The sequence below is a fragment of the Methylobacterium dankookense genome (assembly GCF_902141855.1).
In the GTDB taxonomy this organism is placed as follows: domain Bacteria; phylum Pseudomonadota; class Alphaproteobacteria; order Rhizobiales; family Beijerinckiaceae; genus Methylobacterium; species Methylobacterium dankookense.
The window spans coordinates 1-50662 of record NZ_CABFVH010000043.1; the positions used below are offsets into that span (position 1 = coordinate 1).

A 50662-nucleotide genomic window follows, 5' to 3' on the forward strand; every position below is an offset into this window, starting at 1 on the left:
GCCACCCCGCGGGAGAGCCCGCCTGCTACAGCGCTGTGAAGGGCGCGCAGGCGGGCTCTCCCGCTACCAGCGAGCTACACCACCATCAGGGACACGACCGCGGCTGTCGCGTCGGTGCGCTTGTCCTGATCGTAGTAGCTGCGCCGCTCGTGCGCGCTGAGGACGGGGTCGAACCCCTCCGCATAGAGGTCGCGCACCTCGACCGCGTGCCCAGCGGATCGAAGACCTTGAAGGGCCGCATCGCGCAGGGCCGCGGCATAGCTCTGTGCGAGGGGATGGCAGTAGATGAGCAGAACGCGCATAGGACGCATGAAACTCCCATGCCGGGCTCGGGTTCTCACCTCTGCGCGACAGCCTGTCCCGGCGGTCGAGCCACGCTCGCCGGCTTACCGTCATCGACCTGCGGAACCGAGTGCGGGGCGGCAGGCAAGCGCCGCCTCCGATCCGTTGCGGGCCCCTTCCTGGGCGCAGCGATCGTGCAGCTGGAGCCGCTCCCGATCGCGTTGCAATCGGGAACGGCTCCAAGCTCTTGTTGTGACGCGCTCTCTTGCGCCGAACCGGTGTCCATTTCGGCTTAAGAGCGCTCTAGGCTGTCGCTCCACGCTTCTTGTTCAACCGTGCCAGGAAGCGATCCGCATCGATGATGTAGCGCTCGTGGTGGCCTTCGGAGATCACCTCGGCGTCATCGCGGCAGACGGCCTTGAAGCGCAGCCTGCGGCCCTCGACGGCGACCAATTCCACCTCGGCCGTCACACGCATGCCGACCGGCGTGGCGGCGCTGTGGCTGAGGTCCACATGCACGCCCACGGTCTTCTGGCCGGGGTCGAGGTAGGGACGCAGCGCCTCGATGCAGGTCCACTCCACGAACCCGACGAGGAACGCGGTGGCAAATACCGGGGGCATGTCGGAGAAGCCGGTGAAGGCTTGCGACACGGCTGGAACCGTCAGCCGCTCATCCACCTGCACGGAGTGGGTGTGCTTCAATCCGGGCTGTAGGTCGGCGAGGCTCATCGTTGCTCAGATCCGTCCGATGCGGAGGGAGAGGGGCCAGCGCACGGGCCTGACCGTCTCGGGGTCGCCCCATGCCTCGGTCAACGCGGCATGGAACGTCTCGACGGGGGCACGCCCCACGGCCTTCTCGGCCGCCCGCACGGCCGACCACGTCTCGGTGTAGCCGATCAGGTCCGCCAGCTTCCACGCCACCTCGATGTCGAGGGCGGGCGCCTCGAGCGGCGCGAACGGGAAGGGCAGCGAGCGGTAGCCGTCCTCGACATGCCTCCGTTCGGGCGGCCAGTAGGGGCCGATCACGTCGTGGTAGAACCGCTGGGCCACCGCGTCGGCGGCCGCGTCCTCGACGTGCAGCACGCCGTAGGTGATGAGCGCGAGCACCGCATCGGGACGGGCGATGCGGCGCACCTCGGCATAGAACGGATCGAGGTCCAGCCAGTGCGCGGCCTGCGCCACGGTGATCAGGTCGACGCTGGCCTCGGGCAATCCGGAGCGCTCGGCCGGGGCCGTGTGGTAGGCGACCCGCTCGTGCGGCGTCGCGCTCGCGATCTGCTGCGCGCTGGCATCGGTGGCGACCACCCGCTCGAATCGCTCCGCCAACAGCGTGGAGAGCTGGCCGGTCCCGCAGCCGACATCGAGGGCGAGCGCCCGGCCGGGCGCGGCCTTCGCCAGGACGTCCACCAGAATGCGCGGGTAGGTCGGCCGGTGCGCGGCATACCCGGCATTGTTGGTCGAGAAGTGATCCCTGAACGTGGTCACGCCGTTGCCCCTCGAACCGCCTGCAGCCGCGCGGCAAAGCCCTGTCGCTCCAGCGCTTCGGCCGTATCCTCCAGCACCCGCAACAGGGGGTGCCCGATCTCCTGCTCCAGGGCCTCGATGGCGGCGAAGGTGCTCTGCCAGAGCGGGGTGAGCTGCCCCAGCAGCGCCTGACCGGCCGGGGTGAGCCGCAGGGCGCTCTTGCGGCCGTCCGGCAAGCCGTGGCGCTCCACCAAGCCGTCCGTCACCATCAGGCCAATGGTCTGGCTGACGGCCCCCTGCGTGACGCGGGTGCGTGCCGTGATCTCGGTGACGGTTTCCGCCCCGGCTGCGAGCGCCCGCAGCACCGGGGTGTAACGGGGGCGATAGGCCGGATGCAGGGACCGGTAGTCTTCCTCCGCGCCCTGTTCGACCAGCTCGCCCACGTAGCGCAGCAATTCGCCCAGGCCGGGCCGTTCTCGTCCGCTCATGTCCAAGCTATTACATTAGCACTAATGTAGTGTCGAGCGATCCCGTCCGGATGGAACGTGCCGGCCTAGCGGTTCGGAGACCGTGCCGTTCACCGCGTTCGCCCCGGACGCCCCGCGGCCGATGCTGCGGACAACACGCAGCCTCCTGCAAGCGCCTGCGGGTCGGAGGTTTTTCGGTACCAAGCTGCGCGGTAATCTGCGATTCGCATGACCATCGGCGCGGCCGGTGCAGCTTGGAGGAGGCATGAGCGTGCGATCCGGCAAACGGCTCTCCGAACGGTGGTTCAACCTCGTTCTCTGGCTCGTCGCACTCGCCTTCGCGGGCTTCCTGATCGGCCTCGGCTCGCTCGTCGTCGGCGACCTGCCCCAGGTCGAGCATCGCTTCACCCTGGAGCAGTTCCTCGCCAGCGATCAGGCCAAGGCATCGGCGGATGCGCTCAAGCAGATCCGCCGCGAGCAGGACGACAACCGGCGGCAGGCCGAGCAGGCGCAACTCGCCCTGGACGCGGCCCGCTCAGCCTCCGAGGCGGCCCGCGAGACCTTCGCGAACTGGCTGAAGACACGCGACGCCACGCAGCGGGTCGATCAGGATCCGGGCCTGATCGCACGAACCGAACGGCTCGACGCGCTGAAGGCGGCCGAGCGCAATGTCGAGGAGCGACTGGAGGAGCTGAACCGGACGGGCCTCGAACTGTCCGAACGGCAATCGACGCAGATCGGCATCGACACCGACCTGCGGGCCGCGGCTCGGGAGAAGCTCGACGCGGCCGAGCGCGGGCAGGAACTGCGGGTCTTCGCGTATCGCCTGGCCTTGACCCTGCCGCTGCTGGCGCTCGCGGGATGGCTGCTGCTGAAGCGCCGCCACACGCGCAACTGGCCTTTCGTCTGGGGCTTCGCCTTCGCGGCGGCCTTCGCCTTCTTCGTGGAGCTCGTGCCCTACCTGCCGAGCTATGGCGGCTATGTGCAGTACGGCGTCGGCGTCGTCGCGACGCTGGTCGCGGGACGGGCGGTCATCAACGCGCTCCATGCCTACAACGAGCGGCAGAAGGCGGCCGAGCTCCGGCCGGACGAGGAGCGCCGGACCGAGATCGCCACGGATCAGGCGCTGCAACGGCTGGCCAAGAAGGTCTGCCCCGGCTGCGAGCGGCCTATCGACCTCGCCAACCCGGACGCGAACTTCTGCCCCCATTGCGGGATCGGGCTGTTCGAGCGGTGCCCGGCCTGCGCGCATCGCAAGAGCACCTTCGAGCGGTTCTGCTACGCGTGCGGCCAGACGTCCGTGGCGGCGTCGCCGACGGGGTCGGCATAAGGTTTTCGCGCCCGGGCGCGGCGGTTCCGGGCCGCGATGCAAGGCGCGGCGAAGCGGTGACTGCGCTTGTCCACGGTCGCAGCCTCGGCGGCGGATGGTCATCAAGCCCTGAACCGCGAGCCCGACCTCACGGGACGCGGATGCGGCGTCGGGTGCTTCCCCTTCGCGGCAAAGCGCGAAACCCGTAAGCGACCGGTCGCGCCTATTCCGGCAAGCCCGCCAGCATCAGGGCCTCGGCATAGGTTCTCGCCATCTCGTCGAGCGGAAACGGGATGCGGGCGAAGAAGCCCGAGATCGTCAGGTGCGGCTCGATCGCGAGAAGCGCCGCCACCGCGTCCCGCGCGCGATCCGGTCGGCCGAGCTTGATGTCGGCGACCGCGAGCACCCGCAGCGCCACGGTGAAGCGGCGGTTCTGGGCGAGCGCCTGCTCGGCCCAGGCGATCGCCTCGGCGTAGTTCTCGTCGATCAGGGCGGCCAGCGCCATCACGCCGGCCATCAGCCAGCCGCGCGGATCCCGCGGGTTGAGCTGCTGGGCGCGCGCCACCATGGCGCGGCCCTCGATCCCGTTTCCGCACATCGTCTCGATCCAGCCCGCCAGCGTCAACGCCATGGCGGAGTTGGAATTGAGGAGCAGCGAGCGCCGGAACAGGTCCCGGGCCCGTTCGCGCCCGCTCCCGGCCATGTTCCACACCGCGAAGGCCGCCATCCACAGCACCTGGGCATCGTTGGGCGCGAGCTCGACGGCCCGCCAGGCTCGGTCGACCGCCTCGGCGCGGTCGGCATCGTCCTGCTGCGCCCAGCCCTGGAAATGGCATTGCGCCCGGCAATAGGCTGCGGCCGCCATGGCGGGCGCGTAGGCGGGTTCGAGCGCGAGCGCCCGGTCGAGGCAGACGAGCGCGGCCGACATGCCGGCGGCCGTGAACTCCGACATCAGGGCGTTCGCGCGCAGCAGGTGATCGTAGGCGTCGAGCCCGGACGGCTCGCGCCCGAGCCGGCCGATCTCGGCGCTCTGAAGGGTGGGCTCGATCGCGGCCGCGACGCTGTCGGCGACGCGCTCCTGCAGCGCGAAGACGTCCTGCCGATCGCCGTCGAAACGGTCGGACCAGAGATGGGCTCCCGACGCGGTATCGACGAGCTGGCCGGTGATCCGAAGCCGGTCGCGACCGCGGCGCACGCTTCCCGTGAGGACGTAGCCGACGCCCAGTTCCCCGCCGACCTGACGCAGGTCGACCGCCCTGGCCCTGTAGGTGAAGGACGAGTTGCGGGCGATGACGAACAGGCCGCTCATCCGCGACAGCGCCGTGATGATCTCCTCGGTGATCCCGTCCGCGAAATAGTCCTGCTCAGGGTCCCCGCTCAGGTTCGCGAAGGGCAGGACGGCGACGGCCGGCAGCTTCGGCCCGGCCCGCCAGGCCGGGCCGGAATCCGTGCCCGATGCCGGGCGCCCGGCATCGGGCACGGATTCCGGCGTGGGCTCCGGGCGTTCGCGGACATCGCCGACGAAGCGCACGCCCTTGCGCGGCAGGGTGCGGATGAGGCGCTGCTCGGCGCCGGTATCGCCGATCGCGACCCGCGCCGCGTTGAGCCGGCTGCTGATCGTCGCCTCCGAGACGATGCGGCCGTGCCAGACCGCCGCCAGCAGGTCGTCCCGGCTGACCACCCGGTCGCGCGCCGCGATCAGGTGCGCCAGCACGTCGAAGACCTGCGGCTCGAGCGCGACGAGGCGGCCGCTCCCGCTCAGCTCGCGCCGGGCGGTGTCGAGGGTGAAAGGCCCGAACTGGTAGATCACGCGGCCGCCTTCGCACGGAAATCCGGCCCAGCAGCGCCGTACCGCAGCGAAAATCAAGACGCTCTCAAGGACAAGTCCAGGCTGTCTCAAAGCCACCGGCCGCGATCCGGGGCAGAGTGGATCGATCGGGACCGCTGCCGAAGGATGCGCCCATGCCGACCGAGACCATCGACCAGAATCGCCGCCGTCTGCTCGGCTTCGCGGCCGTCACCCTGGCCGCCGCCGAGATCGGCCTCTTCCGCCCCGCACAGGCCCAGACCGCACCCGCAGGCACGGGGGCGGGGTTCGGTCCGCTGAAGCAGGTCGATGCCGGCCTGCTCAGCGTCGGCTATCTCGAGGCCGGATCCCCGACCGGCCCCGTCGCGATCCTGCTGCACGGCTGGCCCTACGACATCCACAGCTTCGTGGATGTCGTGCCGATCCTCACGGCTGCGGGCTACCGGGTGATCGTGCCCTATCTGCGCGGCTACGGCACGACGCGCTTTCTGGCCGAGGGGACTGTCCGGAACGGCCAGCAGGCCGCCCTCGCGGTCGACGTGATCGCGTTGATGGATGCGCTCGGGATCGGTCAAGCCGTCCTGGCCGGGTTCGACTGGGGCGCGCGCACCGCCTGCATCGTCGCGGCGCTCTGGCCGGAGCGGTGCAAGGCCCTGGTCTCGGTCAGCGGCTACCTGATCGGCAACCAGGATGCCGGCAAGATGCCGCTGCCGCCCCGGGCCGAGCTGTCCTGGTGGTACCAGTTCTACTTCGCGACGAGCCGCGGCCGGGCCGGCTACGAGGCCAACCGGACGGACTTCGCCCGGCTCATCTGGCAGACCGCCTCGCCGCGCTGGTCTTTCGACGACGCCACCTTCGCGCGCAGCGCCGCGGCCTTCGCCAATCCGGACCACGTGAGCATCGTGATCCACAATTACCGCTGGCGGCTCGGCCTCGCCGAGGGCGAGCCGCGCTACGACCCCCTCGAGAAGCGGCTCGCGGAGGCGCCGGCGATCCGCGTTCCGACGATCACCCTGGAGGGCGACGCGAACGGCGCCCCGCACCCCGAGCCCGCGGCCTACGCCAAGTTCTTCACCGGCCGCTACGCGCATCGCCTGATCACGGGCGGCATCGGCCACAACCTGCCGCAGGAGGCGCCGCGCGATTTCGCCCAGGCGGTCATCGATGCCGGCTCGCTCTGACCGCACGGGCCGCACTTCGGAGAGACCCTCATGCCATCACGCCGCACGCTGCTCCTGCAGATGCTGGGCATCGGCCTGATCGGCGCCGGCGCATGGCCGGCGCTCACGGCCGCCGGGCCCCGCGCACCGGACTTCACCGGCATCGACGGCTGGCTCAACACGCCCGCGCCGCTGACCCTCACCGCGCTGCGCGGACAGGTGGTGCTGGTCGATTTCTGGACCTATTCCTGCATCAATTGCCGCCGGACGGTCCCCATCCTCAACCAATGGCAGGAGATCTACGGGCCGGACGGGCTGCGGATCGTCGGCATCCACACGCCCGAGTTCGGCTTCGAGCAGGCCCGGACGAACGTCGCGGAGGCCGTGCGCCGGCTCGGCATCCGCTTCCCCGTCGGACAGGACAACGCCGCGCGGACCTGGCGGGCCTGGGGCAACGAGGCCTGGCCCGCCTTCTATCTCCTCGATCGCGATGGCCGCATCGTGCTGACGCGCTATGGCGAGGGCCATGCCCGCGACCTCGAGGCCGGCATCCGGGCGCTGCTCGGGCTGGCGCCCGCGGATGCGGTGGCGCGTGACGATCCGGGCCTGTCGCGGGTCGCGACCCCGGAGATCTATTTCGGCGCTCTGCGTGCGACGCCCCAGGACGGATCGCAGGGGCCCAGTCGAGGCGAGGCGACCTACACCTTTCCGGCGACCGGCCCCGGAGCCGATCAGTACCAGCTCGACGGGACCTGGGATCGGCGTGGCGAGGGCCTGGAACTCCGCTCGCCGCGCGGCGGCCTGCGCCTGCGCTTCCAGGCCGCCAAGCTTCATCTCGTGGCCGCCGCCCCGCAGCCTGTGACGCTGCGCGTCAGGGTGGATGGCGGCCCGGCGCGCGCGATCGAGGTCGGATCGCCGACGCTCTACACCCTCGTCGACGGCGAGACCTACGGCGAGCACCTGCTCGCATTCGAGACCGAGGGGCCCGGCCTGACCCTGTTCAGCGCCACGTTCGGATAGGAGACCGCAATGCGGTGGATCGTCATCCTGGCGGCTGGCACGCCGCTCGCCATCCTCGCCGGGAGCCTCGCCTGGGCGGCCCGCGGACCGGCGCCGGAGGCTGCCGCCTCGCCGATCTACGGCGTGTTGGTCCCGGACGGCTATCGCTCCTGGCAGCTCGTGGGTGTCGCGCAGGAGACCGGCGCGCTCGACGAGCTTCGCGCCGTCGTGGCGAACGGGACGGCGATCGCGGCCTATAAGGCCGGCACGCTCCCGTTTCCGGACGGCACGGTGTTGGTGAAGCTCGCCTGGAAGCGCGAGCCGTCGAAGGAATTCGCGCCCGCCTTCGTGTCCGGGCAACCGACGACGGTCCAGGTGATGGTCAAGGATTCCCGGCGCTACGCCGCGACGGGCGGCTGGGGCTTCGGCCGCTTCATCGACGGCAAGCCCGCGGACGAAGCGCAGCACCAGACCTGCTTCGCCTGCCACGAAGCCAATGTCCGCGACCACGATTTCGTGTTCACCCGATATGGGAAGTGAGGCGGACACGCCGGACCGGGGCAGACGCAAGGACGGCCAGGACATGACGGCCCTCAGACGCAGCCTGCGAACTCCTGACCCGTCGCGGGCTCTCCACCCGTCCTCATCATGAAATCTGCTTCAGCACGGGAAGCGGGCGCGACATCGGCAGGTTCGGGCACCTTGGCGACCGACTGCCCATCCGTGGCCCCGTCCCGGCCGTCATCGGGCTCTCGGCAGCGCCATGCCGCGCTCGACCGCCGGACGCTCGCCGACCCGTTCCAGCCAGGCGTGCACGTTCGGCACCGTGCCGAGCGCGTCCTTGAGCGGCTCCTTCAGGAATGACGTGGCCGCCAGGGTCCAGGCATACGGCGGCGTGTCATGGGCGATCGATATGCTGCTCGGCCCGCCGCCCTCCGGCGGTACCCGCCTGGGGTTAGGGATACCATCTGTCAGCCAATTTCGGGCATCGATGGCTGCCTCCCATCGACCACCCCACACGAAAGGGCCGACGCCACGATGCGAACGATCGTTTATGCCGATGGAGGTTGCGACCCGAACCCCGGGCCGGGTGGTTGGGGGGTCGTCGTTGCGGCCCCGGACGGCACGGTCGAGCTGTGCGGCGGAGAGCCCGGCACCACGACCAACAACCGCATGGAGCTGACGGCTGCGATCAAGGGCCTCGAGCATTTCCCGGCCGGAGCCGCGATCGAGATGCGGTGCGACAGCCAGTACGTCGTCAAATCGGTGACCGAGTGGATGCGCGGCTGGAAGGCGAAAGGCTGGCGCACGACGACGGGCGACGTGAAGAACGTCGACCTCATGAAGCGCCTCGACGAACTGAATGCGGCGCGCGACGTGAAATGGACCTGGGTCCGGGGTCATGCCGGCGACCGCCTCAATGAGCGCGCCGATGCTCTCGTCCATCGGGGCCGTCGCGAAGCGAAGCTTGGCAAGCTCGAGTCGCGCAACAGTGCTGCGCCCGTACCTGCCCCTACCGCCGCCCCAGCTCCGCCGAGCCAGGGTGCCGTCCTGCGTGTCGATCTTGCGCTTGGCCTCCAGGTCACTCGGGCTGCGAAGGCGGCGGGTGTCACGCCCGACGATCTGGTCGACGATGCGATCCGCTTCTACCTCGAGATCGGGCCTGACGAGGTCGCACGCCTGCGATCGAGCCGAGCGTAGCGGACGAGGCCGCTTGCGCCGACGCTTGGTCGCCGGTTCGATCCCGGCTTTGCTCCATGCGTCCTCTGCTCGGACACCAGAAGGTCCGCTCGGGGACAAGTCGCGGCCAATCGGCGAGGCCTCCTCGACGGGTTGCTCCCGGGTGGCGAGCGGACCTTCGCGTGCGAATGCCTGGACGTCCGCTTCGGAGGCCTGATCAGCCGACGAGGCAACCGCCATTGTCTGCGACGCGAGCGCCTGCCGCGGTGCTCCGCCGCTCTGGGCTGCTCACCCCCGTCCATAACCTCGCCTTCGGCAGGCAATTTTCTGCCTGTCACCACGCGAGATATGCATCTTAGTACAAATTTTCGGCTAATCCCTGCACTCCCATGCAACTGTCGCATGGCTGGTGCAAGGCATGTGGTATACCAAACAGGCGTGTGCGGTGCGATAAGCCTCTCAACGCACCGCAGCACAGGACGCCGCCGATGACCCTCCTCACCGCTCTCGCTCTTCTCCCCTTCGCCGCCGCCGTGCAGATCTCCCTGGTGATCGCGCTGGCCAAGACCTTCGACGGCGGCACCCGGAACGTGGGCGCCGCGGGGGCGGTCCCGACGCTGGCTTGACCCCCTCTACGGCCGCCTCACGCGGCCACGCCGATCCAGCCCGCCCGGTTCGCCGCGGCGGGCTTTCTCGTGTCTGAGGTTTGGATTGGAGGGGCGGGCGTGACATCGGCGCAGGCCACGCCTGCGGCATCGGGCTAGCCGTTCAACATGCTGAGCAGGGCCCCGGCGCGGCGACTCCTCCGAGCGCGAGCCCTGTCAGGACACGCATGGCCCGCGACACCGACTGCCGAATCCTTGACGCGGCCGTCCGCCATCCCTGAATGCAATATGCGGTCTACGCATATTAATTTCGTGATCTCGAAATACCAAGACGTCGCCGGAACCCGTTTGCGCGCAATCCGTTTGTGCCCCGCTGCCGTCTTGGCAGTTGCGGGCGCCAAGGAGCCAGGGGGACGTGACGGCGGACGTCGACAGGCATGAGCTTCGGCAGATCATCGCCGGCCTGAGCGAGGGCGTGATCCTGGTCGAGCCCGACCAGACCATCGCCTACGCCAACGAGGCCGCGCTGGCCATGCACGGCGTCGAGAGACTCGACGAGCTTGGGGACGACGTCGACGCCTACCGCGAGCGCTTCGCCCTGCGCTACCGCAACAACAGGACGCCGGAGCACTACCCCATGGAGCGGGTGGTGGCGGGCGAGCGCTTTCATGACGTCGTCGTCGAGGTCCACCGCGCCGACCGGCCCGAGGTCGAATTCGTCCACTCCCTGCGCAGCCTCGTCGCCACCGACCGCGAGGGCAAGCCGAGTTGTCTCGCGCTGATCATGAAGGATGTCTCCGACCAGTTCGAGGCCGAACAGCGCTTCGAGGCCACCTTCAACGCCAATCCGGCACCTGCCGTGATCACGCGGCTCTCCGACCTGCGGCACGTGAAGGTCAATGCCGGCTTCCTGGAGATGACCGGGCACGTCCGCGACGCCGTCATCGGGCGCAGCGTCTACGAGGTCGACGTGCTGGCCGGCGCCCGCAACCGGGATCTCGCGGTGAGCCGCCTGAAAGAGGGTGGCACCATCCCCCAGATGGAGGCCTGCCTCGACCTGCCCGACGGCGGCACGCGCTTCGTCATCGTGGCGGGCCAACCCATCGACATGGGCGACGAGCCCTGCATGCTGTTCACCTTCGCCGATCTCGAACTGCGCAAGAAGGCCGAGACGGCCCTGCGCCAGAGCGAGGAGCGCTTCGCCAAGGCATTCAGGCTGACCCCGGTGCCGACGCTGCTGGCGCGGCTCGACACCTTCACGGTCACGAGCATCAACGAGGCGTTCACCCGCGTCTTCGGCCACGGCGAGGACAGCGTGGTCGGACGCTCACCAGCCGAGACCGGCCTGTGGGTCGCGGAGGCAGCCCGCGAGCGTTTCGAGGAATCCGTCGGGCGCACCGGCTTCGTGCCAGGCCAGGAGGTCTGCCTGCGCCACCAGGACGGGTCGGAACTCGACTGCCTGGTTTCCGCCGAGCGGGTGGAGATCGGCGAGGAGACCTTCGCGCTTCTCGTCCTGCAGGACATCACCGAGCGCAAGCGCGGCGAGCGGGAGCTGTTCGAGGCCATCGAGGCGGTGATGGCCGACACCTCGTGGTTCAGCCGCGGGCTCATCGAGAAACTCGCCAACCTTCGCCAGCCGGGCCCCCGCGAGGGCAACGGGGCGAGCCCGGCCCTCACGGTGCGGGAACGCCAGATCCTGAACCTGATCTGCGCGGGCGTCGATGATGACGCCATCGCCAAGCGGCTCAACCTCTCGCGCAACACCGTGCGCAACCACGGCGCCGCGCTCTACCGAAAGCTCGGCGTCCACAAGCGCGCGGAGGCCGTGATCTGGGGGCGCGAGAACGGCTTTCCGCTGAACGCCTCCGGTCCGTAAAACCCAGTCTACTGGTATCCGCGTACTATTGAATAGCGAGGCCGGGCGGACATCTGAGACGAGCCGGGGGTTTCTCAGTCACTCGCGAGGTGTCCGTGACCGAACGCGCGAAACCCACTTCCGCCGAGCACGCCAAGGGCTCGCTGAAGGAGGCCATCGGCAAGCTGACCGGCGATGCCCGGATCGAGGCCGAGGGCAAGGCCCAGAAGCGTCGGGCGCGACCGTCCAAGGCGGGACCGCGCGGCGACTGAGCCGGAACACCGGGCGCCCGAAGGTGCCGCACGCAACCACGACGACAGGAGCACGACATGGTCGATACGGACAGGATCACGGGCGCCGCGAAGGAGCTCGGCGGCAAGGTGCAGGGCGCGGTCGGCGATCTGACCGGCTCGAAGAGCGACTCGGTCGAGGGCCGCTTCCGCGAGGCGCAGGGCACCGCAGAGAACCTTTACGGCCAGGCCAAGGACGCCGTCCGGCACGCGGCCGACGAGGCCTCCGACTACGCCGAGGACGCCTACGAGCAGGGCCGCCGCTACCTGCGTGAGGGTCACGACCAATCCGCCGAATGGCCGCACACGTCACTCCTCGTGGCGGGCGCCATCGGCTTCGGCCTCGGCCTGCTCGTCAGCCGGCTCTGACGCCTACCCCGTCTTTCGACTTCACCCACCCACCGGAGTAAACGTGTGACTGCACCGACCAGCCTATCTCCCGTCGCCGTCGGCGACACGCGGGCCGTCCTGCTTAACGAAGTGTCCTGGGGCGCCATCTTCGCCGGTGCCGTCACGGCCCTCGTCAGCCAGGTCGTCCTGAACCTTGTCGGGGTGGGCGTCGGCCTGGCCTCCGTCGGCACGAACGCGGCCGACAACCCGGCCGCCTCGACCGTCTCGCTCGGCGCCGGGCTGTGGTTCGTCGGCTCCGGCATCGTCGCCTCGCTCGCAGGCGGCCTCATCGCCGGTCGTCTCTCCGGCAAGGCGCTGCCGGGCGCGGCCGGCCTGCACGGCCTCGTCTCCTGGGCCGTGACCACGCTGATCGTGCTCTACCTGCTGACTTCGGCGGCGACCGGCCTCGTCGGCGGTGCGCTCTCGACGGTGGGCAGCGCGCTCGGCGGCGCGGGCAACCTCGTCGGCGGCACCGTGCAGACGGCGGCCCAGGCCGCGGCCCCGTCGCTGTCGAAGATCTCGAACCCGCTCGACGGCATCGAGCAGAAGGTGCGCGAGCAGGCCGCCGGCCAGGACCCGCAGGCCGCCCGCGACGCCGCGGTCTCGGCCGTGCGTGCGGTGCTGACGGGTGACCCGGCCCAGAAGGAGCAGGCCAAGGCCCGCGCGGCCGACGCGCTCGCCAAGGCGCAGGGCATCGCGCCCGACCAGGCCAAGGCGCAGATCGACGACTACCAGAAGCAGTACGAGCAGGCCGTCACCACGGCCAAGCAGAAGGCCGAGGCCGCTGCGGTCGCCGCGAAGTCGGCCGCGACCCAGGGAGCCTTCTACGCGGCGCTGGCGCTGATCCTGGGCGCGCTCGCCGCCTTCCTCGGCGGCCGCTTCGGCGCCCCCAAGCCGCTGACGCTCGTCGACGCCTACGACGCCCGCCGCGCCTGACACCCATCCCCATCGGCTCCCGCCATCCGGCGGGGGCCTCCCCGACCGGTGAAGCCGGTGACGACCAACTGTCAGAGGAGATCAGCCGATGAGCAGCACCACCGACAAGATCAAGGGCCTGGCCAACGAGGCCGTGGGCAACGTCAAGCAGGGCGTCGGCAAGGCGACCGGCAACGAGAAGCTCGAGGCCGAGGGCAAGGCCCAGGAGCTCAAGGGCGAGGCGCAGAAGACGGTGGGCGACGTCAAGGACGGCGCCAAGAACCTCGCCGACACGGTCACCGGCAAGAAGTGAGGCGGTCGTCCGGGGTCGCACCCGCGGCCCCGGAGCCATCTCCCGCAGACCAATGGCCTGATTTGGGTCACTGCGACTTTTGTTCTTGGGCTGCGCCGAAGGTGCGTCTCGCCGCTTTTCCAGCCTCGAAGTAGACCAGCCGCTTTCCGCAAGGCGATCATATCGGTCGCACATACGCCCGGCGGAGCCTTCGCGCCTTCGGCCTAGAGCATTTTCCGTGATCCTTGGATCACGGAAAATGCTCTATCACATTGATTGTGCCGCATTTTCTTTCGCGGAACCGGCAACCACTCCGCGGAAAATGCTCTAGCCGGTTCGAACGTCTGCTTAAAGTGGAAGGCGGACTGTGAACGTGGCTCCCGGCTTCCCACCGTTGCTTGTCACCTCGATTGAGCCGTCATGGGCAGCGAGGATCGTGCGGCAGATGCTGAGGCCGAGCCCGAGCCCGTCGGCGCGCGTGGTGAAGAAGCCGTCGAACAGCTGGTCGATATGGCGCGGATCGACGCCGGGTCCATTGTCGGCGACGTCGATCCGGACCGCGTCGCCCTCCCGGACTATCTCGATCCCGATCTCCGGCTCCGGCGTGCCGGCGTGGCCATGGATCTGGATCGCGTTCATCAACAGGTTCACGAAAACCTGCTGAAGCTGGATCCTGTCGGCCCGGATGGTCAGATCCGCACCCGATCCACCGACATGCAGCCCGATCGCGTTGCGGCTCAGTTCGTGCCGCACGAACTGGACGGATTCGCTGAGCACGTCGGCGACTGCGATCGGGCTGCGCGTGCTGCCGCGCTTGCCTGCCATGCGGCGCGTGCGATCGATGATGTCGCCGGCGCGCGCGACCTGATCGACGATGCGCTGGCACTGGCGCCGGAGCGCATCGCGTTCGATGTCGTTCCCGTCGAGACGGCGCAGCATGGCGCCGGCAGTCATTCCGATCGAGGAGAGAGGCTGGCCGATCTCGTGGGCGATCGACGCGGAGAGCTCGCCCAGGGTGGAGATCCGGGAGACGTGGGCCAGCTCGTCGCGCAGCGCGTCGAGAGAGGTCTGCCGCTGCACGTGCTCGGTGATGTCGACGAACGAGGCGAGCCAGAAGCCCGAAGTCGTCCCGTCTGCCTTAGGCACGACGCAGAACAGGGTGTCGAAGCGCGATCCATCCACCCGGACACTGCGGGCCTGCTGCTGAAACGAGGTCGCCCCGGCCGCGAAGGCGCGCGCCGAGTTGATCTGGGCGGTGCAGGAGGGATCGAAGAAGCGCTGGGTGCGCTGGCCGATCATGTCGGCACGGCCGGCCGCGCCGAACATCCGCACGGCCGCCTCGTTCACGTCGAGGATGATCATGCCGCGGCGCAGCTGGTCTGCGATGCCGGGATTAGCCTCCAAGTACCGCGATAGATCTGCGACGCCCGCTTCCCGAAGCGCGTCGAGCGCGGCGACCCGCTCCCGCGCATCGACCACGACGAACCCGATCGTCGAGACCTTCATGCATACGAGGTACCAAGCGTCGTTCCAGTCGGCTTCGGTCGGGACGACCGGGCCGCCCGCCACTGCAGGACCGCTGCTCATGCCTGGGCTTCTCTCGAACGGATGCCGGTGCGATGCCGATCCGGCGGTATCAGTATCGGAGGATCCCAGGCAAATCCCGGTCCGGCCCCGCCCTGCGCGCGGGGAGCCGAGCACGGGCGGATCGGGATGCCGGTTCACCGCATCCCGCCCCGCCTCACGCCCTGATGAAGGCGAGGAGGTCGGCGTTGATGATGTCGGGATGCGTGGTGCACATCCCGTGCGGCAGGCCCTCGTAGGTCTTCAGCGTGCCGTTCCTCAGGAGCGGGCGCGACAGCAGCGCGGAATCGGCGATCGGCACGATCTGATCGTCGGTGCCGTGCATCACAAGTACGGGCACGGTGATCGCCTTCAGATCCTCGGTGAAGTCGGTCTCCGAGAAGGCCTTGATGCAGTCGTACTGCGCCTTGGCGCCGCCGATCATGCCCTGGCGCCACCAGTTGCCGATCACGCCTTCCGAGACCTGCGCGCCCGCGCGGTTGTAGCCATAGAAGGGCCCGGACGGCACGTCGCGGTAGAACTGTGCGCGGTTGGCCGCGAGCGCCGCGCGGAAGCCGTCGAAGACCTCGATGGGCAGGCCGCCGGGATTCGTCTCGGACTTCACCATCACCGGGGGCACCGCCCCGATCAGCACGGCCTTGGCGACGCGGCCGGGCTCGGCGCGGGCGACGTAGCGGGCGACCTCGCCCCCGCCGGTCGAGTGACCGACATGGATCGCGTTCCGCAGGTCGAGGGCGGCGGCGAGCGCGACGACATCCGCCGCGTAGGTGTCCATCTCGTTGCCGGTATCGGTCTGGGTTGAGCGGCCGTGGCCCCGGCGGTCATGCGCGACGACGCGGAAGCCCTGGCCGAGGAAGAACAGCATCTGGTTGTCCCAGTCGTCGGCACTGAGCGGCCAGCCGTGATGAAAGACGATCGCCTGCGCGTCCTTCGGCCCCCAATCCTTGTAGAAGATCTGCGTACCGTCCGCGATTGAAACAAAGCCCATGACCATCTCCGTTGCTGTTTGAGGATTGTGTGCAGATCCCACCGGGGGGCCGTCAGGCGCCCGACAGACGGGCCTTGGACAGCGGCAGGCTGCGCGGGCGGCTGCCGGTGAGCGCGGCGACCGCGTTGACGACCGCGGGCGGCACACCCGGCAGCCCCGGCTCGCCGATGCCGCCCATCGGCGCCCCGCTCTCCACGATCGCCACGTGCACACGGGGCATCCGCTCCCGGTCGAGGATCGGGTAGGCGTCGAAGTTCCGCGCCTGCCGCTGCCCGCCTTCGTAGACCACCTGCTCCAGCAGCGTCGACGACAGGCCGAGCGCGGCCGCGCCTTCCACCTGCCGCTTGACGATCCCCGGGTTGACCACGCTGCCCGGGTCGATGGCGATCCAGAGGTCGTGCACCCTGGCCTCGCCGTCCTTCAGCGAGACCTCGGCGATCGTCGCCGTCTCGGAGCCGAAGGGCGAGGCCATCGAGACGCCGCGCGCCCGGCGCGTTCCGTCCTCGGCCGTGAACGGCCCCCGCCGCCAGCCGCCCGCGAGATCGGCGACCGTCTGCAGGAGCGTGCGGTGGCGCGCACTGTCCGTCAGGAGCGCCATGCGCAGGTCGAACGGGTCCTTGCCCCCGGCCTGCGCGACCTCGTCGAGGAAGCTCTCGTAGAAGTAGTCGTTCATCGAGTGACCGACCGAGCGCCAGAACGCGATCGTCACCGGGTGGGGCACCTTCACGTAGTCGAGGCGCCGGTTCGGGATGGCGTAGGGCTTCTTGTCGAGGCCCTCGACCACCGAGGAGTCGACGGGCGACTTGAACAGGGCTCCGAACCAGCGCCCGATCGGCCCTTCGCCCACCGCCGTCGTCTGCAGCGCCACCGGAAGACCATCAGGTCCGAGCGCGGCCTTGAAGCGCGCGAAGCTCAGGGGGCGTACGGCGTCCATGCCGAACTCCTCCTCCCGCGACCACAGCACCCGCACCGGCCGTCCCGTCGCCTTGGCGAGCAGGATCGCCTGCGGGAAGGGGCTGGCCGGACCGTAGTAGAAGTGGCGCCCGAAGAAGCCGCCGAGCATCGGCGAATGGATGCGCACGTCGTCAGGCTGCAGGCCCGCGACCTTGGCGGCGACCTGCTGGAATAGCTCTGGCATCTGGTTGGGCAGCCAGAGGTCGAGGCTGCCGTCGGCGGCGAAGCGCGCGACCGCCGAGGGCGGTTCGAGCTGCGCGTGGGCGAGGTAGGGGGCGTCGTATTCCGCCTCGACGACCTTCGTGGCCTTGGCGAAGGCGGAGTCCGGGTCGCCTTCCTGCTCGGCCGGGATGCCGGGCGCGGTCGAGTCCTTCAGCGCCGCCAGCATCGCGGCCGAGGAGAAGCCGGCCGAGACCGTATCGACGCCCTCCGGCGCGGGCTTGGTCCAGGTCACCGCCAGGGCGTCCGCGCCCTTGCGGGCCCGCCACCACGTATCGGCCACGACCGCCACGGCGCCCGGCAACCGGTGGATACTCTGGACGCCCGGCAGGGCGCGCACCTCCGCCTCGTTGGCGATCGCCTCCGGCTCTGTTCCGAGATGGGGCGCGTGCCGGACGGCGGCGTGCAGCATCCCGTCGATGCGAATGTCGATGCTGTAGACCGCCCGACCCGTGGACTTGTCGCGCATGTCGAGACGCGCCACCGGTTTGCCGATCCAGCGGAAATCCTTGGCGGCCTTCAGAGGCACGTCGTCCCGCGGTTGCAGCGCGAGTGCGGCTGCGGCGAGCTCGCCGTAGCCCAGAGCGCGGCCGCTGCCCGCGTGGATCACGCGCCCGTCCTCGGTGGTGAGAGAGGCCTGCGGCACGGCGAGCTTGGCGGCGGCTGCGCGCAGCAGCATCTCGCGGGCGGTGGCGCCCAACCGCCGCATCGCCTCGAAGCTCGAGCGCGTCGAGAAGGAGCCGCCGGTCATGCGAAGGCCGTTGACCACCGCGTAGTCCGGACCGGGCGGGGCGCATTCCACCGCGAAGCGGGCGGGGTCGAGGTCGAGCTCCTCGCCGATCGTCTGGGCGAGCCCGGTATTGATGCCCTGTCCGCCCTCCACGAAGGGGCTGAGCAGGCGCACCGAGTTGTCAGGGCGGATCTCCAGGAAGGCGGCCACGCGCGTGCCGGGCTTCGGCGCGACGGCTGCGGGTCCTTCGGCGCGGGTCTGGGCGACGGCGGGTTCCAGCCGCAAGCCAACGCCGAGCAGGAGCGCGCCCGAGGCCGCTCCCAGGAAGCCGCGGCGGGAGAGGTTGCGCACCGGCTCGCGGTCGTGGCCTCCGGCGCGGAGGGGCGAGAGGTCGTTCACGGCACCCTCCCTCAGGCCGCGGCCTGCCGCACGGCGGCGGCGATGGCGTTGTAGGTGCCGCAGCGGCACAGGTTCGTCATCGCACCCGCGATGTCGTCCTCGGAGGGCTTCGGCGTCTGCTTGAGGAGGCTCGTCGCCGCCAGCACCTGCCCGGACTGGCAGTAGCCGCATTGCGGCACCTCGATCCCGACCCAGGCGGCGACCACCCGGGCGCCGACGGGATCCTGCTCGATCGCCTCGATGGTGGTGACCGCCTGATCGCCCACGCTCTCCAGCGGGATCTGGCAGGAGCGGGCGGCCTGGCCGTCGAGGAGCACCGTGCAGGCGCCGCACTGGCCGATGCCGCACCCGTACTTGGTGCCGGTCAGCCCGAGGCTGTCGCGCAGCACGAAGAGAAGCGGCGTGTCGGGCTCCGCCTCGACCCTGTAGGGCTGCGCGTTGATCGTGAGCGTGATCATCGTTCGACCTCGTGGGATAAGGGGCGACCGCATCCTGGCCGTGAGGAGCGACGGCTGCGGCCAGGTCTCGTGCCGAGAGAGGTACTGCCGCTGCCGTCCACGCGGAATCATACGAAGGTTAGGGGTGCTCATCCGAAGAGACGCCCGACCGAGCGACCTCTCCCAAGACCAGTGATCGTGGGCACCCGTGCAATGGCGGCGCAGGGCTCACATGAAACCTTCGTATGGGCGCGCTCGCGGAAGGTGTGAGTCCGGTAAGACCTGTCAGCGATAGCACCGAGCCTTCGGTCCGCGCAGTCTATCCGTGCCGTCGAGCCCGAGAGTTTGGCTCGCGTCCAGCGGCATGATCGACCCAGCGCGGAGGCAGACGATGAAACTGACTGGCAATACGATTCTCATCACCGGCGGCACATCCGGCATAGGCCGCGGTTTCGCCGAGGCCTTTCACAGGCTTGGCAATCAGGTGATCATCGCGGGCCGTCGCCGGACGCTCCTCGACGCGGTGACCGAGGCCAACCCCGGGATGAAGGCGGTCGAGCTCGACATCAACGATCCCTCGGCGATCAAGGCGGTGGCGGCTGGCGTCGTCGCCGAGTTCCCGATGCTGAACGTGCTGTTCAACAATGCCGGCATCATGCCGTTCGACGACGCCTCGGGCGCGATGGACGACGCCGTCGTTCAGTCGATCCTGACGACGAACCTGCTCGGGCCGATCCGGATGACCTCTGCCCTGATCGAGCACCTGAAGGCGCAGCCGCGGGCGACGATCATCAACAACACCTCGGTCCTCGCCTTCATGCCGCTCGCGAGCACGGCGGTCTATTCGGCGAGCAAGGCCGCGCTCCACGCCTACACGCTGTCGCAGCGCTTCATGCTGCGCGAGACCAGTGTCACGGTCCAGGAGGTCGCGCCGCCTTGGGTCGATACCGGCCTGGTCGGGAAGAGCGGCGATCCCCGCGCCATGCCGCTCGACGCCTTCATCGCCGAGACCATGGCGGGGCTCGCCACGGAGGTCGAGGAAGTCGTGGTCGATGCGGCGCGCCCGGTGCGGGGCAATCCCGGCGCGAACGAGCACGCGATGATCAACGCCTTCAACGCCTCGCTGATCAGCGATCCGATCTCGGTCTGAGGCAGGCTGCGCGGGCAGGCCTAGAGCCCTTCCCGATCGCATTGCAATCGGGAAGGGCTCCAAGCTCTTGTTGTGACGCGCTCTCTTGCGCCGAACCGGTGTCCACTTCGGCGGAAAGCGACCTAGAGTCAGCCCGCGCCCGTCTCACGCAGGGGCATCCGAGCCCGACTCCAGCGCTTTCACCAGCGCGTGCAGCATCCGGTTGACCGGCGTCGGCACGCCGAGCGCGGCACCCCGGCGGACGATGAAGCCGTTCAGGTGATCGATCTCGCTCGGCCTGCCACGGATCACATCCTGAGCCGTCGATGACAGCTGGCCCGGCATGGTCTCGGCCAGCGCGAGCACGCGCGCGAGCGTATCGTCGGGAAGCCGCACATCCGCGGCCCCCGCGACCGCGACGCATTCCGCGACAATATCGGCCATGACCGCTGGGACGCCCGCGACGCCGAGCAGGCGGCCGTAGGGAAGACGCGTCACCGCCGACAGCGCGTTGTAGGCGCAGTTCAGCACAAGCTTGCTCCAGAGGGCATCGACCGCGTTCGGTGAGACCGTCGACGGGATGCCTGCCGCGCGGAACGCGGCCGCGACCGCCGCGCTTGCGGGGCCGGCCCCGATCATGAGGTCGCCGCGACCGAGATGCCGAACGTGGCCCGGTCCCGCCATCTCGGTCGCCACATAGACCGCCACCGGCACCACGTCCCGACCGAGCACGGTACAGAGCCGGTCGGCGTTGTCGACGCCGTTCTGCAGGCTGAGGACCGCGGCACCTGATGGCAGGACCGGGACGAGGCCGCGTCCGGCAGCTTCCGTGTCTCCGGACTTCACGCAGATCAGGACCACCTCCGCGCCCGCCACGCCGTCGATCTCGGTGGTGGCGTCGAGCGACACGGTCCTGCGACCTGCCGCGGTCTCGAGGATGAGGCCCCGCGCCTGGATCGCCGCGACGTGCGACGCGCGTCCGATCAGGGTGACGGCGTGGCCGGCGCATGCCAGCAAGCCACCGTAGTAGCAGCCAACCGAGCCCGCCCCCACCACCGCGACCTTCATGCGCCCCCCCTCGCGGCCGCCGGCCGACCCCGCAGACCGCTTTAAGCAACGCCGTGCCCGCCTGCCAGCACAGGGGCTGGCAAGCGGGCACGGCGCTCTCCGGTGCGTGGCGATCCGGTGCGTGAGGCGGCGCCGCTCACGAACATCGAGGCGCTGGAGCTCGACGCGCTGCCGGCCCCCCTCGTCGTGCTCGGCGGCGGCTACGCGGGGCTCGGTCAGCGGGCGGCCGCCCGCCTCTTCGGCTGGGATGCGCCTGTCGCCGAGAGGTCGCGCCGGCATCTGAGGACAGTGCGCCGGCTCATAGCCAAAAGCGCAACCACAAGTCGATAGCCTATCCGCGTGTCTGGGTACGTTCCGCCGCGCCGTGCGACACGCAGGAGTTGAGCCATGCACAGCTCAGCCGCTTGATCGGACGCGGATGCGACCTGTAAGTACAGGCTTTGCAGGACAGCCTGGCAGGGGCGAGGGCTCGTCGATGACGATGGCAGGCAACATTCGGGGCGCCGCGGCGAAGCCGATCGCTGACACGACATCCCCCCTGGTGGTCATCGTGGAGGACGACGAGGGCGTCCGGGAGGGCCTTCAGGATCTCCTGCGCTCCGTTGGACTTGACACGCTCGCCTTCGGCTCGACGGGCGATCTCCTCGCCGCGACCCTGCCGGATCGTCCCGGCTGCCTGATCCTCGACGTGCGGCTGCCGGGCTCGAGCGGCCTCGACCTCCAGGCGAGGCTCGTCGCACTGGGCAACCGCATGCCGATCATCTTCATGACCGGACACGGCGACATTCCCATGAGTGTCCAGGCCATGAAGGCGGGTGCCCTCGACTTCCTGACCAAGCCTTTCCGCGATCAGGACATGCTCGACGCGATCGCCGTCGCGATCGAGCGGGACCGGGGCCGGCGCGCGTCGCGCGCCGGCATCGCGGAGCTCGAAGCCCTCGCGGCAACCCTGACGGCGCGCGAGGCGGAGGTCATGCACCAAGTCGTCAAGGGCTTGCTCAACAAGCAGATCGCCCACGCGCTCGGCATCAGCGAGATCACGGTCAAGATCCACCGCGGCAACGTCATGCGGAAGATGGGGGCTGGATCCGTGGCTGATCTCGTGCGCAAGACGGAATTGCTGAAGGCGCCAGCGAACGCTTGACCCGACCGTCCGTGCGACCTTGCTGAGACCGATCCACGCGGAACGATCTCGGATCCCGACGCGTTGCCGGCCGTACGGCCTCGAAGAATTGAGACGGTCCTGATCGATCAATTCTGCGCGAGTAGGGGCTGAATATTTAAATTCTGTCTTGATGAATGAGGCCGGAGACTGCGCAGCGGCTCGGTTCGATGATGCATGGCGCGCGTGAACGCGTGTCAGTCGGGCGCATCAGACCAACGTATAATATCATCGGATCGGCGGCCGGCTCACTGAAGTGGTGTCGACGCGCCTCCGAGAGGCATCGGAAGGAAAATCTGTGTCGGTCGGGAAGAAAGCGGTTGCCGTCGTAGACGACGACGAGGCGGTTCTGGACGCAACGTCCAGCTTCCTCGAGGCGTTGGGCTACGACGCGCTCGCGTTCAGTTCGGGCGAAGCGTTCCTGGCCTCGGATGCGGGTGGCGACGTCTCCTGCCTCCTGACCGACGTGAACATGCCGGGGATCAGCGGCCTCGAACTGCAGGATCGCGTCCGACAGCTACGCCCTGCTCTCCCGATCATCATGATGACTGCGCTAACCGATGACGCGCTCCGGCGGCGCGCCGTTGCCGGCGGCGCCCGGGATCTGCTTCGCAAGCCGCTCTCGGCTGACGACCTGATCCGCTGTCTTGAGGACACGCTTGGATCCTGAAGCCCTGTTGTCGATTCGGGGCGGCGAGTTGCAGGAAAACCTGAGGGGCATCCCTGTCGATCACGACGGGCTCCCCGTCGTTGCGTTCGGCCTCGTGAACCCGGGTATTTGTCAAGGTTTAGCTGCAACGCTGATAACATCCGCCTGTGGGGCCGACCTGAAGGGCCGAGATGGGCGCGAAGCCGAACGTCCGGTTCCGGGCAGCGAGCCGATGTCGGCTGATGGCGCATGTCGTAGACGAGCCCGGCTCCAAACGGTCGCATGGCGTCGCTCCAGGGCATCCGTTCGGGCCGAGACCGCGCTCAGGCGGGGATCGGCGAGCCGTCCCAGGCGAAGACGCCGCCGGTGTCGTCCGCGCTCAGGCCGTTCAGCACGCGCAGGAGATGCGCCGCGCTCTCCTCGGGTGAGAAGACGCCGTCGGCCGTCGGGTCCGGCCGGAAGGGCCGCGACAGGCCGGAGGCGACCGTGCCCGGATGCAGGCCCACCACGATCGCCTCCGGTCGATTGCGGGCAACCTCGATCGCGAGCGTTCGCAGAATCTGGTTCAGCGCCGACTTCGAGGCGCGGTAGGCGTACCAGCCGCCAAGTCGGTTGTCGCCGATCGATCCGACCCGCGCCGACAAGGCCGCGAACACGCATCGGCCCCGTCGCGCCAGCAAGGGCACGAAATGCTTGGCGACGAGCGCAGGGCCGATCGTGTTGACCGAGAAGACGGTGGCCATCGCGGTGGGGTCGAGCGCCCTGACCGTCTTCTCGGGCAAGATCCCCGCCCCGTGAAGAAGGCCGGTGGCGACGATGACCAGACCGACCGGTCCGGCTTCGCCGACCCTGGCCGCCGCCGCTGCAACCGTCGCCTCGTCGCTCAGGTCGATCGGGAGGGTTCGAACGCCCTGCGGGACTGACGAACCCGAGCGGGAGAGCGCGAAGATTGGCGCGTGGGCCGCAGACTCGGCGAGCGCGCGGATCAAGGCCCCGCCTATGCCGCCGGACGCACCGACGACGACCGCGCTGGTCGAGGGCGAGGCGGTCAAGGCGCGACCTCCCTGTCGACGGTGAAGCCTCGGCGCCCGCGATGAAGGATCAGGCTGAGGTTGCTGGCCGTCATCGCGACGCGCCCGGCCAGATGCAGATCGTGCGCTCGGCCGGCTGCCGCGACCGCCTCGATGTCGCGGACACCCCAGGAGGCATTCCTCGCGCGCAGGCTTTCGTCGAACGCGGCGTTGCTCGGTGCGGTGCGCACGCCATCCTCCCGGAAAGGGCCGTAACGGTAGAGCACACCACAATCCGCGAGCGTCGCTTCCGCGCCAGCTATGAGCCCGATGGTCGCGTCCCAGGGTGCGATGTGGATCATGTTGGTCGCGACACGACTGCGTCAGCCCGCGCCACCGGCCGCCGCTGACGGATCGCATCGATTGCCAGCGGCGACCGGATGTTCGCCAGCCCGGCGGCGCGGACATGGGCGACGATCCTGCGACGGGCCTGCGGCTCACCCAAGCTCAGGACCACCGTCAAGCTTCGACACAGAAATACGCTGCAGCCCGCATGCATGGCTTCAACGAGAAATATGATGCCGTTTGTATCCAGCTTGCTGGGGATCTGCTCTCTGTCGCGGACGAGGCGCTCTAAGACAGCCTGGAGCCGGTGCAGCGCATACCAGCTTCGGAAAGCCGATGCTCCGCGATAGGGAACGCTCGTGATGACAGGAACGATCCTGAGGCAGGCGCGTCTGGGGCTTATTAGCCTAACGCTTTTGGCCGGCCAGGCAGGGGCAGCGGAGCTTCCCAAGATCGCCGTCGTTGCTACAGGCGGCACCATCGCGATGAAGCTCGACCCCACAACCCATGCCCCGGTGCCGGCGCTGTCGGGCGAGGACCTCGTGTCAGCCGTGCCGAAGCTGAAGGATATCGCCACCGTTGCGGTCACCGAGTTCAGCAATGTTCCCAGCGACTATATGGGACCGGACCGGTGGCCAGCCCTCTCGCGCAAGGTCGACGAGATTCTGGCCGATCCCGGGGTTCGGGGCGTCATCGTCCTACACGGAACCGACACGCTCGACCAAACAGCCTACTTCCTCGATCTGACGTTGAAGAGCGACAAACCGGTCGTGCTGGTGGGTGCTCAGCGCAACGCTTCCGATTGGGACGCGGATGGGCCGCGCAACCTCCTGAACGCCGCGCGTCAGATCCTGGCGGACGGCTCGGTGGGGATGGGGGTCACCGTCACCCTCAATCACCGCATCAACGCGGCGCGAGAGGTCCGGAAGACCCACACCAGCAACGTCGAGACCTTCAACTCTGGCGATGCGGGCATCCTCGGCTACGTGGACGAGGACCGGGTGGTATTCAGTCGCAAGTCATTACGGCGCCAAACCCTGCCGTTGCCCGAGCGGATGCCGCGGATCGATCTTGTCTCGATGTACGCGGGCGCGGATGGCAGCCAAGTCCGCCATGCGGCTGAGACCGGAGCGGAGGCCATCGTGGTCGAGGCCTATGGCTGGGGCAACATGAACGCCGAGATGCACGACGCCATCGCTGAAGTGATTGCCAAAGGTGTGCCGGTCATCGTTGCCACCAAGGTCTACGACGGCCGCGCGTTGCCGGTCTACGGCTTCAAGGGCGGTGGTAACACGCTGCTGAAAGCAGGGGCGGTGTTTGCGGGCGATCTCACTCCAGACAAGGCCCGGATCCTGACCCTTATTGCGCTGCCCACGACCAAGGACCGCGCGGCCCTGCAATCATTGTTCGACAAGTGATACCGTGTCCGGTCGATCAGACCGGACACGGTCTCAGCAAGCCCGCGCGGCGCTTGAGCGAAGGCGACATCCGCCATCCCGAAGGGATCACCCGGATGTCGTATGAGCGGTCTGACGGATGGTGCAAGGGCGGCACCGACCTGGCCGGTATTTTGGACCGGGCCGAGCGAGCGGCTACGGCATGGCCGCTGCCATGGGTAGCTGGAAGGCTCGATCTGGGAAGGTGACCGGCGCGGGTGGCCGGTAGCCGAGCGACGAATGCGGCCGGACGCGGTTGTGTTCTGCCAGAGGCCGATCACGGTCTGGGCTTCCCTCAGCGAGGAGAAGATCTCCTGGCGTAGCCACGCGTCCTTCAGCTTTGCTCGGAGATCCCGGCCTCCTTGCACCCCAGCGCCAAGCTCTTGCCCTGGGCTGTCTGCACCTCGATCTGGCGCAGCCTCAGCACCACCTGCTCCGCGCTCGTCTTCCGACCTCGCCGCATGTCCGACGCCTTCGGTCCTGGCTGATCCTCTCGATCAGCCCGGTCCAAAGCCAGCCGGTCAGGTCATAACGACGTGCGTCGGGCGTTCGCGGCTCCGCCCCGTCCTCCGCGGGTTTCGCGTTGGCCGCCGGAGAGCTCCGCCCCCCCGGCTGACCGACTTTGCGCGTCTAGCTGACAAACATCCCTCGGAACAACGTTCAGGATGGACGCTTGAAAACCATCTATTCCCCCACAGTGCTCATTTTTTGCCTCATGCTACATCCACAACATCTACAGCAGAATCAGGAGCAACCCGTCGTGCTGCCGCACGTGTCGCACTTGAGGCAGGTGCCGTTGCGGACCAGCGTGAAGTTCGCACATTCCGGGCAGGCCTCGCCGACATAGCCCTTCATCTTCGCCTCGGCCCGCCGGTCGGCGACGCTGCGCTCGGCCGGCTCGGGCTGCTGGAAGGGCAGGCTCTCGACCGTCGTGGCCGCCTCCGCCTTCAGAGCGGTGGCGCCGCGGAGCGTATGCACCGTGCCGCCGGCCGGCGCGCTCTGGCCGGTCGAACCTGCGCCGATGCCGACCGTGGCGCCCGCCGGGCCACCCTGGATCAGGGTGAGCCGGTCGGCGGAGCCGCGCAGCAGGCCGCGCGAGACGACCGTCGAGGCGGGGGCCGGCTTCGGGGCGTCGCGGGTGGTGTCGCCGCTCTCGCCGCCGCCGATCACCGTGCCGCCGATCTCGTTCGGGTTCACATGGGCGAGGTCAGCCCGGCCGAGATAGGACACGGCCAGCTCGCGGAAGACGTAGTCGAGCAGCGAGGTCGCGTTCTTGATCGCGTCGTTGCCCTGCACGAAGCCCGCCGGCTCGAAGCGGGTGAAGGTGAAGGCCTCGACATATTCCTCCAGCGGCACGCCGTACTGGAGGCCGAGCGAGATCGCGATGGCGAAGTTGTTCATCAGGCTCCGGAAGGTCGCGCCCTCCTTGTGCATGTCGATGAAGATCTCGCCGAGGCGCCCGTCATCGTACTCGCCGGTGCGCAGATAGACCTTGTGGCCGCCGACCACCGCCTTCTGGGTGTAGCCCTTGCGCCGGGCCGGCAGCTTCTCGCGGGAGCGGATGCGCTCGACGCGCTCGATCACCCGCTCGACGATCTTCTCGGCGGCGATCGCCGCCTTGGCCGCCGCCGGCGCCTGGATCAGGGCCTCGATAGCCTCCTCGGCCTCGTCCGCGTCGTCCGAGATCAGGGCGGCGTTGAGGGGCTGCGACAGTTTCGAGCCGTCGCGATAGAGGGCGTTCGCCTTGAGGGCGAGGCGCCAGGACAGCAGGTAGGCCGCCTTGCAATCCTCCACCGTCGCGTCGTTCGGCATGTTGATGGTCTTGGAGATCGCCCCCGAGATGAAGGGTTGGGCCGCCGCCATCATGCGGATGTGGCTCTCGACCGAGAGGTAGCGCTTGCCGAGCCGCCCGCAGGGATTGGCGCAGTCGAAGACCGGGTAGTGCTCGACCTTCAGGAAGGGCGCGCCCTCCAGCGTCATCGCCCCGCAGATATGGGTGTTGGCGGCCTCGATCTCCTTCCGCGAGTAGCCGAGGAAGGGTAGCAGCTCGAAGGTCGGGTCCGAGAGCTTCTCGGCCGGCACCTTCAGGGTCTCGGTGAGGAAGTCGTCGCCGAGCGTCCAGCGGTTGAACACGAACTTGATGTCGAAGGCCGACTTCAGGCCCGCCTCGATCGCCGCGATCTTGTCGTCCGCGAAGCCCTTGGCCCGGAGCGAGCCCGGGTTCACCGCCGGCGCCTGGCCCATCGAGCCGTGGCCGACCGCGTAGGCCTCGATCTCGGCGATCTCGGATTCACGGTAGCCCAGCGCGCGCAGCGCGTCCGGCACCGCCCGGTTGATGATCTTGAAGTAGCCGCCGCCCGCGAGCTTCTTGAACTTCACCAGGGCGAAGTCGGGCTCGATGCCGGTGGTGTCGCAATCCATCACCAGGCCGATCGTGCCGGTCGGCGCGATCACGGTGGCCTGCGCGTTGCGGTAGCCGTGCTCCTCGCCGAGCGCCAGCGCCCGATCCCAGGCCGCCTTGGCATGGGTGCCGAGATCGGCCTGCGGGATGTTGGCATGGTCGAGCGCCACGGGGGCGACGTTCAGGAACTCGTAGTCCGCCGCGCCGCCATGGGCCGCGCGGCGATGGTTGCGGATCACCCGCAGCATCGCGTCGGCATTCTCCTCGTAGGCCGGGAAGGTGCCGAGCTCGGCCGCCATCTCGGCGGAGGTGGCGTAGGCGACGCCCGTCATGATCGCGGTGAGCGCGCCGGCGAGCGCCCGGCCCGCATCGGAATCGTAGGACAGGCCCATGGTCATCAGCAGGCCGCCGATATTGGCGTAGCCGAGGCCGAGCGTCCGGTACTGGTAGGACAGCTCCGCGATCTCCTTCGAGGGGAACTGCGCCATCATCACCGAGATCTCGAGCACCACCGTCCAGAGGCGGTTCAGGTGCTCGTAGGCCTCCACGTCGAAGCGCTTGGTCTCACGGTCGTAGAGGGTGAGCAGGTTCGTCGAGGCGAGGTTGCAGGCCGTGTCGTCGAGGAACATGTACTCGGAGCACGGGTTCGAGGCCCGGATCCGGCCGCCCGACGGGCAGGTGTGCCAGTCGTTCATCGTGGTGTTGAAGTGCAGGCCCGGATCCGCCGAGGCCCAGGCCGCCTCGCCGATCCGCTCCCACAGGTCGCGCGCCTTCAGGGTCTTGGAGACCTTGCCCGTGGTGCGGGCGGTGAGGTTCCAGTCGGCATCCGCCTCGACGGCCCGCAGGAAGCCGTCGGTGAGCGAGACCGAGTTGTTGGAGTTCTGGCCCGAGACCGTGAGATAGGCCTCCGAATCCCAGTCGGTGTCGTAGATCGGGAACTCGATCTTGGTGAAGCCCTGGCGGGCGAACTGCACCACGCGCTTGATGTAGGCGTCCGGCACCGAGGCCTTGCGGGCGGTCCGGATCTCGCGCTTCAGCGCCGGGTTGCGCTCGGGGTCGAAGCAGGCGTCGCCTTCCGCCTCGCACTGGGTGCAGGCCTTCATCACCAGGCCGAGGTGCTTCGAGACGACCTTGGAGCCGGTCACCAGCGCGGCGACCTTCTGCTCCTCCTTCACCTTCCAGTCGATGAAGGCCTCGATATCGGGATGGTCGATGTCGACGATCACCATCTTGGCGGCGCGTCGCGTGGTGCCGCCGGACTTGATCGCGCCCGCCGCCCGGTCGCCGATCTTGAGGAAGCTCATCAGGCCCGACGACTTGCCGCCGCCGCCGAGCTTCTCGTTCTCAGCGCGCAGCATCGAGAAGTTCGAGCCGGTGCCGGAGCCGTACTTGAACAGGCGGGCCTCCCGCACCCAGAGGTCCATGATGCCGCCCTCGTTGACGAGGTCGTCCTGGACCGACTGGATGAAGCAGGCATGCGGCTGCGGATGCTCGTAGGCGGTGGCCGACTTCGTCAACGCGCCGGTGCGGTAATCGCAGTAGTAATGGCCCTGGCTCGGACCATCGATGCCGTAGGCCCAGTGCAGGCCGGTGTTGAACCATTGCGGGGAGTTGGGCGCCACCATCTGGCGGGCCAGCATGCAGCGCAGCTCGTCCATGAAGGCCGAGGCGTCCTCCTCCGAGGAGAAGTAGCCGCCCTTCCAGCCCCAATAGGTCCAGCAACCGGCGAGCCGGTCGAAGACCTGCGTGGCGGAGGCTTCGGAGCCGAAGCGCTCCTCCTCGGGCAGCGCGTCGAGCGCCGCCTCGTCGGGAACCGAGCGCCAGAGGAAGGAGGGAACGTCGTTCTCCTCGATCTTGCGCAGGTGCGCGGGCACGCCGGCCTTGCGGAAATACTTCTGGGCGAGCACGTCGCTCGCCACCTGGCTCCAGCCCTCGGGCACCGAGATGCCGTCGAGACGGAACACCACCGAGCCGTCGGGATTGCGGATCTCGCTCAGGACCTTGCGGAATGCGATGGCCGCATAGGGGGACTGGCCGGCCGTGGTGTAGCGACGCTCGAACCGCATGAAACACACCTCTCCCGACAGGGCACGACGACCCTGCCCGCGCGGCTGCGCAGGTTATGGTCCCAACTTTGGGGATGCCGGCTCCGCTACATCCGCGAGGCGGAATGCAGGCCGGCAGCTCTGACGTGAAGGCTCGGGCCGCCCCTCGAAACAACGCGTCCGGGGCGACCGAACCATGACCCGGAGATTAACGCCGGGTCCGCCTTCACGTCAACAACTGGTGTGCCGGCTCTTGGTTTCCCGCTAGATGTGGTAGGGGAGATGAAATCCCTGTGGATATCCACAACCCTGCCGCTAAGTGCTCTTTCGGCTTCCCGGATTCCGCGCGGGAAAATTTTGGATTCACAGGGCTCGCGAGCGGACTCGCGCCGATTCCGGAGCAACGCGGCCGGGAGCGACATTTCGGCGACACTCCGGGCGCGCCTGTGCCGCCTTTCGGCTGGACTCGACGGCGCGGGCTCACCATAACCGCGCGGGATGCCCCGCGCCCGCGCGGGGCTCGGCGGACGGCTCGGGAACGGCGATGGCTCTCAAGGACACGCTTCTGCGCATCTTCACGTGGTGGAACGGCCAGACGGTCTCGCTCGCCATGTACACCGCGCGCAGCGGCACCTTCGTCGGCAGCGACGATCTCGGCAACAAGTACTACAAGGCGCTCGGGCCGCTGATCGACCGCTCGGTCGGGCCGGAGCGGCGCTGGGTCGTCTACAACGGCTATGCCGATGCCTCGAAGGTGCCCCCGGGCTGGCGCGCCTGGCTCTGCCACAACGGGGACGTGCCGCCGAGCGAGGAGGATTACCAGCCCCGCGCCTGGCAGAAGCCGCATGTCGAGAACCAGACCGGCTCGCCCGACGCCTACCGGCCGAAGGGCTCGCAGCTCTCCTGGGGCGCCCGGCCGGCCGCGACGGGCGACTACGTGCCGTGGACGCCCAGCGAATAGGCCTTCGCCCTCAATTCACCACCGTTCGGGTCTTGAGTGCCCGCTACGACGCTCCCGACCGGGAGCCCTTCCGGCGGCCGCGAGGCCGGGAAGGTCCGTTGAGAGACATCGAACACGGGCCGCGCGACGTCCATTCCGCGCATGCCCGGAGGGCCTGAGCCTTGAGCCGCATCCCCGCACGCCTGTCGCGCGCCGCGCTCACCGCGACCGTACTCGTCCTCGGCGCCCTGCCCGCCTCGGCCGACAAGATCAAGAACCCGACCGCCGTGTTCTCCGGGCTCGACAAGATCACCGGCCGGATCGTCTCCTTCGAGGTGGCGGTGGACGAGACGGTGCAGTTCGGCGCGCTGCAGCTCACGCCGCGGGTCTGCTACACCCGGCCGCCCACCGAGAGCGCCAAGACCACGGCCTTCCTCGAGGTCGACGAGGTCACCCTCGACAACAAGTACCGGCGCATCTTCACCGGCTGGATGTTCGCCGCGAGCCCGGGCCTGCACGCCATCGAGCACCCGATCTACGACGTCTGGCTCGTCGATTGTAAGGGCGGCACCGACGTGATCGCCGAGGCCAAGGAGCAGGAGGACGTGCCGGCGCTCGCCTCCAAGCCCGACAAGAAGAAGGGCCGCGACGCGACGAAGACGGCCCAGCAGATCAACGCCGCCGGCCAGGTCGACGTGGAGGCGCCGCGCGGCGTGCCGGTGCAGCCGCGGCAGAAGCCCTCGCGCAAGTTCTCCCCGTCGAACGAGGGGCCGGCGCCGGCCCCGCCGCAACCGCAATCGATCTTCGACGCCCTGTTCCGGTAAGGAGCGCCTACGTCTCGACGGGTTCGAGCGCCGCGAGCGCCCGCACCCCGCTCGCGCTGCCGTCGCTCGGCCAGGAATCCCAGTCGGCACCGTAGGCGAGCGCCTCGGCGAGCCGCCGCTTGTAGATGTGGCGCGGCAGCTCCTCGGCCCCGAACTGGGCGAGGTGGTCGGTGACGAACTGCGTGTCGGCGAGGCGGTAGCCGCTGGCCTTGAGCCGCGCCATCAGGTGCACGAGGGCGACCTTCGAGGCGTCGCGCACCGTGTGGAACATGCTCTCCCCGAAGAAGGCTGCGCCGAGGGAGACACCGTAGAGCCCGCCGACGAGGCGCCCCTCCGCATAGACCTCGACCGTATGCGCGTAGCCGCGATCGAACAGGGCGCCGTAGAGCTCGCGGATGCGGCCGTTGATCCAGGTGCGCTCGCTGTCGCGGCGGGGGGCGGCGCAGCCGGAGATCACCGCGTCGAAATCGGTGTCGCTGCGGACCTCGAACACGTCGGAGCGGACCGTGCGGGCGAGCCGCCGCGACACCCGGAACCCGTCGAGCGGCAGCACGCCGCGGGCGCGCGGCTCGACCCAGTACAGGGTCGGGTCGGTCGCGTCCTCGGCCATCGGGAAGATGCCGGCGGCATAGGCCTTGAGCAGGATCTCCGGGGTGATCTCCACGCGGGCGCCGTCGTGCATGGGGCGAGTGTGCCGCGAGCCCGGCCGTTACGCCAGAGCCGACTGCAGCAAACTGCCGGGACCCCAGGCGTAACGGATCGGAGGCCCCGCCCACAAGGTGGAACGGGGCGCCCGGATCAGGCCGCGAGCCCGTCCTTCTCCAGGAAGTTCTCGAGCCAGTGGATGTCGTAGAGGCCGTTCTGCACGTCGGCGTTGCGCACCAGCGTCCGGAAGAGCGGCAGCGTGGTGTCGACGCCGTCGATGACGAACTCGTCCAAAGCCCGGCGCAGGCGCATCAGGCACTCGTTGCGGGTGCGCCCGTGCACGATGAGCTTGCCGATGAGCGAGTCGTAGTTCGGCGGGATGCGGTAGCCCTGGAAGGCGGCCGAGTCGACGCGGACCCCGAGCCCCCCCGGCGGGTGGTAGTAGGTGATCTGCCCCGGCGAGGGCCGGAAGGTCGCTGGGTGCTCCGCGTTGATGCGGCACTCGATGGCGTGGCCCTCCACCCGGATCTCGCCTTGCGAGACCGAGAGGTCACTGCCCGCCGCCACGCGGATCTGCTCGTTCACGAGGTCGATCCCGGTGATCATCTCCGTGACCGGGTGCTCGACCTGGATGCGGGTGTTCATCTCGATGAAGTAGAAGCGCCCGTCCTCGTAGAGGAACTCGATGGTGCCGGCGCCCAGATAGCCGAGCTTCTGCATCGCGCCCGCGCAGATGCCGCCGATCTCGGCCCGCATCGCCTCGTTGAGGGCGGGCGAGCCGCCCTCCTCCCAGACCTTCTGGTGGCGCCGCTGCAGGGAGCAGTCGCGCTCGGCGAGGTGCACGGCGCCGCCGCGACCGTCGCCCAGCACCTGCACCTCGATGTGGCGCGGCTTCTCCAGGTACTTCTCGAGATAGACCGCGTCGTCGCCGAAGGCGGCCTTGGCCTCGGTGCGGGCGAGGCCGATCGCCGATTCCAGGTCGGCCTCGGTGCGGGCGACCTTCATGCCGCGCCCGCCGCCGCCGGCGGCCGCCTTGACGAGGACGGGATAGCCGATCCCGGCAGCGACGCGCTTGGCCTCGTCGATATCCTCGACACCGCCCTCCGAGCCCGGCACGCAGGGGATGCCGAGCGAGAGCGCCGTGCGCTTGGCCTCGATCTTGTCGCCCATGGTGCGGATGTGCTCCGCCTTCGGGCCGATGAAGCCGATATTGTGGTGGGCGAGCACCTCGGCGAAGCGGGCGTTCTCGGAGAGGAAGCCGTAGCCCGGATGCACCGCATCCGCCCCGGTGATCTCGCAGGCGGCGATGATCGAGGGGATGTTGAGGTAGCTCTCGCGGGCCGAGGGCGGGCCGATGCAGACGCTCTCGTCGGCGAGGCGCACATGCATGGCGTCGGCATCGGCCGTGGAATGGACCGCCACCGTCGCGATGCCGAGCTCCTTCGCCGCCCGCAGGATGCGCAGCGCGATCTCGCCGCGATTGGCGATCAGGATCTTGTCGAACATGGCCCCGCCTTACTCGATCGTCAGCAGCGCCTCGCCGAACTCGACGGGCTGGCCGTCCTCGACGAAGATCGCGCTGACCGTGCCGGCGCGGGGCGCCACGATCTCGTTGAAGGTCTTCATCGCCTCGATCAGGAGGACCTTGTCGCCGACCTCGACGCGGGCGCCGACCTCGATGAAGGGCTTGGCGTCGGGCGACGGGCGCCGGTAGGCGGTGCCGACCATCGGCGAGGGCACGGCGCCGGGATGGGCCCGGGCGCGCTCGGGGGCCGGGGTCGCGGCAGGCGACGGCATCGCCGGCGCCGGGGCGCTCACCGCGGCGACGGGGGCCGGCGCCGCGACCTGGACGCTGACGGGCTCCAGGCGGCGGGCGACGCGGATGCGCAGGTCGCCCTTCTCGACCTCGATCTCGGACAGGCCGGTCTCGGTGACGAGGTTCGCGAGCTCGCGCACGAGGTCGGGATCGATGGAATCGTGCTTGGGCATCGGGGCAGTCTTCTTCGAATTGAGGTTCACGGCGGGGTCGGCTTCAAGGCGCGCGCCGGCGGGCCATCAGGCGCGCGAGCGCGTCGAGGCCGAGGCCGTAGCTGTCGGGGCCGAAGCCGCAGATCACGCCCGCGCAGACGGGGGCGATGAGGGAGACGTGGCGGAAGGGCTCGCGGGCATGCACGTTGGAGAGGTGCACCTCGACCGCGAGGGCACCGCTGCCGCTGATCGCGTCGCGGAGCGCCACGGAGGTGTGGGTGTAGGCGGCGGCGTTGATGAGCACCCCCGCGCCGGCAAGGCTCGCCTCCTGCACGAAGCCGACCAGCTCGCCCTCGAGATTGGTCTGCCGGACGGTCAGCGCGACGCCGAGATCCTCGGCCCGGGCGCGCAGGTCGCGCTCGATGTCGGCCAGCGTCGCGGTGCCGTAGATCCCGGGCTCGCGGCGGCCGAGGAGGTTGAGGTTCGGCCCGTTGAGGACGTGGATCGGAATCATGGCCGGGATCATGGCATCGTGCGATCGCTTCGCCCGGGCCGGGCGGCGGGGCCGCTCTTAGAGCATTCTCCGCCGCAGGGCACCCCGCTTCGTCGCTGAAACTGCGACAGCGCGGAACGGCCCGCTTCCCGGGCGCCGGGCGAAGGCGCGCTACCGGTCAAGGCCCGCGGCCCTCAGGACCGGCCGCTCAGCAGGAGGCGTGGCCGCACTGGCGCACGTCCGCGATGGTCTTGCGGATCGGCTCGACGCCGACCGCGCCGGGGATGATCTCCTCGCCGATGATGAAGGCCGGAGTGCCGGACAGGCCGAGCTTGTCGCCGAGCCCCCGGTTCTCGGTGAGCGCCGCCTTCACCTCGGGGCCCTGCGCGTCCTTCTGGACCTTCGCGACGTCGAGGCCCATCGCCTTGGCGACCTCAAGGGCGCGGGCGCCGTTCACGCGGCCCTTCGACTCCAGGAGCTTCTGGTGGAACTCGAACAGCTTCTCGCCCTTGAGCTGCTGCTTGACGGCAAGCGCGATCTGGCTGGCTTCCAGGGATTCGGGGCCGAGGACGGGGAAGTCCTTGATCACCACACGCAGCTTCGGATCGCTCTTGATCAGGGTCTGCACGTCGATCAGCGCCTTGCGGCAATAGCCGCAATTGTAGTCGAAGAACTCGATCAGGGTGACGTCGCCGCTCGGGTTGCCGGCGATCACGTCGTGCGGGCTGTTCAGGAGCGCGTCCTTCGACTCCTTGAGGGCGGCGGCCTGGGCGAGGCGCTGCGTCTCCAGTTGCCGCTTCTCGCCCTCGGCGATCACCTCCTGCAGGACCTCCGGGTTCTTGACCAGGTAGTCCTTGACGATCGCCTCGATCGCCTGCCGCTGGGCATCGGTGAAGGGCGAGGCTCCCTGCTGCTGGGCGAGCGCCGGCACGACCGCGAGGCCGAGACCGAGGGCCAGGATCGGGAGGGAACGGGAGAAGAGCATACGTCCTCGCTGCGCGCGGGGCGCCGGCCGGGCCGGACGGCGTTTGGCGGATCGGTAGAGGCCGGGTTAGGCGTTTTCACGGCGTCCGGCAATCGCGGGAGGTCGTCCTTCGCCGGAACCTGGACGGGTCCGGCCGCTCCCGTGGCGATGCGTCCCTTGCAGCATACGGGAAAGCCGATCATTCGGCCGCGAGACGCCAGCGGACCAGACCTGCGGACACCAGATCCATGCCCCTCCCCTCGCGCCGCGCCGCGGCGGTCGCCCCCTTCCTCGCCATGGACGTGATGACGGCCGCCGCCGCCCGGGAGCGGGCCGGCGCCGGCGTGGTCCACATGGAGGTCGGCCAGCCCTCCGCGCCGGCACCCCGGCCGGTGATCGCGGCGGCGCGGCGCGCGCTGGAGACCGGCCGCGTGCCCTACACGGAGGCGCTCGGCCTGCCCGCCCTGCGGGAGCGCATCGCCCGGGACTACCGCGAGCGCTACGGCGTCTCGGTCGCGCCGGAGCGGGTCGTGATCACGACCGGCTCCTCGGCGGGCTTCATCCTCGCCTTCATGAGCCTGTTCGATGCCGGCGACCGGGTCGGCGTGCCGCAGCCGGGCTACCCGGCCTATCGCAGCATCCTCAACGCCCTCGACCTCGTGCCGGCCCCGATGGTGCTGCGGCCCGAGGACCGCTTCGCCCCGACCGCCGCCCTGCTCCGCGCCACCCATGCGGCGGCCCCGCTGGCCGGCGTGCTGGTGATGAGCCCGGCCAACCCGTCCGGCACGGTGATCACCCCGTCGGCGCTTGCCGACCTCTGCGCCGAGGCCGGGCGGCTCGGCCTGCCGCTGATCTCGGACGAGATCTATCACGGCCTCAGCTACGGGGTGCCGACCGCCACGGCGCTGCAGTTCGATCCCGACGCGGTCGTGATCAACTCCTTCTCGAAATACCATTGCATGACCGGCTGGCGCATCGGCTGGATGGTGGTGCCGGAGGGGCTGGTGCGCGCCATCGAGCGGCTGGCGCAGAACCTCTACATCTCGGCGCCGTATCTCTCGCAGGTCGGCGCGCTCGCGGCCTTCGAGGCGGGCGCGGAACTCGACGCGGTGCGCGACGGCTATGCCCGCAACCGGGCGATCCTGCTCGAGGCCTTTCCCGGCCTGGGGCTCGGGCGCACGCATCCGGTGGACGGCGCCTTCTACCTCTATGCCGACGTCTCGGGCCTCACCAGCGACGCTCCTGCCTTCTGCCGGCGGATGCTCGACGAGGCGGGGGTCGCCGCGACGCCGGGGCTCGATTTCGACCCGGCGGAGGGCGCCCACCACGTGCGCTTCTCCTTCGCCGGCTCGGAGGACGAGTGCCGCGAGGCGGTGCGGCGCCTGCGCGGCTGGCTCGGCTGAACCCGGGTGTCGAGAGGGGGCACCCCTCTCGCGGGTCCAGGGCGGAGCCCTGGTCTGCGAAGCAAGGCCGGGGCGCCGCCCCGGCACCCCGCCAAAGGGATGATCCCTTTGGGATCCCGGTTCAGGCTGCGGCGGCCGTCGCGATCGCGGTTTCGGCGGCCTTGAGCGTGTCGGCGAGCCGGGCCTCGAAATCCGTGAAGGCTCCGGCGGCCTCGCCCCAGGCGGCGCCACGGATATGGCCGAGCATCGCCTCGGCCCGGGCATTGGCCGCGCTGAGCGCCGCGTGGACCGGGCCCGGCAGCGCCGGATCCGACCGCACCGCGGCGGCGGCCGCCTCCGCCACCGGGAGCAGCCCGACGAGGGACGAGGCGAGGCGGCGGCGCCAGGCGGCGCAATCGGCCGGGAGGCGCCCGAGGCGCAGGACGAGGGGATCGCCCGCATAGCGGTCGAGCAGGGTGCGGCTCATCCCTTCCAGGCTGTCGAGCCGGCCGATCGCGTCGCCGATCTCGCGGCGCGACTTGTCGATGCCGGCTGCGATGTTGCCGACGCTGGAGGCAATCTCGCCGGTGGCGGCGATCTGCTGGTCCATGATCGCGGCCATGGCGCGCATCTCGGAGGCCGCAGTAGCCACCGCCGAGCTCTCGGCCTCGACGCGGTTGTTGGCCCGCGCCATCACCTCGGAGCCCGCGGCGACCGCCGTGCGGCTCTGGTCGACCGCGCCCTGCATGGCCGCGAGCTCGCCCTGGAGGGCGCCGAGCCTGGCCCGGATCTCGTCGGTGGCCTTGGCGGTCTGGGCGGAGAGCGCCTTGACCTCGCCAGCCACCACCGCGAAGCCGCGGCCGGCCTCGCCGGCGCGGGCCGCCTCGATCGTGGCATTGAGGGCGAGCAGGTTCGTCTGCGCCGAGATTGCGGCGATGGCGCTCGCCATCTCCTCGATGCGGCGGGCGGCGGCGGCGAAACCGTCGAGGCAGCCGCCGATCTCGGAGGCGCGCTCCTGGATCACCTGCATGCGCTCGCCGGCGAGCCGCATGTCGGCGGCGCATTCGGCGATGCCGGCGCGCGCCCGCTCGGCGGTCTCGGCCGAGGCCTGGGACCGGGCGGCGACCTCGCTCGTCGTCGCGGCCAGCTCTTCGCTCGCCGCCGCGATCAGGCGGGCCTGCTCGGCCATCTGCGCGGAATCATGGGTGATCCAGCCGATCGAGGTGCCCGCCTCGGACGCGGCGGCGGAGAGGCCGGCCTGCAGCTTCAGGACGGCGGGATCGTCCATCGGGTGCGGCGCCCGCGCCGGGGGCTCCGCCGCAGCGGGGCTCTCGGCGACGGGCGGCGCTTGCACCGGCGGCAGCTCCGCAGGGCGTCCTCCGCGGAACAGTGCGAACATGCTGGGCCCCTCCGACAGATATGGTTCGGAGAAGGATGCGCCCCAGGTGCTCAACCGCCGGTTAAATTGCCGGCAGATTTCGAACGCCCCGTGCAGATCGCCGGAATTTGATCCACGGATTCCGCGGCAGCTCGGTCGCCGCCTACTCCGGAACGACCGCTTTCCGCGCATCTGAGACCGCGCGGCGCCTGAGCGAAGGCGACATCCGCCATCCCGAAGGGATCACCCGGATGTCGTATGAAAGCGGAACGGCGGGGCAAAAGCCCCGCCGCACGTATCGGAAGCGCTGCTTCCGGATCGATCGTTGGCGCGATCACTCTCCCGTGAGCGCGGCCTTGGTGCGCGACCACCAGCCGGCCCGCTTCGGGCGGTCGGGGTCGGACGGCGCGCTCAGGACCACGGCGACGGGCTCCGGCGGCGGCACGGGAGCCAGCGCGGGCTCCGCGGCAGCGGTGACGGGCTCGGCAGCGGTTTCGGCGGCGGGCTCGGACGACGCGGCGACCGGCAGGTCGACCGAGGCCTCGAGCGGGACCGGCGCGGCGGGCGTCTCGGCAGCCTGGGCCAGGGCCTCGGCGCTGACCGGCTCCTCGGGCGCCAGGGCCGCGACGGCCTCCTCGCGCTCGGCATCCGCATCCGTCTCCTCGCCCGCCTCGTCGGCGCCGTCCTCGCGACCGCGCTGATCGGAGCGACCGCGACCGCCGCGGCGGCCGCGACGGCGGCGGCGGCGGCCACCCTCGTCGCCGGCCTGCTCGGAGCGGCCGGCCTCGGCCTCACCCTCGCCCTCGGCGGACTCGGAAGGCTCGGCGCCGTCGCCGGCTTCCGCAGCCTCGACGGCCTCGGACTCCTCGCCCTCCTCGGCACCGTCCTCGTCGCCCTCGGACTCGCGGCGCTCGCCGTTGCCCTCGGAGCGACCGCCGCGACGGCGGCGGCGACGGCGGCGGCGGCGGCCCTCACCATCCTCGCCCCGCGCCTCGGCAGCCTCCTCGCCGTCCTCGGCGCGGGCCTCGGCCTCCTCCTCGGCGAGATCCTCCTCGTCGATCTCGTCGTCGATCTCCATGGCCGGCGAGACCGCGGTGGCGCGGACGGCGGTGGCGGGCGCCTCGGGCCGCTGGGCCGGCTCGCCGCGATCGAGCTGGAACGGCGTGCTCGCCGCGAGCCGCTCGTCGGCGGCGATGGTCAGCGTCACGCCGAAGCGCAGCTCGAGCTCGCGCAGATGCGCGCGCTTGTGGTTGAGGATGTAGAGCGCGGCTTCGGTGCGGGTGCGCAGCACGAGGTTGTGCGAGGCCGACTTGACCAGCGCCTCCTCGATCGAGCGCAGGATGTGCAGGGCCACCGAGGAGGTGGCGCGCACGAAGCCCGAGCCGCCGCAATGCGGGCAGGGAATCGAGGAGGATTCGAGCACGCCCGTGCGGATGCGCTGGCGGCTCATCTCCAGGAGGCCGAAGGGCGAGATCCGGCCGACCTGGATGCGGGCGCGGTCGTTCTTCAGGCACTCGTTGAGCTTCTTCTCGACGGCGCGGTTGTTGCGCTTCTCCTCCATGTCGATGAAGTCGATCACGATGAGGCCGGCGAGATCGCGCAGGCGGAGCTGCCGGGCGACCTCCTCGGCGGCCTCGAGATTCGTCTTGAGCGCGGTGTCCTCGATGTCGTGCTCGCGGGTGGCGCGGCCCGAGTTCACGTCGATCGAGACCAGCGCCTCGGTCGGGTTGATGACGAGGTAGCCGCCCGACTTCAGGGAGACGTGGGTCGAGAACATCTGGTCGAGCTGCTGCTCCACCCCGTAGCGGGCGAAGACCGGCGTCGTGTCGCGGTAGGGCTTCACCACCTTCGACTGGCCGGGCATCAGCATGCGCATGAAGTCCTTGGCCTCGCGGTAGGCGTCCTCGCCCGCGACCAGCACCTCCTCCAGGTCCTTGTTGTAGAGGTCGCGGATGGCGCGCTTGATCAGCGAGCCCTCTTCGTAGACGAGCGCGGGCGCCATCGAGGTGAGCGTCAGCTCACGCACCGATTCCCACAGGCGCATCAGGTACTCGAAGTCGCGCTTGATCTCGGGCTTGGTGCGCATGGCGCCGGCCGTGCGCAGGATGACGCCCATCCCCTCCGGCACGTCGAGGTCGGACACCACCTCCTTGAGGCGCTTGCGGTCGGCGGCCGAGGTGATCTTGCGCGAGATGCCGCCGCCCCGGCCGGTATTGGGCATCAGCACCGAGTAGCGGCCGGCGAGCGACAGGTAGGTGGTCAGCGCCGCGCCCTTGGTGCCGCGCTCCTCCTTCACCACCTGCACGAGGATGATCTGGCGGCGCTTGATCACCTCCTGGATCTTGTAGTGGCGGCGCGGGCTGCGCGGGCGCTCGGGGATCTCGGCGAGCGCGTCGCCGTTGCCGCCGACCTGGGCGATGCGGCCCTCAGAGTCCTCGCCGTCCTCGGATTCCTCACCGTCCTCGTCGTCGGAATCGTCCTCATCCTCGTCCTCATCGGACTCGTCGTCGGAATCCTCGTCGTCCTCGTCCGCGTCCTCATCCTCGGAGGCCTCGTCGCGGGCGAGGTCCTCGACGACGGTCAGCACCTCGGCGACCGCGACGACGGCCTCGGGGGCGGGACCGGGCGCGGGCTCGCCGGAGACGGCCGGCTCATGGGTCGACTCCTGGGCCGCCTCGGCGGCGGGAGCGGATTCGGCGGGTTCACCCTCGGCGGCCGGGGCCTCGTCGCCGGGCTCGGCGCTGGCAGTGGCGGAATCCGGCAGGTCGGCGGAAGCGTCGCCGCCCGTCACCGGCACGGCCTCGTCGGCCGGCGCGGCCTCGGAGACGGACTCGGCCTCGAGATCGATGACGGCCGGGACGGCGTCCTCGCTCACCGTGGCGTCGGCGTTGCGCGCGGCGGCCTCGGCCCGGCGGCCGCGATGGCGACGGGTCGAGCGGCGACGCTCCTCGCGCTCGCGGTGCTCCTCCGCGTCGCGGGCCTCGTCCTCCAGCAGCGCCTGCCGGTCGGCCAGCGGGATCTGGTAGTAGTCGGGGTGGATCTCGTTGAAGGCGAGGAAGCCGTGGCGGTTGCCGCCGTACTCCACGAAGGCGGCCTGGAGCGAGGGCTCCACCCGCGTCACCTTGGCGAGATAGATGTTGCCGCGCAGCTGGCGCCGGTTGGCCGCCTCGAAGTCGAATTCCTCGACCCTAGACCCGTGAACCGTGACGACCCGGGTCTCCTCCGGGTGCGTCGCATCGATGAGCATCTTGTTGTTGGCCATGACGAACTTTCGACATGGCGGCCGGCGACGCCCTCCCGGGGCGATGTCCCGGTGGAGCCGCTCCCGGCCTTGCGGCCCTTGGGAAACGCGCTCGCGCCGGCCTCGTCACCGAGGCCGCGGGGTCTGATCGGAAGGGGGAGCCGCCAACCGCCGTTCGGCACGCCGCAACGGCGTGCCCGGGGTTGAACATGGCCGGGGGGAGAGGCGAACCGGCGCGACGCGAATCACGCGCGCTTGCGGCACGAGCAGCGGCAACCGTTGCTGTGCGTCCGCCCATCCTTTCCCCGACCTCGCGAAGACATCTCGACCGGATTGGACCGGCCGCGAATTCGAAAACCTTGCGGCGAGAGCAATCCCGCCGCCTGCGCCGACACCCGCCCTTGTGTGGAATCCGACGGACGCCGCGGAGAACCGACGGCGAGGACGCGTCCGAAGATCGTTGGAACTCGGCGCGCCCGCGGGCCGCGAGCGCGACCGGCGGGACCGGGAGGGGGTCGCTATCATTACAGATCGTCGCAGGGATTTGGCAAGGCGGGATTTTCGGCCGCCCGGATGGCCGCGACCGCTCGCACGTGCCGGATTCAGGCGCCCACGCGCTTTCGGCTCCGCGCATTGTCATAAGCTGGGCCGTCTATCCTCATCGCAGGCCAAGAGGAGCGACGGTGCCGGATGGGGCGCGGGTCCCCTCTCCCGTTCGGGAGAGGGACAGGGTGAGGGTCGAGAACTTTTAGGAATGAGCAGAGCCGGAGCCGCTTCGCCGTCGCGACCTCTCCGGACAATTCTCGACCCTCACCCCAACCTTCTCCCGAATGGGAGAGGGAGCCTGTCGCGGATCCTGGGAACGTCCGGAAACCGTGTTCCCCGCTCTCGTGCGAGCGAGGGCGCGCCGCGCTTGGCCGCCCTGCCCCTTCGATCGCCTATACGCTGGTCCGCCGCTCGATCGCGGCGAGGATCGTCTCGCGGACGCCCTCGAGAGTGTCCGCGACATCGACGTTGTCGATGCGCAGAACCTCGAAGCCGCACCGCCTGAGCGCTTCGGTCCGTCGTTCGTCTCGGAGACGTTCGGCCTCGGTCGCGTGCGTGGCGCCGTCGACCTCGACCACGAGCTTGGCGGCAACGCAGGCGAAGTCGGTGATCGCATTGCCGACCGGATGCTGCCGGCGGAACTTCCAGCCGTTGGCCGGCCGTTCCCCAGGGCCCGCCACAGGCGCGCCTCGGCAGCAGTCTGTCGCCGCCGAAGCATCTGCGCCCGGCCCGACGAGTCGTTCATGGGACGCGGAACCCGACGTCCTTCGGGCTCGGCGGGGTCGGTCCCTACTCCGCCGCCTGCCGCGCGCCGTAGCCGAGGCGGCCGTTCAGCTCCTCGATCAGCTTGACCGCGGCCTCGGCGATGACCGTGCCGGGCGGGAAGATCGCCGAGGCGCCGGCGGCGTAGAGGGCGTCGTAGTCGCCCGGCGGGATGACGCCGCCGACCACGATCATCACGTCGTCGCGGCCCGCTTCCGCCAGCGCCGCCCTCAGTTCCGGCACCAGCGTCAGGTGGCCGGCGGCGAGCGAGGAGACGCCGACGATGTGCACGTCGTTCTCCACCGCCTGGCGCGCGGCCTCGGCGGGGGTGGCGAAGAGCGGCCCGATATCCACGTCGAAGCCGAGATCGGCAAACGCCGAGGCGATCACCTTCTGGCCACGGTCGTGCCCGTCCTGACCCATCTTGGCGACGAGGATGCGCGGGCGGCGCCCGTCATTCTCCTCGAAGGCCTCGACCAGGCCGCGCACCTTCTCGACCACAGGCGACATGCCGCCGACCTCCCGCTTGTAGACGCCCGAGATCGAGCGGATCTCGGCGCGGTGCCGGCCCCAGGCCCGCTCCAGCGCCTCCGAGATCTCGCCGACCGTGGCCTTGGCCCGCGCCGCGTTCACCGCCAGCTCGAGCAGGTTCTCGCTGGTCTCCGCCGCTCCCGTCAGGGCCGCCAGCGCCGCGTCGACATCGGCCTGGTTGCGCTCGGCCCGCAGGCGCTTGAGCTTGTCGATCTGCAGGGTGCGCACGTTGCCGTTGTCGACGCGCAGGAGCTCGATCGCCATCTCGTCGTCGGGCTTGAACTTGTTGATGCCCACGATCGTCTGACGGCCGGAATCGATGCGGGCCTGGGCGCGGGCCGCGGCCTCCTCGATCCGCAGCTTCGGGATGCCGGCCTCGATCGCTTTGGCCATGCCGCCGAGGCTGTCCACCTCGCGGATATGCTCCCAGGCGCGGGCCACGATGTCGGCGGTCAGCCGCTCGACATAGTAGGAGCCGCCCCACGGGTCGACGATCCGGGTGGTGCCCGATTCCTGCTGCAGGAAGAGCTGGGTGTTGCGGGCGATCCGGGCCGAGAAATCGGTGGGCAGCGCCAGCGCCTCGTCGAGCGCGTTGGTGTGGAGCGACTGGGTGCCCCCTTGCGTCGCCGCCATCGCCTCGATCGCCGTGCGGGTGACGTTGTTGAACACGTCCTGCGCGGTGAGCGACCAGCCGCTCGTCTGCGAATGGGTGCGCAAGGGCAGCGACTTGTCGGACTTCGGCTCGAACTGCTTGACGAGCTTCGCCCAGATCAGGCGCGCGGCCCGCATCTTGGCGACCTCCATGAAGAAGTTCGTCGAGATCGCCCAGAAGAAGGACAGGCGCGGCGCGAACTGGTCGATGGTCAGGCCTGCCGCGAGGCCGGCCTTGATGTACTCGACGCCGTCGGCCAGCGTGTAGGCCAGCTCCAGGTCGTTCGTCGCGCCGGCCTCCTGCATGTGGTAGCCGGAGATCGAGATCGAGTTGAACTTCGGCATGTTGGCCGAGGTGTAGGCGAAGATGTCCGAGATGATCCGCATCGATCCCTTGGGGGGATAGATGTAGGTGTTGCGGACCATGAACTCCTTCAGGATGTCGTTCTGGATCGTGCCGGCGAGCTTCGAGGGCGGCACACCCTGCTCCTCGGCCGCGACGATGTAGAGGGCGAGAACGGGCAGCACCGCGCCGTTCATCGTCATCGACACGGTCATCTCGTCGAGCGGGATCCCCGAGAACAGGGTCCGCATGTCGTAGATCGAATCGATCGCGACGCCCGCCATGCCGACATCGCCCGAGACGCGCGGATGGTCCGAATCGTAGCCGCGGTGGGTGGCGAGGTCGAAGGCGACCGAGAGGCCCTTCTGCCCGGCCGCCAGGTTGCGCCGGTAGAAGGCGTTCGAATCCTCGGCCGTGGAGAAGCCGGCATATTGCCGGATCGTCCAGGGCTGGGTGACGTACATGGTCGGATAGGGCCCGCGCAGATAGGGCGGCAGACCCGGATAGGTGTTCAGGAATTCCAGGCCCTCGCGGTCCTCGGGGCCATAGGCGCCCTTCACCGGGATGCCCTCCGGGCTCATCCACGGCTCGCCGAGCGCCGGAGCGGGAGCCGGCAGGGGCTCACCCGAGAACGGGACCTCGGCGAAGTTCGGGATGCGGGACATCAAAACGGGCTCGCTGTAACGGGCCCCGCGGGAGGGCCCCCTTGACCGGCATTATAAGGACGGTTCGGGCGCATGCCACTCCCCGTGCGGGGGAGACGGCAGCGGCCGCAGGCCTCGACACGTGCCGGGGCCGGCCCTGTTGAAACGCTCCGCCATCGCCATACTAGTGAACGGCCGAGGTTCGTGGCCGCCTGGCCCGGCCGCCGCGACGCGCCCCGAAGGATACGCCCCCGCCGATGGCTCTCAAGACCGTTCCGACGACCGCCTTCCCGGACCAGAAGCCGGGGACCTCGGGCCTGCGCAAGAAGGTGCCGGTGTTCCGGCAGCCGAATTACGTCGAGAACTTCGTCCAGGCGACCTTCGACACCCTGCCCGACCGGGCCGGGCAGACGCTGGTGATCGGCGGCGACGGGCGCTTCCTCAACCGGGAGGTGGTGCAGGTCGCCATCAAGATCGCCGCCGCCAACGGCTTCGGCCGGCTGCTCGTCGGCCGCGGCGGCCTGCTCTCGACGCCGGCCGCCTCCTGCGTGATCCGCAAATACGGGGCGATCGGCGGCATCGTGCTCTCGGCGAGCCACAATCCCGGCGGGCCGGACGGCGATTTCGGCATCAAGTTCAACGCCAAGAACGGCGGCCCGGCCCCGGAGAGCGTCACCGCCGCGATCTTCGAGCGGGCGAAGGGGATCACCCAATACCGCATCCTCGACGTGCCGGACCTCGACCTCGACCGGATCGGCGAGACCACCCTCGGCGACACGGTGGTCGCGGTGATCGATCCCGTGGCCGACTACGCCGCGCTGATGGCCGAGCTGATCGACTTCGACGCGATCCGACGCCTGTTCGCGGGCGGCTTCCGCATGCGCTTCGACGCGATGAGCGCCGTGACCGGCCCCTACGCCAAGGCGATCCTCGAAGGCGAACTGGGCGCCGCCCCCGGCACGGTGGTGAATGCCGAGCCGAAGGAGGATTTCGGCGGCCACCATCCGGACCCGAACCCGGTCCACGCCAAGGAGTTGTTCGACCTGCTGCATGGCCCCGACGCGCCCGATTTCGGCGCGGCCTCGGACGGCGACGGCGACCGCAACATGATCGTGGCGCCCCATCTCTTCGTGACGCCGAGCGACAGCCTCGCCATCCTCGCCGCCCACGCCCAGCGCGCGCCGGGCTACGCCGCGGGGCTTGCCGGCCTCGCCCGCTCCATGCCGACGAGCCGGGCCGCCGACCGGGTCGCGAAGAAGCTCGGCATCCAGGCCTACGAGACGCCGACCGGCTGGAAGTTCTTCGGCAACCTGCTCGATGCCGGCCTGATCACGCTCTGCGGCGAGGAGAGCGCCGGCACCGGCTCGAACCATGTCCGCGAGAAGGACGGGCTCTGGGCGGTGCTGCTCTGGCTCAACATCCTGGCCGCCACGGGCGAGCGCGCCGACGCCCTGGTGCGCGCGCACTGGGCGGAGTTCGGCCGCGACTACTACACCCGCCACGATTACGAGGAGGTCGAGAGCGCCGCCACCGAGGCGCTGATGCAATCCCTGCGCGACCGCCTCGCCGACCTGCCGGGGCAGGCCTTCGCCGGCCTCACCGTCGCGAGCGCCGACGATTTCCGCTACGTCGACCCGGTCGACGGCTCGGTGACCGAGCGCCAGGGCATCCGCATCGCCTTCGCCGAGGATGCGCGCGTGGTCTACCGGCTCTCCGGCACGGGCACGCAGGGCGCGACCCTGCGCGTCTATCTCGAGCGCTACGACCGCGACCGGCACGACCGCGACCCCGCCGAGGTGCTCAGCCCGGTGGTCGCGGCGGCCCGCGCCATCGCCGACATCGCGGGCCATACCGGCCGCGCCGAGCCGAGCGTGGTGACCTGAGGGGCCGCCCTCACTTCATCAGCGCGCCGTACACCATCTGCCGCAGCAGCGCGTAGTAATGCCCGCGCAGGCTCGGCGCCTGGAACATCGCCACCACCACGAGGCGCTCGGCCGGGTCGAGCATGTAGCGCGGCCCGGTGATGCCGCCCCAGTAGAGGTCGCCCGGTGCGCCCGGCGTCGTATGGCCGCCGGTGGCGAGGCGGACCGGGTTGACGAGGCTCCAGCCATAGCCGTCGTCCACGTTGTTGCGCGGGCCGCGGATGCCGTTGAGCTGGTCGTGGTGGAGCATCAGGCGCACGGTGCGCGGCGCCAGCAGCCGCACGCCGTCGATCGCGCCGCCATTGGCGAGCATCTGCAGGAGCCGCGCCACGTCGCCCGCCGTGGAGGCGAGGCCGGCCCCGGCCGAGAAGCGCTTCGGCGGTTTGCGCAGGTCGAGCCAGGTGAAGACCCAGGCGAGCGGGTCCTTCTCGCGCGTCGCCTGCGAGGGCTCGGCGAGGCGGCCGGCCCGGGCCTCGTCCACCTGCCAGACCGTGTCGGTCAGCCCCAGGGGCTCCAGCACCTGCTCGGCGAGGATCCGGTCGAGGGGCTTGCCCTCGATCCGCTCCAGCATGTGCCCGAGCACGTCGGTGGCGATGGAGTACTCGAAGGTGGTGCCCGGCTGGTAGAGCAAGGGCTGCTGCGCGAGCTTGGCGAGCATCTCCGGGCCGGTCAGGCCGTAGAGCCCCTCGAGATCCTGCTCGCGCTGGTTGCGCCGCACCGGGTTGGCCGGCCCGATCCACCAATAGGTGAGGCCCGCCGTGTGACGCATCAGGTCCTGCACCGTCGGCGGGCGCCGCGGCGCCTCGGGCGGCGGCACCTCGCCGCTCGTGGCCGATTCGAAGCCGGCATAGACCTTGAGGTCCTTCAGCTCGGGCAGGTGCGTCGCCACCGGGTCGGAGAGCTTGAAGCGGCCCTGCTCGTAGAGGCGCAGCGCCGCCGTGGTGACGAAGAGCTTCGTGGTGGAGGCGATGCGATGCAGGCTGTCGAGGCGCATCGGCACGCCCGGGCTCTGCTCGCCGAAGGCCCGGGACATCACCGGCTTGCCGTCGCGCAGGACCATCAGGACCATGCCGGGGATCTTGCCGCTGCTGACGTCGCGCTGGACGAGGTCGGCCGCCGCCTGGAGCCGCCCGGGATCGAAGCCGAGCTCGGCCGCCCCGGCGAGCGGCGCCGGCTCGAAGGCCAGGGCCGGCGCCCCCGCCAGGGCGAGCCCGATCAGGCCGGCGCCCAGGATCCGCGTCAGCGTCTCGCGCATTCTCGTCGTCCTCCCTCGACCCCGGGGCTTGTGCCACCCCGCGCCCGCCGATCGCGGTCGCAGGAATGCGGGCGCCCCGTTTCCGGTCTCATGCTCTCGCAGCCAAGCCCGCCGCGCACCCGGTCCGCGCCCGCGCCCGGGAACAGACCGCCCCGCCTGTTCCTCCGGAGACGGCGCAAGCCCCCTCCCCTATCGGAGGGCGCTCAGGCCGCCCGCTTCCCGCCGAAGGTCAGGGCCCCGTCGTCGAGTCGGCCGTAGCGGAGCGTGGCGAGGTCGAGCACGTAGTTCTGGTGGAGCTTCCACGGGCGCGACGCGCCCTGTTTCGGCATCAGGTGGCGCGCCCGCTCGATATAGCCGGAGGTGAAGCCGATCAGCGGCTCCTCGCCCGTGGCCTCGCCCCGCCGCGGCATGCACCAGGCGTTGCCCGTCGCATCCATGCGGCGGATGAGCCGGCAGACGAAGCCCGCCGTCAGCTCGCATTTCAGCGTCCACGAGGCGTTGGTGTAGCCGATGGCGAGGGCGAGGTTCGGCACGTCGCTCAGCATCATGCCGCGGTAGAGGTAGCTCTGCACCGGGTCGGGAGTGCGGCCGTCGACGCTGATCTGCACGCCGCCCATCATCTTCACCCGGAGCCCCGTCGCGGTGACGATGATGTCGGCGGGCAGATGCGTGCCGGAGGCGAGCTGCAGCCCGGTCTCGGTGAAGCTCTCGATCGCGTCGGTCTCCACCGAGGCCCGGCCCCGCCGGATCGCCTTGAACAGGTCGCCGTCCGGCGCGAGGCAGAGGCGCTGGTCCCAGGGCTTGTAGCGCGGCGTGAAATGCCGGCCGACATCGTAATCGCGCCCGAGCTGGCTGCGGATGGCGCCGAGGATCTTGCGCGTCATCACCTCCGGCTGGCGGCGCGCGAACTGGTAGAAGGCGAGGCTGAGGGCGATGTTCTTCCAGCGCGCGAGCCGGTGAGCGAGCCCCAGCGGCAGGCGGCGCTTCATCCAGTTGGCGATGTGGTCCTTGGCCGGCAGCGCCACGATATAGGTCGGCGAGCGCTGCAGCATGGTGACGTGGGCGGCTGTCTTGGCCATCTCCGGCACCAGCGTCACCGCGGTGGCGCCGCTGCCGATGACCACGACGCGCTGCCCCGCATGGTCGAGATCCTCCGGCCAGGCCTGCGGATGCACGATGCGACCGCCGAAGCGCTCCATGCCCGGCCAGTCTGGTAGATAGCCGGCGTCATAATCGTAGTAGCCGGCGCAGACGTAGAGGAAGGAGCAGGTATAGATGAGGCGCCGCCCCTCCGGCCCGGCCTCGACCGCGACCGTCCAGCGCGCTTCTTTGGTGCTCCAGGCGGCCGAGACCACGCGTTGCCGGTAGCGGATCCTGCGGTCGATGCCGAAGGCGGCGGCGGTCTCGCGGAGATAGGCTAGGATCGAGGCGGCGTCGGCGATCGACTTGTCCTCGGTCCAGGGCCGGAAGCTGAAGCCGAAGGTGTAGAGGTCGGAATCCGAGCGCAGGCCGGGATAGCGGAACAGGTCCCAGGTCCCGCCGAGCGCCTCCCGCGCCTCCAGGATCGCGTAGCTCTTGTCCGGGCAGCGCGTCTGCAGGGCATGGCCGGCGCTGATCCCTGAGATCCCGGCCCCGATCACCAGCACGTCGAGATGCTCGGCCGGGGGCGCCTCCGGCTGTGTCGCGTCCTCGGCCTCCGAGAGGATCCGCATGGCTGAAGCCTCCCAAGGCTCGACGGGGAACGACCCTCTAGCACGTGCCGGGATCCCAGAGGGACAGGTCCCGGACGCGCATTTCCAGGGCTCCGCCCCGGACCCGCCAAAGGGATGATCCCTTTGGGATCCCGGACACGACAACGGCCCGTCCCCTTTTGGGGGACGGGCCGTTGGCTGATCTGGTTGCGGGGGTTGGATTTGAACCAACGACCTTCAGGTTATGAGCCTGACGAGCTACCGGGCTGCTCCACCCCGCGCCGGGCGGCTGTGACGTTTCGTGTCGAGGGTGTGTGTGTCTTGCGTTGGGCGGGCCTGGCGGCGACCGACTCTCCCGTGTCTTGAGACACAGTACCATGGGCGCTGGTGCGTTTAACGGCCGAGTTCGAG

Annotated in this window: 44 protein-coding genes, 1 tRNA gene, 1 rRNA gene and 2 pseudogenes; 20 read left to right on the forward strand and 28 right to left on the reverse strand. The window is 69.8% G+C overall.

Annotated elements, in window-relative coordinates:
• Positions 1-74: 74 nt before the first annotated feature.
• The 4 genes from MTDSW087_RS23245 to MTDSW087_RS23260 all read right to left on the reverse strand — a co-directional run bounded on the left by MTDSW087_RS23245 (position 75) and on the right by MTDSW087_RS23260 (position 2234).
• Entirely contained in the window at positions 75-302 is a 228-nt protein-coding gene (locus MTDSW087_RS23245; protein ID WP_144767249.1) for an NAD(P)H-dependent oxidoreductase, read from the reverse strand.
• A gap of 283 nt (positions 303-585) precedes the next feature.
• Positions 586-1011 carry a thioesterase family protein gene (locus MTDSW087_RS23250; protein ID WP_144767250.1) on the reverse strand — a complete coding sequence of 142 codons (426 nt, stop codon included), beginning with the start codon at positions 1009-1011 and terminating at the stop codon, positions 586-588.
• Between the two features lie 6 nt (positions 1012-1017).
• Positions 1018-1767, reverse strand: a complete 750-nt coding sequence (locus MTDSW087_RS23255) for a class I SAM-dependent methyltransferase (RefSeq protein WP_144767251.1) — start codon at positions 1765-1767, stop codon at positions 1018-1020.
• Positions 1764-2234: a MarR family winged helix-turn-helix transcriptional regulator gene (locus MTDSW087_RS23260; RefSeq protein ID WP_144767252.1), complete on the reverse strand. Its 471-nt coding sequence runs from the start codon at positions 2232-2234 to the stop codon at positions 1764-1766. Before MTDSW087_RS23260 ends, MTDSW087_RS23255 begins: the two co-directional genes overlap by 4 nt.
• A gap of 250 nt (positions 2235-2484) precedes the next feature.
• Here MTDSW087_RS23260 and MTDSW087_RS23265 point away from each other — a divergent pair, with 250 nt between their 5' ends.
• Positions 2485-3543 (forward strand): double zinc ribbon domain-containing protein, encoded by a 1059-nt coding sequence (locus MTDSW087_RS23265; protein WP_144767289.1) that lies wholly within the window; start codon positions 2485-2487, stop codon positions 3541-3543.
• 202 nt (positions 3544-3745) lie between these two features.
• On the opposite strand, the gene MTDSW087_RS23270 is transcribed toward MTDSW087_RS23265, so the two are convergent.
• The gene (locus MTDSW087_RS23270) at positions 3746-5332 is read right to left on the reverse strand and encodes a winged helix-turn-helix domain-containing tetratricopeptide repeat protein (RefSeq protein WP_144767253.1); all 1587 of its coding nucleotides are present in this window, start codon (positions 5330-5332) and stop codon (positions 3746-3748) included.
• Between the two features lie 152 nt (positions 5333-5484).
• On the opposite strand from MTDSW087_RS23270, the gene MTDSW087_RS23275 reads away from it, so the two are divergent.
• The 10 genes from MTDSW087_RS23275 to MTDSW087_RS23315 all read left to right on the forward strand — a co-directional run bounded on the left by MTDSW087_RS23275 (position 5485) and on the right by MTDSW087_RS23315 (position 13536).
• Positions 5485-6510, forward strand: coding sequence for an alpha/beta fold hydrolase (locus MTDSW087_RS23275; RefSeq protein WP_144767254.1), 1026 nt, complete (start codon positions 5485-5487; stop codon positions 6508-6510).
• A gap of 30 nt (positions 6511-6540) precedes the next feature.
• Complete coding sequence (locus MTDSW087_RS23280; RefSeq protein WP_144767255.1) at positions 6541-7509, forward strand: redoxin family protein; 969 nt, start codon at positions 6541-6543, stop codon at positions 7507-7509.
• A 9-nt stretch (positions 7510-7518) separates the two neighbouring features.
• A complete protein-coding gene (locus tag MTDSW087_RS23285) occupies positions 7519-8028 on the forward strand; it encodes a cytochrome P460 family protein (protein WP_144767256.1) in 510 nt (169 codons plus the stop codon).
• Between the two features lie 498 nt (positions 8029-8526).
• Entirely contained in the window at positions 8527-9189 is a 663-nt protein-coding gene (rnhA, locus tag MTDSW087_RS23290; protein WP_144767257.1) for a ribonuclease HI, read from the forward strand.
• A 467-nt stretch (positions 9190-9656) separates the two neighbouring features.
• Positions 9657-9794 carry a hypothetical protein gene (locus MTDSW087_RS30385; RefSeq protein WP_186383971.1) on the forward strand — a complete coding sequence of 46 codons (138 nt, stop codon included), beginning with the start codon at positions 9657-9659 and terminating at the stop codon, positions 9792-9794.
• 394 nt (positions 9795-10188) lie between these two features.
• Positions 10189-11649 (forward strand): helix-turn-helix transcriptional regulator, encoded by a 1461-nt coding sequence (locus MTDSW087_RS23295; protein WP_144767258.1) that lies wholly within the window; start codon positions 10189-10191, stop codon positions 11647-11649.
• A 95-nt stretch (positions 11650-11744) separates the two neighbouring features.
• Entirely contained in the window at positions 11745-11900 is a 156-nt protein-coding gene (locus MTDSW087_RS23300) for a CsbD family protein (RefSeq protein ID WP_144767259.1), read from the forward strand.
• 57 nt (positions 11901-11957) lie between these two features.
• Positions 11958-12287, forward strand: a complete 330-nt coding sequence (locus tag MTDSW087_RS23305) for a CsbD family protein (RefSeq protein WP_144767260.1) — start codon at positions 11958-11960, stop codon at positions 12285-12287.
• Positions 12288-12332: 45 nt separating this feature from the next.
• A complete protein-coding gene (locus tag MTDSW087_RS23310) occupies positions 12333-13244 on the forward strand; it encodes a PhnA-like protein (RefSeq protein WP_144767261.1) in 912 nt (303 codons plus the stop codon).
• A gap of 88 nt (positions 13245-13332) precedes the next feature.
• Positions 13333-13536, forward strand: a complete 204-nt coding sequence (locus tag MTDSW087_RS23315; RefSeq protein ID WP_144767262.1) for a CsbD family protein — start codon at positions 13333-13335, stop codon at positions 13534-13536.
• Between the two features lie 327 nt (positions 13537-13863).
• Here the strand turns inward: MTDSW087_RS23315 and MTDSW087_RS23320 are convergent, their stop codons facing one another.
• The 4 genes from MTDSW087_RS23320 to MTDSW087_RS23335 all read right to left on the reverse strand — a co-directional run bounded on the left by MTDSW087_RS23320 (position 13864) and on the right by MTDSW087_RS23335 (position 18847).
• Complete coding sequence (locus MTDSW087_RS23320; RefSeq protein ID WP_144767263.1) at positions 13864-15102, reverse strand: sensor histidine kinase; 1239 nt, start codon at positions 15100-15102, stop codon at positions 13864-13866.
• Between the two features lie 154 nt (positions 15103-15256).
• Positions 15257-16087 (reverse strand): alpha/beta fold hydrolase, encoded by an 831-nt coding sequence (locus MTDSW087_RS23325; protein ID WP_425324729.1) that lies wholly within the window; start codon positions 16085-16087, stop codon positions 15257-15259.
• A 52-nt stretch (positions 16088-16139) separates the two neighbouring features.
• The gene (locus MTDSW087_RS23330; protein ID WP_144767265.1) at positions 16140-18389 is read right to left on the reverse strand and encodes a xanthine dehydrogenase family protein molybdopterin-binding subunit; all 2250 of its coding nucleotides are present in this window, start codon (positions 18387-18389) and stop codon (positions 16140-16142) included.
• Between the two features lie 11 nt (positions 18390-18400).
• On the reverse strand, positions 18401-18847 hold the full coding sequence (locus MTDSW087_RS23335; protein WP_144767266.1) for a (2Fe-2S)-binding protein: 447 nt from the start codon (positions 18845-18847) through the stop codon (positions 18401-18403).
• A gap of 370 nt (positions 18848-19217) precedes the next feature.
• On the opposite strand from MTDSW087_RS23335, the gene MTDSW087_RS23340 reads away from it, so the two are divergent.
• A complete protein-coding gene (locus MTDSW087_RS23340; protein WP_144767267.1) occupies positions 19218-19976 on the forward strand; it encodes an SDR family oxidoreductase in 759 nt (252 codons plus the stop codon).
• Positions 19977-20120: 144 nt separating this feature from the next.
• Here MTDSW087_RS23340 and MTDSW087_RS23345 read toward each other — a convergent pair whose 3' ends face one another.
• A complete protein-coding gene (locus MTDSW087_RS23345) occupies positions 20121-21023 on the reverse strand; it encodes a ketopantoate reductase family protein (protein ID WP_144767268.1) in 903 nt (300 codons plus the stop codon).
• Positions 21024-21504: 481 nt separating this feature from the next.
• On the opposite strand from MTDSW087_RS23345, the gene MTDSW087_RS23355 reads away from it, so the two are divergent.
• Positions 21505-22167 (forward strand): response regulator transcription factor, encoded by a 663-nt coding sequence (locus MTDSW087_RS23355; RefSeq protein WP_144767270.1) that lies wholly within the window; start codon positions 21505-21507, stop codon positions 22165-22167.
• Positions 22168-22483: 316 nt separating this feature from the next.
• Entirely contained in the window at positions 22484-22855 is a 372-nt protein-coding gene (locus MTDSW087_RS23360; RefSeq protein WP_144767271.1) for a response regulator transcription factor, read from the forward strand.
• Between the two features lie 302 nt (positions 22856-23157).
• On the opposite strand, the gene MTDSW087_RS23365 is transcribed toward MTDSW087_RS23360, so the two are convergent.
• Both MTDSW087_RS23365 and MTDSW087_RS30985 read right to left on the reverse strand, forming a co-directional pair.
• Positions 23158-23886, reverse strand: a complete 729-nt coding sequence (locus MTDSW087_RS23365) for an SDR family NAD(P)-dependent oxidoreductase (protein ID WP_144767272.1) — start codon at positions 23884-23886, stop codon at positions 23158-23160.
• Positions 23883-24206 carry a DUF938 domain-containing protein gene (locus tag MTDSW087_RS30985; protein ID WP_238179641.1) on the reverse strand — a complete coding sequence of 108 codons (324 nt, stop codon included), beginning with the start codon at positions 24204-24206 and terminating at the stop codon, positions 23883-23885. The genes MTDSW087_RS23365 and MTDSW087_RS30985 overlap by 4 nt, the downstream gene beginning before the upstream one ends.
• Before the next feature lie 104 nt (positions 24207-24310).
• Between MTDSW087_RS30985 and MTDSW087_RS30990 the strand changes: the two genes are divergently transcribed.
• Positions 24311-24481 carry a hypothetical protein gene (locus tag MTDSW087_RS30990; RefSeq protein WP_238179639.1) on the forward strand — a complete coding sequence of 57 codons (171 nt, stop codon included), beginning with the start codon at positions 24311-24313 and terminating at the stop codon, positions 24479-24481.
• 70 nt (positions 24482-24551) lie between these two features.
• Positions 24552-25607, forward strand: a complete 1056-nt coding sequence (locus MTDSW087_RS23375) for an asparaginase (RefSeq protein WP_144767273.1) — start codon at positions 24552-24554, stop codon at positions 25605-25607.
• Between the two features lie 174 nt (positions 25608-25781).
• Here the strand turns inward: MTDSW087_RS23375 and MTDSW087_RS23380 are convergent.
• The 3 genes and pseudogenes from MTDSW087_RS23380 to MTDSW087_RS23385 all read right to left on the reverse strand — a co-directional run.
• Positions 25782-25966: pseudogene (locus MTDSW087_RS23380) on the reverse strand (integrase core domain-containing protein); the annotation flags it as partial.
• A pseudogene (locus MTDSW087_RS31255) lies at positions 25963-26088 on the reverse strand (IS3 family transposase); the annotation flags it as partial. The pseudogenes MTDSW087_RS23380 and MTDSW087_RS31255, both read right to left, overlap by 4 nt.
• A 281-nt stretch (positions 26089-26369) precedes the next feature.
• Complete coding sequence (locus MTDSW087_RS23385; RefSeq protein WP_144767274.1) at positions 26370-30092, reverse strand: vitamin B12-dependent ribonucleotide reductase; 3723 nt, start codon at positions 30090-30092, stop codon at positions 26370-26372.
• A gap of 523 nt (positions 30093-30615) precedes the next feature.
• On the opposite strand from MTDSW087_RS23385, the gene MTDSW087_RS23390 reads away from it, so the two are divergent.
• Positions 30616-31032 (forward strand): NADH:ubiquinone oxidoreductase subunit NDUFA12, encoded by a 417-nt coding sequence (locus MTDSW087_RS23390; protein WP_144767275.1) that lies wholly within the window; start codon positions 30616-30618, stop codon positions 31030-31032.
• A gap of 161 nt (positions 31033-31193) precedes the next feature.
• The gene (locus MTDSW087_RS23395) at positions 31194-31835 is read left to right on the forward strand and encodes a DUF2155 domain-containing protein (RefSeq protein ID WP_144767276.1); all 642 of its coding nucleotides are present in this window, start codon (positions 31194-31196) and stop codon (positions 31833-31835) included.
• A 7-nt stretch (positions 31836-31842) separates the two neighbouring features.
• Here the strand turns inward: MTDSW087_RS23395 and aat are convergent, their stop codons facing one another.
• The 5 genes from aat to MTDSW087_RS23420 all read right to left on the reverse strand — a co-directional run bounded on the left by aat (position 31843) and on the right by MTDSW087_RS23420 (position 35926).
• On the reverse strand, positions 31843-32517 hold the full coding sequence (gene aat / locus MTDSW087_RS23400) for a leucyl/phenylalanyl-tRNA--protein transferase (protein ID WP_144767277.1): 675 nt from the start codon (positions 32515-32517) through the stop codon (positions 31843-31845).
• A gap of 116 nt (positions 32518-32633) precedes the next feature.
• A complete protein-coding gene (gene accC / locus MTDSW087_RS23405) occupies positions 32634-33986 on the reverse strand; it encodes an acetyl-CoA carboxylase biotin carboxylase subunit (RefSeq protein WP_144767278.1) in 1353 nt (450 codons plus the stop codon).
• A gap of 9 nt (positions 33987-33995) precedes the next feature.
• On the reverse strand, positions 33996-34469 hold the full coding sequence (accB, locus tag MTDSW087_RS23410) for an acetyl-CoA carboxylase biotin carboxyl carrier protein (RefSeq protein ID WP_144767279.1): 474 nt from the start codon (positions 34467-34469) through the stop codon (positions 33996-33998).
• 43 nt (positions 34470-34512) lie between these two features.
• Complete coding sequence (gene aroQ, locus MTDSW087_RS23415) at positions 34513-34962, reverse strand: type II 3-dehydroquinate dehydratase (RefSeq protein ID WP_144767280.1); 450 nt, start codon at positions 34960-34962, stop codon at positions 34513-34515.
• Positions 34963-35149: 187 nt separating this feature from the next.
• Positions 35150-35926, reverse strand: coding sequence for a DsbA family protein (locus MTDSW087_RS23420; protein ID WP_144767281.1), 777 nt, complete (start codon positions 35924-35926; stop codon positions 35150-35152).
• Between the two features lie 227 nt (positions 35927-36153).
• Between MTDSW087_RS23420 and MTDSW087_RS23425 the strand changes: the two genes are divergently transcribed.
• The gene (locus MTDSW087_RS23425; RefSeq protein WP_144767282.1) at positions 36154-37308 is read left to right on the forward strand and encodes a pyridoxal phosphate-dependent aminotransferase; all 1155 of its coding nucleotides are present in this window, start codon (positions 36154-36156) and stop codon (positions 37306-37308) included.
• Between the two features lie 121 nt (positions 37309-37429).
• Here the strand turns inward: MTDSW087_RS23425 and MTDSW087_RS23430 are convergent, their stop codons facing one another.
• The 4 genes from MTDSW087_RS23430 to scpA all read right to left on the reverse strand — a co-directional run bounded on the left by MTDSW087_RS23430 (position 37430) and on the right by scpA (position 45407).
• The gene (locus MTDSW087_RS23430) at positions 37430-38641 is read right to left on the reverse strand and encodes a methyl-accepting chemotaxis protein (RefSeq protein WP_238179789.1); all 1212 of its coding nucleotides are present in this window, start codon (positions 38639-38641) and stop codon (positions 37430-37432) included.
• Positions 38642-38999: 358 nt separating this feature from the next.
• A complete protein-coding gene (locus MTDSW087_RS23435) occupies positions 39000-41927 on the reverse strand; it encodes an Rne/Rng family ribonuclease (protein WP_144767284.1) in 2928 nt (975 codons plus the stop codon).
• Positions 41928-42844: 917 nt separating this feature from the next.
• On the reverse strand, positions 42845-43132 hold the full coding sequence (locus MTDSW087_RS23440) for an endonuclease domain-containing protein (RefSeq protein WP_238179398.1): 288 nt from the start codon (positions 43130-43132) through the stop codon (positions 42845-42847).
• A 109-nt stretch (positions 43133-43241) separates the two neighbouring features.
• Complete coding sequence (scpA, locus tag MTDSW087_RS23445) at positions 43242-45407, reverse strand: methylmalonyl-CoA mutase (protein WP_144767285.1); 2166 nt, start codon at positions 45405-45407, stop codon at positions 43242-43244.
• Positions 45408-45640: 233 nt separating this feature from the next.
• Between scpA and MTDSW087_RS23450 the strand changes: the two genes are divergently transcribed.
• Positions 45641-47266: an alpha-D-glucose phosphate-specific phosphoglucomutase gene (locus MTDSW087_RS23450; RefSeq protein ID WP_144767286.1), complete on the forward strand. Its 1626-nt coding sequence runs from the start codon at positions 45641-45643 to the stop codon at positions 47264-47266.
• Positions 47267-47276: 10 nt separating this feature from the next.
• On the opposite strand, the gene MTDSW087_RS23455 is transcribed toward MTDSW087_RS23450, so the two are convergent.
• The 4 genes from MTDSW087_RS23455 to rrf all read right to left on the reverse strand — a co-directional run.
• Positions 47277-48560 (reverse strand): serine hydrolase domain-containing protein, encoded by a 1284-nt coding sequence (locus MTDSW087_RS23455; protein WP_144767287.1) that lies wholly within the window; start codon positions 48558-48560, stop codon positions 47277-47279.
• Between the two features lie 203 nt (positions 48561-48763).
• A complete protein-coding gene (locus MTDSW087_RS23460) occupies positions 48764-50272 on the reverse strand; it encodes a flavin-containing monooxygenase (protein WP_144767288.1) in 1509 nt (502 codons plus the stop codon).
• 183 nt (positions 50273-50455) lie between these two features.
• Positions 50456-50532, reverse strand: a tRNA-Met gene (locus tag MTDSW087_RS23465).
• Between the two features lie 53 nt (positions 50533-50585).
• Positions 50586-50662, reverse strand: a 5S ribosomal RNA gene (gene rrf / locus MTDSW087_RS31465); the annotation flags it as partial.

Coding starts and splice junctions, on each gene's coding strand:
- MTDSW087_RS23435 (WP_144767284.1), bottom strand. CDS start 41,927: ATGGCCAACAACAAGATGCTCATCGATGCGACGCACCCGGAGGAGACC.
- MTDSW087_RS23355 (WP_144767270.1), top strand. CDS start 21,505: ATGGCAGGCAACATTCGGGGCGCCGCGGCGAAGCCGATCGCTGACACG.
- MTDSW087_RS23340 (WP_144767267.1), top strand. CDS start 19,218: ATGAAACTGACTGGCAATACGATTCTCATCACCGGCGGCACATCCGGC.
- MTDSW087_RS23320 (WP_144767263.1), bottom strand. CDS start 15,102: ATGAGCAGCGGTCCTGCAGTGGCGGGCGGCCCGGTCGTCCCGACCGAA.
- MTDSW087_RS23460 (WP_144767288.1), bottom strand. CDS start 50,272: ATGCGGATCCTCTCGGAGGCCGAGGACGCGACACAGCCGGAGGCGCCC.
- MTDSW087_RS23385 (WP_144767274.1), bottom strand. CDS start 30,092: ATGCGGTTCGAGCGTCGCTACACCACGGCCGGCCAGTCCCCCTATGCG.
- MTDSW087_RS23425 (WP_144767282.1), top strand. CDS start 36,154: ATGCCCCTCCCCTCGCGCCGCGCCGCGGCGGTCGCCCCCTTCCTCGCC.
- MTDSW087_RS23250 (WP_144767250.1), bottom strand. CDS start 1,011: ATGAGCCTCGCCGACCTACAGCCCGGATTGAAGCACACCCACTCCGTG.
- accB (WP_144767279.1), bottom strand. CDS start 34,469: ATGCCCAAGCACGATTCCATCGATCCCGACCTCGTGCGCGAGCTCGCG.
- MTDSW087_RS23245 (WP_144767249.1), bottom strand. CDS start 302: ATGCGCGTTCTGCTCATCTACTGCCATCCCCTCGCACAGAGCTATGCC.
- MTDSW087_RS23375 (WP_144767273.1), top strand. CDS start 24,552: ATGACAGGAACGATCCTGAGGCAGGCGCGTCTGGGGCTTATTAGCCTA.
- aroQ (WP_144767280.1), bottom strand. CDS start 34,962: ATGATTCCGATCCACGTCCTCAACGGGCCGAACCTCAACCTCCTCGGC.
- MTDSW087_RS23450 (WP_144767286.1), top strand. CDS start 45,641: ATGGCTCTCAAGACCGTTCCGACGACCGCCTTCCCGGACCAGAAGCCG.
- MTDSW087_RS23285 (WP_144767256.1), top strand. CDS start 7,519: ATGCGGTGGATCGTCATCCTGGCGGCTGGCACGCCGCTCGCCATCCTC.
- MTDSW087_RS23280 (WP_144767255.1), top strand. CDS start 6,541: ATGCCATCACGCCGCACGCTGCTCCTGCAGATGCTGGGCATCGGCCTG.
- MTDSW087_RS23275 (WP_144767254.1), top strand. CDS start 5,485: ATGCCGACCGAGACCATCGACCAGAATCGCCGCCGTCTGCTCGGCTTC.
- MTDSW087_RS23305 (WP_144767260.1), top strand. CDS start 11,958: ATGGTCGATACGGACAGGATCACGGGCGCCGCGAAGGAGCTCGGCGGC.
- MTDSW087_RS23345 (WP_144767268.1), bottom strand. CDS start 21,023: ATGAAGGTCGCGGTGGTGGGGGCGGGCTCGGTTGGCTGCTACTACGGT.
- MTDSW087_RS30385 (WP_186383971.1), top strand. CDS start 9,657: ATGACCCTCCTCACCGCTCTCGCTCTTCTCCCCTTCGCCGCCGCCGTG.
- MTDSW087_RS30990 (WP_238179639.1), top strand. CDS start 24,311: ATGGGCGACGATCCTGCGACGGGCCTGCGGCTCACCCAAGCTCAGGAC.
- accC (WP_144767278.1), bottom strand. CDS start 33,986: ATGTTCGACAAGATCCTGATCGCCAATCGCGGCGAGATCGCGCTGCGC.
- MTDSW087_RS23260 (WP_144767252.1), bottom strand. CDS start 2,234: ATGAGCGGACGAGAACGGCCCGGCCTGGGCGAATTGCTGCGCTACGTG.
- MTDSW087_RS23325 (WP_425324729.1), bottom strand. CDS start 16,087: ATGGGCTTTGTTTCAATCGCGGACGGTACGCAGATCTTCTACAAGGAT.
- MTDSW087_RS23335 (WP_144767266.1), bottom strand. CDS start 18,847: ATGATCACGCTCACGATCAACGCGCAGCCCTACAGGGTCGAGGCGGAG.
- MTDSW087_RS23420 (WP_144767281.1), bottom strand. CDS start 35,926: ATGCTCTTCTCCCGTTCCCTCCCGATCCTGGCCCTCGGTCTCGGCCTC.
- rnhA (WP_144767257.1), top strand. CDS start 8,527: ATGCGAACGATCGTTTATGCCGATGGAGGTTGCGACCCGAACCCCGGG.
- MTDSW087_RS23390 (WP_144767275.1), top strand. CDS start 30,616: ATGGCTCTCAAGGACACGCTTCTGCGCATCTTCACGTGGTGGAACGGC.
- aat (WP_144767277.1), bottom strand. CDS start 32,517: ATGCACGACGGCGCCCGCGTGGAGATCACCCCGGAGATCCTGCTCAAG.
- MTDSW087_RS23315 (WP_144767262.1), top strand. CDS start 13,333: ATGAGCAGCACCACCGACAAGATCAAGGGCCTGGCCAACGAGGCCGTG.
- MTDSW087_RS30985 (WP_238179641.1), bottom strand. CDS start 24,206: ATGATCCACATCGCACCCTGGGACGCGACCATCGGGCTCATAGCTGGC.
- MTDSW087_RS23455 (WP_144767287.1), bottom strand. CDS start 48,560: ATGCGCGAGACGCTGACGCGGATCCTGGGCGCCGGCCTGATCGGGCTC.